The organism is Flagellimonas alvinocaridis (assembly GCF_965248585.1).
Classification (GTDB): domain Bacteria; phylum Bacteroidota; class Bacteroidia; order Flavobacteriales; family Flavobacteriaceae; genus Flagellimonas; species Flagellimonas alvinocaridis.
Genome location: NZ_OZ252111.1, coordinates 1875499 through 1933169, shown reverse-complemented (window position 1 = coordinate 1933169; position 57671 = coordinate 1875499). Strand labels below are relative to the sequence as shown.

Annotated in this window: 52 protein-coding genes (2 of these 52 only partly in view); 16 read left to right on the top strand and 36 right to left on the bottom strand. The window is 41.9% G+C overall.

Translation table 11 applies throughout. The features are described from left to right. On the top strand, positions 1-52 hold the 3' portion of the coding sequence (locus ACP14V_RS08905) for a PLP-dependent cysteine synthase family protein (RefSeq protein WP_136567347.1). 989 nt of this gene lie to the left of the window's left edge; 52 of the gene's 1041 nt are visible here — the last part of the coding sequence; the start codon falls outside the window, past its left edge; it ends in the stop codon at positions 50-52. A gap of 125 nt (positions 53-177) precedes the next feature. Then, the gene (locus ACP14V_RS08900) at positions 178-1437 is read left to right on the top strand and encodes an aminotransferase class I/II-fold pyridoxal phosphate-dependent enzyme (RefSeq protein WP_129654369.1); all 1260 of its coding nucleotides are present in this window, start codon (positions 178-180) and stop codon (positions 1435-1437) included. 3 nt (positions 1438-1440) lie between these two features. Here ACP14V_RS08900 and ACP14V_RS08895 read toward each other — a convergent pair whose 3' ends face one another. Both ACP14V_RS08895 and ACP14V_RS08890 read right to left on the bottom strand, forming a co-directional pair. Beyond that, positions 1441-2211, bottom strand: a complete 771-nt coding sequence (locus tag ACP14V_RS08895) for a hypothetical protein (protein WP_136567348.1) — start codon at positions 2209-2211, stop codon at positions 1441-1443. A 35-nt stretch (positions 2212-2246) separates the two neighbouring features. Beyond that, positions 2247-2465, bottom strand: a complete 219-nt coding sequence (locus tag ACP14V_RS08890) for a helix-turn-helix domain-containing protein (RefSeq protein WP_129654367.1) — start codon at positions 2463-2465, stop codon at positions 2247-2249. Positions 2466-2612: 147 nt separating this feature from the next. Between ACP14V_RS08890 and ACP14V_RS08885 the strand changes: the two genes are divergently transcribed. Continuing rightward, positions 2613-2771, top strand: a complete 159-nt coding sequence (locus ACP14V_RS08885; protein ID WP_165357392.1) for a hypothetical protein — start codon at positions 2613-2615, stop codon at positions 2769-2771. Between the two features lie 92 nt (positions 2772-2863). Here the strand turns inward: ACP14V_RS08885 and ACP14V_RS08880 are convergent, their stop codons facing one another. The 5 genes from ACP14V_RS08880 to ACP14V_RS08860 all read right to left on the bottom strand — a co-directional run bounded on the left by ACP14V_RS08880 (position 2864) and on the right by ACP14V_RS08860 (position 7180). Then, positions 2864-3490: an FMN-dependent NADH-azoreductase gene (locus ACP14V_RS08880; protein ID WP_272610235.1), complete on the bottom strand. Its 627-nt coding sequence runs from the start codon at positions 3488-3490 to the stop codon at positions 2864-2866. A gap of 54 nt (positions 3491-3544) precedes the next feature. Continuing rightward, complete coding sequence (locus ACP14V_RS08875) at positions 3545-4129, bottom strand: Crp/Fnr family transcriptional regulator (RefSeq protein WP_272610234.1); 585 nt, start codon at positions 4127-4129, stop codon at positions 3545-3547. 64 nt (positions 4130-4193) lie between these two features. Then, on the bottom strand, positions 4194-5012 hold the full coding sequence (locus tag ACP14V_RS08870; RefSeq protein WP_272610233.1) for a DUF2490 domain-containing protein: 819 nt from the start codon (positions 5010-5012) through the stop codon (positions 4194-4196). Beyond that, complete coding sequence (locus ACP14V_RS08865; protein ID WP_272610232.1) at positions 5009-6127, bottom strand: GTP cyclohydrolase; 1119 nt, start codon at positions 6125-6127, stop codon at positions 5009-5011. Before ACP14V_RS08865 ends, ACP14V_RS08870 begins: the two co-directional genes overlap by 4 nt. A gap of 66 nt (positions 6128-6193) precedes the next feature. Next, positions 6194-7180, bottom strand: coding sequence for a transporter (locus ACP14V_RS08860; protein WP_272610231.1), 987 nt, complete (start codon positions 7178-7180; stop codon positions 6194-6196). An 84-nt stretch (positions 7181-7264) separates the two neighbouring features. Here ACP14V_RS08860 and ACP14V_RS08855 point away from each other — a divergent pair, with 84 nt between their 5' ends. From ACP14V_RS08855 to ACP14V_RS08840, 4 genes are read left to right on the top strand one after another with little or no spacing between them, the layout of a single operon-like run. Further along, positions 7265-7525, top strand: coding sequence for a DUF4834 family protein (locus ACP14V_RS08855; protein ID WP_136567355.1), 261 nt, complete (start codon positions 7265-7267; stop codon positions 7523-7525). Positions 7526-7549: 24 nt separating this feature from the next. Further along, positions 7550-10129: a YfhO family protein gene (locus ACP14V_RS08850; RefSeq protein ID WP_272610230.1), complete on the top strand. Its 2580-nt coding sequence runs from the start codon at positions 7550-7552 to the stop codon at positions 10127-10129. Further along, positions 10129-11397: a glycosyltransferase gene (locus tag ACP14V_RS08845; protein WP_272610229.1), complete on the top strand. Its 1269-nt coding sequence runs from the start codon at positions 10129-10131 to the stop codon at positions 11395-11397. The genes ACP14V_RS08850 and ACP14V_RS08845 overlap by 1 nt, the downstream gene beginning before the upstream one ends. After that, on the top strand, positions 11397-12857 hold the full coding sequence (locus ACP14V_RS08840; RefSeq protein ID WP_272610228.1) for a lipopolysaccharide biosynthesis protein: 1461 nt from the start codon (positions 11397-11399) through the stop codon (positions 12855-12857). The genes ACP14V_RS08845 and ACP14V_RS08840 overlap by 1 nt, the downstream gene beginning before the upstream one ends. Before the next feature lie 80 nt (positions 12858-12937). Here the strand turns inward: ACP14V_RS08840 and ACP14V_RS08835 are convergent, their stop codons facing one another. From ACP14V_RS08835 to uvrA, 5 genes are all read right to left on the bottom strand, one after another. Further along, positions 12938-14110 (bottom strand): hypothetical protein, encoded by a 1173-nt coding sequence (locus tag ACP14V_RS08835; protein WP_272610227.1) that lies wholly within the window; start codon positions 14108-14110, stop codon positions 12938-12940. Positions 14111-14224: 114 nt separating this feature from the next. Beyond that, complete coding sequence (locus tag ACP14V_RS08830; protein ID WP_272610226.1) at positions 14225-16159, bottom strand: OmpA family protein; 1935 nt, start codon at positions 16157-16159, stop codon at positions 14225-14227. A 13-nt stretch (positions 16160-16172) separates the two neighbouring features. After that, positions 16173-17147, bottom strand: a complete 975-nt coding sequence (locus tag ACP14V_RS08825) for a PorP/SprF family type IX secretion system membrane protein (protein ID WP_272610225.1) — start codon at positions 17145-17147, stop codon at positions 16173-16175. A 20-nt stretch (positions 17148-17167) separates the two neighbouring features. Further along, positions 17168-23476: a DUF7507 domain-containing protein gene (locus ACP14V_RS08820; protein WP_272610224.1), complete on the bottom strand. Its 6309-nt coding sequence runs from the start codon at positions 23474-23476 to the stop codon at positions 17168-17170. Between the two features lie 301 nt (positions 23477-23777). Continuing rightward, a complete protein-coding gene (gene uvrA, locus ACP14V_RS08815; RefSeq protein WP_424987182.1) occupies positions 23778-26555 on the bottom strand; it encodes an excinuclease ABC subunit UvrA in 2778 nt (925 codons plus the stop codon). Between the two features lie 250 nt (positions 26556-26805). Here uvrA and ACP14V_RS08810 point away from each other — a divergent pair, with 250 nt between their 5' ends. Next, the gene (locus tag ACP14V_RS08810) at positions 26806-27387 is read left to right on the top strand and encodes an RNA polymerase sigma factor (RefSeq protein ID WP_136567131.1); all 582 of its coding nucleotides are present in this window, start codon (positions 26806-26808) and stop codon (positions 27385-27387) included. 245 nt (positions 27388-27632) lie between these two features. Here the strand turns inward: ACP14V_RS08810 and ACP14V_RS08805 are convergent, their stop codons facing one another. Continuing rightward, a complete protein-coding gene (locus ACP14V_RS08805) occupies positions 27633-28298 on the bottom strand; it encodes an endonuclease III domain-containing protein (protein ID WP_272610222.1) in 666 nt (221 codons plus the stop codon). 55 nt (positions 28299-28353) lie between these two features. Here ACP14V_RS08805 and bcp point away from each other — a divergent pair, with 55 nt between their 5' ends. After that, positions 28354-28812 (top strand): thioredoxin-dependent thiol peroxidase, encoded by a 459-nt coding sequence (bcp, locus tag ACP14V_RS08800; RefSeq protein ID WP_272610221.1) that lies wholly within the window; start codon positions 28354-28356, stop codon positions 28810-28812. Between the two features lie 284 nt (positions 28813-29096). On the opposite strand, the gene ACP14V_RS08795 is transcribed toward bcp, so the two are convergent. Next, positions 29097-30581 carry a TonB-dependent receptor gene (locus ACP14V_RS08795; RefSeq protein WP_272610220.1) on the bottom strand — a complete coding sequence of 495 codons (1485 nt, stop codon included), beginning with the start codon at positions 30579-30581 and terminating at the stop codon, positions 29097-29099. Between the two features lie 88 nt (positions 30582-30669). Between ACP14V_RS08795 and ACP14V_RS08790 the strand changes: the two genes are divergently transcribed. Beyond that, entirely contained in the window at positions 30670-31434 is a 765-nt protein-coding gene (locus ACP14V_RS08790; protein WP_272610302.1) for an MBL fold metallo-hydrolase, read from the top strand. A 3-nt stretch (positions 31435-31437) separates the two neighbouring features. Continuing rightward, positions 31438-31932, top strand: coding sequence for a hydrolase (locus tag ACP14V_RS08785; protein ID WP_272610219.1), 495 nt, complete (start codon positions 31438-31440; stop codon positions 31930-31932). Here ACP14V_RS08785 and ACP14V_RS08780 read toward each other — a convergent pair. From ACP14V_RS08780 to ACP14V_RS08725, 12 genes are all read right to left on the bottom strand, one after another. After that, positions 31929-32588, bottom strand: a complete 660-nt coding sequence (locus ACP14V_RS08780) for an alpha/beta hydrolase (protein ID WP_272610218.1) — start codon at positions 32586-32588, stop codon at positions 31929-31931. The genes ACP14V_RS08785 and ACP14V_RS08780 overlap by 4 nt on opposite strands. 9 nt (positions 32589-32597) lie before the next feature. Continuing rightward, positions 32598-32921 (bottom strand): hypothetical protein, encoded by a 324-nt coding sequence (locus ACP14V_RS08775; RefSeq protein ID WP_136567137.1) that lies wholly within the window; start codon positions 32919-32921, stop codon positions 32598-32600. Between the two features lie 4 nt (positions 32922-32925). Then, on the bottom strand, positions 32926-34179 hold the full coding sequence (locus ACP14V_RS08770) for a dihydroorotase (RefSeq protein WP_272610217.1): 1254 nt from the start codon (positions 34177-34179) through the stop codon (positions 32926-32928). After that, entirely contained in the window at positions 34176-36098 is a 1923-nt protein-coding gene (locus ACP14V_RS08765; protein ID WP_272610216.1) for a BatA domain-containing protein, read from the bottom strand. The genes ACP14V_RS08770 and ACP14V_RS08765 overlap by 4 nt, the downstream gene beginning before the upstream one ends. A gap of 86 nt (positions 36099-36184) precedes the next feature. Further along, positions 36185-37192 carry a glycosyltransferase family 2 protein gene (locus ACP14V_RS08760; protein ID WP_272610215.1) on the bottom strand — a complete coding sequence of 336 codons (1008 nt, stop codon included), beginning with the start codon at positions 37190-37192 and terminating at the stop codon, positions 36185-36187. 38 nt (positions 37193-37230) lie between these two features. Further along, positions 37231-37683, bottom strand: coding sequence for a hypothetical protein (locus tag ACP14V_RS08755; RefSeq protein WP_272610214.1), 453 nt, complete (start codon positions 37681-37683; stop codon positions 37231-37233). A 129-nt stretch (positions 37684-37812) separates the two neighbouring features. Further along, positions 37813-38586 carry a sterol desaturase family protein gene (locus ACP14V_RS08750; protein WP_272610213.1) on the bottom strand — a complete coding sequence of 258 codons (774 nt, stop codon included), beginning with the start codon at positions 38584-38586 and terminating at the stop codon, positions 37813-37815. A gap of 81 nt (positions 38587-38667) precedes the next feature. Beyond that, positions 38668-40455, bottom strand: coding sequence for a tetratricopeptide repeat protein (locus ACP14V_RS08745; RefSeq protein WP_272610212.1), 1788 nt, complete (start codon positions 40453-40455; stop codon positions 38668-38670). A gap of 124 nt (positions 40456-40579) precedes the next feature. Continuing rightward, positions 40580-41518, bottom strand: a complete 939-nt coding sequence (locus ACP14V_RS08740) for a TolB family protein (RefSeq protein ID WP_272610211.1) — start codon at positions 41516-41518, stop codon at positions 40580-40582. Further along, positions 41508-42203 (bottom strand): SGNH/GDSL hydrolase family protein, encoded by a 696-nt coding sequence (locus tag ACP14V_RS08735; RefSeq protein WP_272610210.1) that lies wholly within the window; start codon positions 42201-42203, stop codon positions 41508-41510. Before ACP14V_RS08735 ends, ACP14V_RS08740 begins: the two co-directional genes overlap by 11 nt. Before the next feature lie 46 nt (positions 42204-42249). After that, positions 42250-42516: a hypothetical protein gene (locus tag ACP14V_RS08730; protein WP_272610209.1), complete on the bottom strand. Its 267-nt coding sequence runs from the start codon at positions 42514-42516 to the stop codon at positions 42250-42252. 109 nt (positions 42517-42625) lie between these two features. Then, positions 42626-44113, bottom strand: coding sequence for a S10 family peptidase (locus tag ACP14V_RS08725; protein WP_272610208.1), 1488 nt, complete (start codon positions 44111-44113; stop codon positions 42626-42628). Positions 44114-44352: 239 nt separating this feature from the next. On the opposite strand from ACP14V_RS08725, the gene ACP14V_RS08720 reads away from it, so the two are divergent. Continuing rightward, on the top strand, positions 44353-45972 hold the full coding sequence (locus ACP14V_RS08720) for a phosphatase (RefSeq protein ID WP_272610207.1): 1620 nt from the start codon (positions 44353-44355) through the stop codon (positions 45970-45972). A gap of 186 nt (positions 45973-46158) precedes the next feature. After that, the gene (locus tag ACP14V_RS08715) at positions 46159-47895 is read left to right on the top strand and encodes a cytochrome-c peroxidase (RefSeq protein WP_272610206.1); all 1737 of its coding nucleotides are present in this window, start codon (positions 46159-46161) and stop codon (positions 47893-47895) included. 15 nt (positions 47896-47910) lie between these two features. Here ACP14V_RS08715 and ACP14V_RS08710 read toward each other — a convergent pair whose 3' ends face one another. Together ACP14V_RS08710 and ACP14V_RS08705 are read right to left on the bottom strand one after the other, a co-directional pair. After that, a complete protein-coding gene (locus ACP14V_RS08710) occupies positions 47911-48675 on the bottom strand; it encodes a TIGR02757 family protein (RefSeq protein WP_272610205.1) in 765 nt (254 codons plus the stop codon). A gap of 3 nt (positions 48676-48678) precedes the next feature. Next, positions 48679-49341 carry an ABC transporter ATP-binding protein gene (locus ACP14V_RS08705; RefSeq protein ID WP_272610204.1) on the bottom strand — a complete coding sequence of 221 codons (663 nt, stop codon included), beginning with the start codon at positions 49339-49341 and terminating at the stop codon, positions 48679-48681. A 151-nt stretch (positions 49342-49492) separates the two neighbouring features. On the opposite strand from ACP14V_RS08705, the gene msrA reads away from it, so the two are divergent. From msrA to ACP14V_RS08690, 3 genes are read left to right on the top strand one after another with little or no spacing between them, the layout of a single operon-like run. Continuing rightward, entirely contained in the window at positions 49493-50053 is a 561-nt protein-coding gene (msrA, locus tag ACP14V_RS08700) for a peptide-methionine (S)-S-oxide reductase MsrA (RefSeq protein WP_272610203.1), read from the top strand. Between the two features lie 4 nt (positions 50054-50057). Next, positions 50058-50657 carry a GTP cyclohydrolase I FolE gene (gene folE, locus ACP14V_RS08695; RefSeq protein ID WP_272610202.1) on the top strand — a complete coding sequence of 200 codons (600 nt, stop codon included), beginning with the start codon at positions 50058-50060 and terminating at the stop codon, positions 50655-50657. Between the two features lie 40 nt (positions 50658-50697). Continuing rightward, the gene (locus tag ACP14V_RS08690; RefSeq protein WP_136567153.1) at positions 50698-50985 is read left to right on the top strand and encodes a hypothetical protein; all 288 of its coding nucleotides are present in this window, start codon (positions 50698-50700) and stop codon (positions 50983-50985) included. Positions 50986-51022: 37 nt separating this feature from the next. On the opposite strand, the gene ACP14V_RS08685 is transcribed toward ACP14V_RS08690, so the two are convergent. The 8 genes from ACP14V_RS08685 to serC form a co-directional block, all read right to left on the bottom strand. Next, the gene (locus ACP14V_RS08685) at positions 51023-53299 is read right to left on the bottom strand and encodes a TonB-dependent receptor (RefSeq protein WP_272610201.1); all 2277 of its coding nucleotides are present in this window, start codon (positions 53297-53299) and stop codon (positions 51023-51025) included. 45 nt (positions 53300-53344) lie between these two features. Then, positions 53345-53686 (bottom strand): hypothetical protein, encoded by a 342-nt coding sequence (locus tag ACP14V_RS08680; RefSeq protein ID WP_272610200.1) that lies wholly within the window; start codon positions 53684-53686, stop codon positions 53345-53347. 54 nt (positions 53687-53740) lie between these two features. Beyond that, on the bottom strand, positions 53741-54256 hold the full coding sequence (locus tag ACP14V_RS08675) for a DUF6787 family protein (RefSeq protein ID WP_272610199.1): 516 nt from the start codon (positions 54254-54256) through the stop codon (positions 53741-53743). A 32-nt stretch (positions 54257-54288) separates the two neighbouring features. Next, a complete protein-coding gene (locus ACP14V_RS08670) occupies positions 54289-54747 on the bottom strand; it encodes a DUF6146 family protein (RefSeq protein WP_272610198.1) in 459 nt (152 codons plus the stop codon). Positions 54748-54816: 69 nt separating this feature from the next. Then, on the bottom strand, positions 54817-55458 hold the full coding sequence (locus ACP14V_RS08665) for a DUF937 domain-containing protein (RefSeq protein WP_272610197.1): 642 nt from the start codon (positions 55456-55458) through the stop codon (positions 54817-54819). A gap of 76 nt (positions 55459-55534) precedes the next feature. Further along, on the bottom strand, positions 55535-56488 hold the full coding sequence (locus ACP14V_RS08660; RefSeq protein WP_272610196.1) for a D-2-hydroxyacid dehydrogenase: 954 nt from the start codon (positions 56486-56488) through the stop codon (positions 55535-55537). Between the two features lie 25 nt (positions 56489-56513). Then, positions 56514-56849 carry a four helix bundle protein gene (locus ACP14V_RS08655; RefSeq protein WP_313791645.1) on the bottom strand — a complete coding sequence of 112 codons (336 nt, stop codon included), beginning with the start codon at positions 56847-56849 and terminating at the stop codon, positions 56514-56516. Between the two features lie 35 nt (positions 56850-56884). Further along, on the bottom strand, positions 56885-57671 hold the 3' portion of the coding sequence (gene serC, locus ACP14V_RS08650; protein ID WP_272610195.1) for a 3-phosphoserine/phosphohydroxythreonine transaminase. The gene runs 278 nt beyond the window's last position; 787 of the gene's 1065 nt are visible here — the last part of the coding sequence; its start codon lies beyond the right edge, outside the window — the gene reads right to left on this strand; it ends in the stop codon at positions 56885-56887.

Sequence of the window (57671 nt, the reverse complement as noted above, 5' to 3'; positions counted from 1 at the left end):
TTTTGATATCCAAAATGCCGAGGTACCAGAAAAAATAGAATACATTAAGTAGTAAGATGTACCGCATAACCTAAATAAAGACGGCAATGATTTCATTGTCGTTTTTTTGTATAAAAATTTCGTTGTGCGTACTTCGTAAAAATCTATACTTTTGCAGTTCAATCAATTTTAAGGTAGATGAAAGATTTATTTGATAGGATCATTGAAAACAAAGGACCTCTAGGGAAATGGGCATCGCAGGCAGAAGGGTATTTTGTATTCCCGAAGCTGGAAGGACCCATCTCAAATCGAATGAAATTCCAAGGAAAGGATGTGATAACGTGGAGTATCAATGACTACTTGGGGCTTGCCAATCTACCAGAGATCAAAAAAGTTGATGGGGACGCCGCCTACGAGCACGGTGCCGCCTATCCCATGGGCGCCCGTATGATGAGTGGCCATACCGATTACCATGAGCAATTGGAAAAGGAGCTTGCCGAATTCGTTCATAAGGAAGCCTCTTATTTGTTGAACTTCGGGTACCAAGGATTTATGTCAGTGATAGACGCCTTGGTGGCCAAAGACGATATTATTGTCTATGATGTGGATTGCCACGCCTGTATTATTGATGGGGTGCGCTTGCACATGGGCAAACGCTTCACATTTAAGCACAACGACCCAGAGAGTTTGGAGAAAAACCTGGAACGTGCCACCAAATTGGCCAACGAGACCGGTGGTGGTATCCTTGTAATTTCCGAAGGGGTGTTTGGAATGCGCGGAGAGCAGGGAATCCTTAAAGAAATTGTGGAGCTGAAGAAAAAATTCCAGTTCCGTTTGTTGGTGGACGATGCCCACGGCTTTGGAACCCTTGGTAAAACCGGGGCCGGAGCAGGAGAGGAGCAAGGTGTACAGGACGAGATCGACGTATACTTGGCCACTTTTGCCAAATCCATGGCAGGTATCGGGGCTTTTGTGGCTGCCGACAAAGAAATCATAGAATACCTTAAATACAACCTAAGATCGCAAATGTTCGCCAAATCGCTGCCCATGGTCTACGTGAAAGGGGCATTGAAGCGATTGGACATGCTTCGTTCCAGACCAGAGCTCAAGGCCAAACTGTGGGAAAATGTAAATGCCCTACAAAACGGACTTCGCGAGCGTGGTTTTGATTTGGGAACCACCAGTAGCTGTGTTACCCCGGTCTATTTGAACGGAAGTATCCCAGAGGCCATGGCCTTGGTAAAGGATTTGCGTGAAAACCACGGTATTTTCTGTTCCATTGTGGTATATCCGGTTATCCCAAAAGGATTGATATTGTTGCGATTGATCCCAACGGCCACCCATACCCTACAGGATATTGCAGAGACCTTGGATGCCTTTTCATCCATTAGGGAACGATTGGAAAACGGTACCTACAAAAGACTTTCTGCTGCCGTAGCGGCTGCGATGGGGGAGTAAGCTTTATTTAATATTAAATAAAGTTTTGAGGGTTTTATTATTGTTTCGGTTTATTCTTTCCGAAAACGTTTCGCCCATCCCGTAAATATCGGCCAAACAGCTATTGATTACTGAATTTCGTTGTAGCAAATGTTGAATTATTCGATTTTGTTCGTCATTGAGTTTGTTCAGTGACATAAGCCCCATTGCTCCAAGAGTTTGCAGTTCGGGGGAAAATGAAATCAAATTCCCATTCAATTTGTGCTTTTTCCTTTGTTTGACCCACCCCATTGATTCTTTGGTTTTTGGAGAGGTGTCTCTTCCGGTATAACCACACCCAAAACCTACTAGGTACTCTTCTATAAGTTGTTCTTGGAAATCAATAACACCTAGCTTTGATTTATAAAATTTATTGTGCCGATGAACATAATCCTCAACAACAATTGGGTCACTTTTAAATTCGCTAATATGGGAATGCCGTTTTTTTACACTATTAAAATAAGATAGCCACCCATGAATGATTGAATCATTTTTGACCAAAATATTTAATCTTAATTCATTTCCACTGACGGGCAACAAAATATATCTATGGTGTTCATATCCGAAATCCAGCTTTCTTTTCAGTAAATCAGTAATGACTAAAGTTTCAAAGGAACCAAACTTTTTACCTCGCAAAGATTTTAATTCTTGTACATAATCAAACGATTGAAGGTGTAGTTTGATTTTTTCAAAATCATCTTGCCCAAACAAATTTTGGAGAATGAATAGGCTTATTAGAAGAATGATTTTGTGCATTAATTCAAATTCAAAACTGTATGCGAACTAAATTTTCAATCATTTTTTAAGGAGAGATCCTTATACATTTCTTTAAACATTTCTCCCGGGTCTACATCCAACGCCAGTGCAATCAGATAAAGTTCCCAAGCCCGAAGTTGGGTAGAAGGGTTAAGGGTCAATTCACTTATTCTTGATTTACTGATGCCAGTTTTTCTGGAGATTTCTGCCTTGCTAGCTGACTTTTTGGATAAAAATAATCCTAATTCTGTCATGATAATTTTTGATTTTCGATACTCTAATTTAACAGAATGATATTCTAGTTTAGAAAATCTGAACTAAAATTTTGATTTATTCCCGAAAGTAATTACCTTGGTTTTGATTTTCGAACTATAATATAGAATTTCTAAACTTTTTTACAAATGAAAAAATACACCAAATCTGACCTTGAGGCCATTATTGGCACCCAACAAGAAAACCTGACCGTGATTCAGGACTTTTTGGGCATTATTAAACACCAGAACGAACTGTTGCACCAAGCCAACCAAAGGTTGCGGGACCAGATTGCAAAGATGGAGTAGGGGGCATTCCAATACGGGAGGTGTTGCTGGAATCCTTCAAAAAAAAAGTGAACCCCATGGTCCACTTTATGCTCAAAATTTTTGAAATGACTTTAGGGAATGGCGTTGATTTGCTCATAGATTCTTTGTTTCGACTTTTCAAAGATTTCCCCTCCAAATTCCTCATTATCCAATGAAATGATGGTGGTATCGGTAACACCCATCATCCCAAAGATAAATTTCAGATACGTGGTCTGAAAGTTCATGTGCCCGTTCTTCTCGTTTTCCCCATATCCGGTATCGCCCCGGGTGGATAGGATGAACAATTTTTTGTTCTCCAATAGTCCCACATAATCCCCATCCGGCTTTCCCGAACGGAATTTCCAAGTCTCGTTGATTCGCATGATCTGGTCTATATACGCCTTGAGACCACTGGGAATGGACCAATTGTACATGGGAGTTCCCAAGACATAAACATCATGTTCTTGAAGTTCCTTGACGAGGATGTTGCTCAAAGCAACCCCAGTTTGGTTCTGTTCCTCCCTGTTTTCAGGCCTTACAAACGCACTGGCAATCCAATTTTCATCAATGGGCGGGATTTCGTCCAGTCCCACTTCCCTGTGGGTAAAGGAATCATCGGGATTCTTTTTTCGCCAATTGTCCAAGAACAGTTGTGTAAGTTGTCTACTCTGCGATCTTTCGTTTCGCACGCTGGCGTTGATGATAAGTACTTTTTTCATTTGCTCTCCATTTTGAAAGCAAAGTTGTGCCAAAAGAAAACCCTAAAAATTGACCTAGTTCAATTTCGGTTTGTTTTTTCGTATTCGGCTTATAAATTCAGGAGTAACCCCTAGATAGGAGGCAATGAGGTATTGGGGCACCCTTTTGGCGAGTTGGGGGTAGTTTTCCAAAAAGTCGGCGTAGCGATGGGCAGCATCATAGGTATTGTTGATGACGATTCTCCGTTGTAAACTGGCCGTGTACCCTTCCAGAATGATACGAAAATACCGTTCCAACCTTGGGATTTCCGCCAACATTTTCTGAAATGCCAAATGTTGGATTTGGAGCAGTTCTGTCCTTTCCAACGCCTGAATGGTGTACATGGAGGGTTCTTGTTTTTGAAAGCTCAGGATATCCGTGGCCCACCAATCATCAATGGCAAAATAGAGAATCTCTTCTGTTCCTTTATCAGGATTGATGTAGAAAGCTTTCAATGAACCGGAAATTACATAATTGTCCGTTTTGCACACTTCTCCATTTTGAAGCAAATAATCTCCCTTCTCCAAAGTCTTGGTGGTCCAAAAAGTATTGAAAAGCCGAATCTCTTCGGGAGAAAGCTTTACATGCTTGGATATGTTTAGTAGCAGGGATTCGTGCATCGGACCAAATGAGAGTTTAAAATTCACCAAAACTTGGCAGAAAAACAATTCTAAGTCCTTCTCATTAATCCGCAGCGGCCTGCTGAAAATTGGAATTGGCCGGAGGCAGTATAAATTCCTCATCTTGCCCATGCGTCTTTTTGGAGAGATGCAGGGTATGGGTGAGGTGCACCCAAAGGGCATTGGTGTAGATATAGTGCCCGGCCGTGGTGGTACTGGCAAACTGGTTGTTCCAGCCAACGGATACGGACATCCATCGGTTAAACTGTACCGTGGGCATCACGATGAACCTGTTTTTGTCGAATACGTTGTGCACAATGTGGTCCCCAGCATTGAACATGACCTCGTCACTGATGTTGATCCTAAACTTGCAATCGGGTCTGGTCTTGGAAAGGGAAAAGAGATCAAACCCGGTCATTAGGGCATAACGGAGGCGGAGGGCAAAGGTATTGTCGGATTGTACTTTCCCTTCCACCACGGGATTGTAGAAACGCTGCTCGAACCGGAACCTATGGTTCAGCCGGAACTTTTCGCCATTCCCACGAACAAAAAGCTCCTCGTAGGGGCGATACTCTACTTGGTATTTGTCACCATCGGTATAGAATTCAACATAGGTGAAGCCTGTACTTAAACGTATTTTATCACTTAGAGCGAAACCCCCGCTCAATCTGCCAAAGAAAATGGAGAACTTCTCAAAACCATCCTTCCAACGTAAACCGGAATTCCCAAATAGCATCCATTTTTCGTTCAGATGGGTGATGTTGTTGTACTGGAACCATTGCTCGCCCCTATGCGTGACCTCTCTTCTCTGCCCAAAAACACTATGACCCAAAAGGGCAAGCAACAATAGGGTTAAAAAAAGGGTCTGGCGAGTTGGGTTCATAAATCTTTTCGATAGGTTCTTCGGCGTTTGTGCACCACGGGATCAAAGTGCTTCCACATTTGTCGTATAGCCACGTTCTCTTCCAATTCTGGGGTTCGAATGCAGTTGACAACGCCCTTTTCACTGAAGGTTTTGTAATACTCGTTAAAAATAATGGCCGTCACTCCCTTGTTCTGATAATCGGGACGGATGCCGATCAGGTAAAAAATAACATCCTTGCTTTTCTTTTTGGCTTTCAACAAGTGATAGATGCCAAAGGGGAACAATTTCCCATTGGCTTTTTGCAACGCTTGGGAAAACGAGGGCATTACTATCGCAAAGGCCACAAGTTCATCATTGGAATCCACCACAAACTTGATATACTCGGGGTTGATAAAGCTGATGTACTTCTTTTTAAAATATTCCTTCTGGATGTCCGTAATCTTCACAAAAGAGGAGAGCTTGGAATAGGTGTCATTGAACAGGTCGAACATTTTATCTACCCAAGGCATAATGTCCGCACTCTTGGTAAAGTTCATTTCCCGGAGTCCATACCGTTTCTTCACCAATAAATTGGCCTTGTGGAACAAAGCAGGGTCCGCTTTGGCCGCCAAAAACTTGTTTTCGAGATATTCCTTTTCCTTGACAAATCCATGTTTTTCGTAATGGGATTGATAGTAGGGGTGGTTATACCATGTGATCATGGTCCCGATATGGTCAAAGCCTTCAATAAGTACGCCTACCTTGTCCAGATTGGAAAAACCCACAGGACCTTCCATATATTCGAGCTGGTTCTTTTTGCCAATTTCGGCCACCTTATCCAGTAAGGCTTTGGATACTTCAAGGTCGTCCACAAAATCGAACCACCCAAAGCGCATTTTTTTGAGCTGCTGTTCGTTCACTTCCAACCAATTGATGATGGCGGCTACCCTGCCCACGATCTTCCCATCCTTGTATGCCAAGAAAAAGGAAGCTTTGGCATTTTTAAAGACCGGATTCTTGGTTTCATCAAAGGATTCCATTTCATCCTTGATGATGGGTGGAACCCAATAGTCGGAGTTTTTATATAGGGAAAAGGGAAACTTTACAAAGTCCTTTAAATCTGCTTTGGATTGAACCTGTTTAACCGTGATCATACATCAACTTTTACAAGTTCAATAATAGGAATATTACCTACAGCATGAAAGCGTTGGGGGAAAAACTTAGAAATCTATATCGTCTTTATTTTTCTTATCCCGCTTTTTTGACTTTTTCTTATTGGAATTCTTTCTGATCTTTCCATTTTGACCACCACTTTGCTCATCAATGGGGATAAGTTTGTCTTTGTGGAAATCCAATCGGTAGGAGAAACCTGCAACGGCAAATATGCGTGATGGGGCACTTTTAAAATTAGATCCCAAATGAAAATCGGCCTGGAAGTTTTCATTGAACAGGTAGGCCAACCCGGTTCGCGCCAAAATATCGGAATAACGGTCGCTGTTTATGCCTTGTCCTTCCAAGAAAACACTCCATTTGGGGTTTCTAAAGGCATGGGTCACGGAAAGGGCATAGCGCCATTCAGGGAAATCGGTGCCGATACGGTCGTATGCTATATTGGAAATCAGCACAAACCTTGGGGATAGTCTACTCTGTGTGGCAATGGCCCCACGGTATGCAACTACGGGGTCACCCACATAAAAGGGATTGTCCCCAACGGTAAATGTAGCCCCGCCATACAGGGAAACGGCAGGAATCAGGTTTTTCCACTGGAATACATTGTTGGCCCGCCAGCTATATAGGTTGGGTTTGTTTTTTTCTGGGTTTTTAAAGGGGTCATAGACCAAATATTTTAGCCCCACACGGTTTCTGGAAAAATCGGTCCGCCTACCATCCGTTCCCAAAGGGGAGGAATAGTCAATATTCTGCGAAATAAAGGAACCTTCGTATACAATCTCCAGTTCCTCAAAAAGCAGTCCGTACCTTAGTGCTAGATCGGTCCCAAAAATATTGGAGTCAAAGTTTTGGTCTGAATCGTTTCGCTGCTCATACAACAGACCCATTTCAACCTGTGCCACATTTTTGCCAACGGCATAGGCGCTAACTGCTCGGCCCGGTCTGTTGGAATTGATGACATCGGTGTATTGCGCGCTTAAAATTAATGGGGCAATAAGGAAAAGAAGTAGTGTTTTTCTAAGGAAGGAAAACTCCATATAACTGATTTTAATACTATTTTATGAAACGTTTGGTCTTATTAAGATACTAACAGTGTAATTTTGATTCAATAGTTTTGTCATATGGTTGTACTAAAAACGATTTTATTCCTCATATTAGTATACTATGCGTTCAAATTGCTCGCAAAATGGTTGGCGCCAAGGTTGTTCAACTATGCAGTAAAGAAGACCCATGAGCGTTTTGGGCAGGAGTTTGGTAGTTACCAACATTATGGAAATGAGCCAAATGATGAGGGTAAGACCACTATTTTCAAGGGAGCTTCCAAAGGTTCCAAACCATCAAAAAAAGTTGGAGAATACATAGATTTTGAAGAAATTGACTAATATTTGTCTTTTCAAAATCTATCCATGAAACTTTCTCCCAAGGCCATTATCGTACATCTTTGTGTTTTTGGCTTCTTTGTACTTACTTCTCTAGTATATTTTTATCCTGTTTTACAGGGCAAGGCCATCTTCCAATCCGATATTGCCCAGTACAAGGGTATGGCCAAGGAGCGTGATGACTACAAAGAACTTACTGGGGAGGAATCTTATTGGACCAATAGTGCCTTTGGAGGCATGCCAACCTATCAATTGGGAGCAAATTACCCAAATGATTATGTGAAGAAATTAGACCGATTGATTCGGTTTTTGCCCAGACCGGCTGATTACCTTTTTCTGTACTTTATTGGGTTTTATATTTTATTATTATGTCTTAAGGTGGATTTTAGGCTGGCGGCCTTGGGTGCGCTGGCATTTGGATTTTCCACTTATCTCATCATCATTCTTGGAGTGGGGCACAATGCCAAGGCCCATGCCTTAGGCTATATTCCCATGGTGTTGGGAGGCATCATATTGGTATTTCGAAAGAAATATCTCTGGGGCTTTATTTTGACAGCATTGGCCATGGCGTTGGAAATCAGCGCCAACCACTACCAGATGACCTATTACTTTATGTTGTTGGTATTGGTATTGGGACTAATCCAGCATATTTATGCCATCAAGGACAAGACACTAAAGCATTTTTTCCTTTCCGTAGGGATTTTGATATTGGCCGTGGGCCTTTCCATAGCAGCCAATGCCACGGGGCTTATGGCCACTAAAGAGTACGCGGATTGGAGTACCCGCGGCAAATCTGAATTGACCGTAAACCCAGATGGAACACCCATGCAGGCTTCCAATGGATTGGACAAGGAATACATTACACAGTACAGCTATGGAATTGCTGAGTCATTGGATTTGTTTGTTCCAAGAATGTTTGGAGGTTCCGGCAATGAAGACCTAGGAACGGATTCCAAGGTGTTTGAATATTTGGTGGGTCAAGGACTGCCACCTTCCAAGGCTTTGGAGCTGTCCAGTGGACTGCCCTTGTATTGGGGTGATCAACCTATAGTGGCAGGACCTGCCTATGTGGGGGCCATTGTAATTTTCCTATTTATTTTAGGGCTTTTTCTCGTAAATGGAAAGAGAAAGTGGTGGCTATTAGCTGGTTCCATTATTGCCCTTGCACTCTCTTGGGGAAAAAATTTCCCTAACTTTTCTAATTATGCAATTATAGGGCATGTGCTTTTTGTGCTCTTTACTATAGTTATCTTTTTCGTTAAAGAAAAGAAATGGAAACCATGGTTGCTTTTTGGTGCAATATTTTTCTTTATCGTGTCTTTAAGCAGATATTTTGGTACGCTAACTGACTTTATGATCGATTACTTCCCTCTATACAACAAATTTAGGGCAGTCTCATCCATTCAGGTGGTACTGGAGCTCTGTTTACCCGTTTTGGGCATACTGGGTTTGTGGGAGCTTTTCAAAAAATCCGAGGACGACAAGGAAAAACTAAAGGCCTTGAAGTTGAGTTTCTTTATCACTTTAGGATTAGGCGTGTTCATTTTTCTTCTAAAAGGATTCTTTGATTTTGAAGGATTGCGTGATGAGATGTACCGCGGATATTTTGGTGATGACGTCATGACCATGATCCAAAGAGATAGGGAAGCAGTGTATACCAGCGACACGATACGGTCTTTAATTTATGTGACCCTTGCCGCTGTGGTACTCTGGCTTTTCATAAAAGAAAAGATAAGCAAGAACATTTTGGTATTCGCTTTGGGTGGATTGATATTGTTTGATTTGGTAGGTGTGGCCCTTCGTTATGTCAATGAGGGTGATTTTGTACGTCAACGTCAGGTGAGTACTCCTTTTCAGGCCAGTCAATTAGATCAAATGATCCAACAGGATGATTCCATCTACCGGGTGTTTGATCCGCAGGAAGGCTTGAATGGTGCCCGAACCTCCTATTTCCACAAGTCCATTGGAGGATATCATGCCGCAAAACCTAGATCTATACAGAATTTATTTGAGTACCATCTGTACCAAAACAATCTACAGGTTTTGAATATGCTCAACGTAAAGTACATCATCCAGCAAGATGAGGATGGGAACAGTTTTCCTGCAGTGAATGATGATGCTAATGGCAATGCTTGGTTTGTTGGGCGACTTATACCCGTTTCATCAGCAAATGAGGAAATAGAAGCGCTTAAGGATTTTGATTCAAAATTGGAAGCGGTGGTCAATACAAGAACTTATCCGCAGTTGACCAAATCCCGATTCGATTTGGATTCCTTGGCTTCCATTAGTTTGGTTGATTATCGCCCCAATTATCTAAAATATCAGACCAGCAATAGCAATGAAGGTTTTGTCGTCTTTTCCGAAATATATTACCCTTCAGGGTGGAATGCTTTTATTGATGGCAAGGCCGAACCCCATTACAAGGTGGATTATACATTGAGAGGGATGAAAGTGCCGGCGGGAACCCACGAAATCGAATTCAAATTTGAACCCAAAGTAGTGGAAACAGGAAGTCAAATTAGCCTAGCCGCTTGTATTTTGCTGGGGCTGATTATCGTTGGTGGCGTTAGCTACACATTTGTGCCCAAGAAAACCAAGGAATCCTAATGCAAAAAGTTTTGCTCATAGCATACTATTGGCCTCCTGCTGGGGGGCCAGGCGTTCAACGATGGCTAAAATTTGTGAAATACCTTCCCGAGTTTGGTATTGAACCCATAATCTATGTTCCTGAAAACCCCAGTTATCCAATTACGGACAAGAAGCTTGTGGATGAAGTCCCTAAGGACATCAAAGTCTTAAAAAAGCCCATTCAGGAGCCTTATGGGTGGGCAGGATTTTTATCCAAAAAAAAGACCAAGACCATCAGTTCCGGAATCATTCAAGAAAAAGACCCAACTTTTTTGGAAAAGCTGCTGTTGTGGGTTCGAGGTAATTTTTTTATTCCGGATGCTCGTAAACTTTGGGTAAAACCATCTATTTCCTATTTGGCAAAAATTATTTCGGATGAAGGTATAAAAACAGTGATTACCACTGGCCCCCCGCATAGTTTACATCTGATAGGGCTGGGATTAAAACAAAAATATGCCATTCAATGGATTGCAGATTTTAGAGATCCATGGACCTCGATTGGTTATCATAAAAAACTTAGGTTATCGCCATCATCCGCAAGAAAGCATAAGGAGTTGGAGAAAAGGGTGCTTAGCGTAGCGGATAAAATCATTGTCACGAGCAACACTACAAAGCAGGAGTTTGAAACTATCACCGATAAACCCATTAAATTGATAACCAATGGTTTTGATGAAACCTTAGAGCCAGCAGCACAGGATTCGAAATTTACAATTTCACATATCGGCTCTTTGCTTACCGGACGCAATCCTGTGGTTTTATGGGAAGTGTTACATGATTTGATCCTCACCAACGAAGCGTTTAATAAAGCTTTAAAAATTCAATTGGCCGGAGTAGTGGGAGAAGAAGTATTAAAATCGATTCATGATTTTGGATTGGATGCACATGTACAACAAATGGGATATATTTCCCATGACAAAGTTTTGGAGGTTCAGCAAAAATCCCAGGTTTTGTTGTTGTTGGAAATTGATTCGGAGGAGACCAAAGGCATCATTCCTGGAAAACTTTTTGAATATTTAAATGCTAAACGCCCTATTTTGGCCATAGGACCGGAAGAATGGGAGGCAGGGCTAATGGTAACCAATACCAGTGCGGGAAAGGTTTTTACCCATTCAGAATCGGTCGACTTAAAAAATGTACTTTTGGATTGGTTTGGCCAATACCAAAAAGGAACATTGCAGTGTAAATCTGACCACGTAGCTCAATTTCACCGAAGGGCCTTGACCGAAGCACTAGCAAAATTCATTTAATGGGAATAGTTTTAAAACAATCCATTCAAAATGTTGTAGTAACCTACTTGGGTTTTCTATTCGGTGCTGTTAATACCTTGTTCCTATATACCAAGATTTTACCTGATGAATACTACGGATTGGTAACCTTTATATTGGCTTCGGGGGCAATATTAATGCCTTTGATGGCTTTTGGGGTCCATAATACCATGGTGAAGTTTTACAGTCATTACAAGGATTCCGAAAAAGATGCCTTTCTGACCTTAATGTTGTTTGTGCCATTGCTGGGTATCGTACCTGTGACCTTGGCAAGCATTTTTTGGCACAAACCTTTGGCCAACCTGGTGTCACAAGTAAACCCAATGGTAGGAAATTATCTTTGGTATGTATTTGTCGTAGGATTGTCCATGGGATACTTCGAAATTTTTTATGCATGGTGTAAGGTGCATTTAAAATCGGTGTTTGGAAATTTTATGAAGGAGGTGTTTGGTCGTATCGGAGCTTCCATTCTCTTAATCCTTTTATATTTTGAGATGATATCGTTGGACCTATTTTTCAATGGTTTGGTGGGAGTTTATGTTTTAAGAACCGTAATCATCAAAATTTATGCTTACAGCCTAAGATTTCCGCGGCTCGATTTTAAGTTTCCGTCAAATACCAAAGAATTACTTTCCTATTCCTTTTTGATTATTTTGGGAGGATCGGCATCATTGATTTTATTGGAAATAGATAAGGTGATGCTAAATCAGTTCATCAGTATAGAGAATGTGGCCTACTATGGGGTTGCGGTTTATATTGCTACAGTAATTATCGTTCCCTCTAGGGCGATGCAGCAAATAACCTATCCGCTGACTGCAGCTTTATTGAACTCCAATGATTCCCCTGGACTTAAAAAGCTCTATCAAAAAACTTCGCTGACACTTTTTATTGCATCTGGAATTTTGTTTGTCCTTATTATCTTAAACCTAAACGACCTTTATTTGTTGCTTCCAGAAACGTATCGCACGGGTTTGACCATTATTTTCTTAATTGGTTTGGCAAAAGTCTTTGATTCGCTTTTGGGGAACAACACTTCTATTCTGTACAATTCAAAGTACTACAGAACGGTTTTGGTATTTGGCGTGTGTTTGGCTGCCTTGACGATACTTTTAAATTATCTGCTCATCCCCAAATGGGGTATGGTAGGAGCTGCAATTGCCAGTTTTGCCTCCATTTTTGTTTTCAATGTGATAAAATTGGTGTTTGTAAAACAAAAATTTGGTTTTTTACCCTTCACAGGGGCTACTTTCAAGGTTTTTGTCACTCTTGTTTTTCTAATGGTGTTGTTCAACATGTTACAGTTTTCGTTTCATCCTATTATCAACATCCTTTTAAAATCTACATTAATTGTTGTTATGTATGTTGGTATCCTATATCGGTTTGATATTTCTGAGGACGTTTCCGGGGTACTTTCCAAATGGTTGAAAAAAAGACAGGAGTAATTTAAATTACTCAAAAGAAAAACCCCGTAGCGGATAAATCCAACTACGGGGTTAACAACTAACCAACCTAAAAACTATCTTTATTGCTTTCTGGAACTTCTGGAAGTCCTTGAAGCGCTACTTTTTCTATAATTTGTGTTGCCCGTACTTTTTCTTACCGTATTGCTTTTGGTACTGCGGGAAACCGTTTTTCTTGATGCACTGCTTCGGCTTACATCAGCTCTATTGGAACTGCTTCGAGCTTGAGGCTTTTTATATGTGCTCGTAGTAGTTCTAGTGACCGTTTTACGATTTGGGGTAGAAGTGACCTGTCGTTGCGTCACGGTTTTCCGGTTAGGAGTCCGAGTCACTTGTTTTTGGGTCACAGTTCTATCACTATTACTTCTAGATACACCACTGGCTTTTCTATAAGTTCCTTGATTCACGGTCCTTTTTGGAGCCACCTGCCTTTTAGCAGTACTTTGGGAGCGTGATGCAGGACTTGTCTTTCTATAATTGTTCTGGGCCACATCGTAATTGCTTCTTCCTGCATAACCGCGTCTAATACTACCATTGTCTCTTGCTATGACTCTTTTATCATTTCTATAAACCCTATCCCTTCTGTGCAAGTCATAGTCCCTATACGATTTTCCAATTTTTGCATAGGACCTTCTGTAATTGTTTCTATAAGGCGCATAGTAAGAATATCTAATGGGGCTGTAGTACCTTCTATATGGTCTGGAATACACGGTGCAGAACCCAATTCCAGGTCTAGCAAAGTATCTATGGAAAGGACGGTATACATAATGTCTGTTGTAAATGTTGATGAAACCAGTATAATGGCTAAATACACCACCATTATAGTAAACATGTAGACCGCCTACACGACGAACCCTACCGTTATTGTACCAAATGTCTACACTACCTATTTGGGAAACCCTGCCATAGTAGTCATAAAAGACAGGAATATTCTCCACCTGGATTACGGCTCCATAATCATCATATTGAACAAAGGGATCATAATTATATCCTGAGTTAAAGGTAATGCCCACATTTCCTATTCGGGCACCAACACCTACATTAACCCTATTGTCCATGTAAAAATCGAACTCTCCATCTGGGTAAACAGAAAAAGTTACCCCATCTTCTACAAAGATGAATGAGTTTCCATATCGATATGTTGTTGTGGCAACAACGTTATCTTCCATTTTGGCGGCTTGGGTACCTAGTGTACCGAAAGCGATGGCTGCTATAAAGAGTACTAACTTTTTCATACTGCACGGTTTTATGTTCTAGATGTACCTATTTACATCCACCTATACAGTATCAAGCAGCGTGCCAAAAAATAATTTTAGACTTAACTATCTGATATTTAAATAGAAAGAAATTTATTCTTGAATAATGAACATAGACCTTCTGTTAAGTTGGTGGTCTTCTTCCGAGCATGTAACGCCGTTGGAGCAATTGTTTAGCAGTTGCGTTTCTCCATATCCTTTTGCCGAAAGTCGTCTGCGATCTATACCCTTTTCCACTAACCATTGTAGTGTTGCTTGGGCACGTCTTTCGGACAACTTAAGATTAAAATTATCGCTTGATCGTGAATCGGTGTGGGACTCAATGTGGATGGATAGTTCTGGATATTGTTTCATTGCCTGGAGAATTTTGGCCAACTCCACTTCTGCATCTGATCTGATAATAGACTTTCCATAATCAAAATAGATGGGTTGTAACGTTAATCTGCATCCTAAATCATCAATTGGGCATTCCGGAGGGGTAAGCTCCAAGTCCATTTGCTCGGTATGCGATCCTCGAGGGGTGACCGTACTTTTCTTTTTGGTTGCATAGTCTTTGTATTCTGCATAGACAGTATATTTTTTGCTACAATCAACTACCCCTTTAAAAACATAGTTGCCACTACTATCTGTAGTCGTTTTGGTTATGGTGTCGTTATTCTTGTTCAAGAGTTTTACTACAGCGCCATTCAAAGGTTTTCCAGTTTTGGCATCTGAAATGGCTCCTTGGATTACAATCAGTCCACAACTTTCCCAAACGCGGTAGATGTCATCTGCGCTACTGCCACCATCACCATCTCTATTTGAAGCTAAATAGCCAATCTTTTTATCTTCCTTGAGAATAAACCCAAAATCATCTTTGTTGGAATTGATGGGTTTTTTCAGGTTGGTCACTTCTTCAAATTCACCTTCGGCATCCAGGGAAACCACAAAAACATCGAGACCACCCAATCCTAAATGACCGTCGCTTGAGAAATAGAGATTGTTATTTTTCCCAATAAAAGGAAAGCATTCCCTAGCTTCCGTATTGATTTCCGGACCCATATTTATTGGGGCACCAAAGGAACCGTCTTCTTTTATTTCCACATACCAAATATCAGATTCACCTTGGGTACCTTCCATATCTGAAGAAAAATAAAGACGCTTTTCGTCAGGGGATAGGGCCGGATGTGCCACGGAATAGGAATCGTTGTTAAAGGGAAGTTCAATAATGTTCTCCCATATACCAGCCTCCGTTTTAGTGGCTTGATAGATTTTAAGACTCACCAATTTTTCCTTGTTCTTTTGCTTTCTGCCATTATGATAATTGTTACGGGTAAAGTAGACCGTTTTTCCATCTTTGGTAAAAGCCGCATTGGACTCATGATATGGGGTATTTATTTTACCTTCAAGCGGTTTGGGATGGGTTAGTCTCCAATCCTCATCAATTTCCGCTTCAAAAAGATCTAGGTAGGGTAGCCCGGTCCATTTGTGTATGTCATCTCCTTCTGTTCTTCCTGAAGAGGAGGAAAATACAATCTTGTCGCCATAAAATGATGGTGAAAAATCCGAACTGGTCAACAGTCCGGTAATATTGTCCACTTCAAAATTACTGGATTTAAAACCAACAAGACTATCCAAAGCAGGGTAGTCCTTCATAAAGTTTTTTGCGATTTCTGTATTGGCAGATAGACTGGCAAATTTCCCCATCATCTTTTTTGAGGATTGGTATTCTCCAGTACTTTTTAAACTCTGTGCCGTACGATAATAGTAAATGGGATCAATGTCGTTGGGATATTTTTCCATCAACTTTTGATACCATTTTACTGCATCCTCGTATTCTCCATTGAAATAGTAGGTATCTCCCAGTTTTTTTAGCACCTGTGGAGATTCATACCCGTCGTCCACAATATTCAGATATATTTCCCGTGCATCGATAAAATAGTAAGAATCAAAGTCCTCATTGGCTTTTTTTATGATACTGTTTTGGGCTTTGGTGATTGAAGTAAAAAAAATGAAAATTAGAGCTATAATAATGGTTCTGTGGTGCATATAAGCTTAATGTTTAAAAAAATCTGGGTGTTAGTACCTTGTCTGTTTTATGGAAAATGTCAAAACGGACCATAGCCTCGTAAGATCCACTGGTGTAATCTTTGACTTGGGTCGAATCATAGTCATAGGCCAAGCCAATAAATACTGATTGTGATATTTGGAACCCCGCCAACGCACTTATGGATGCATTCCATCGGTAAGAACCTCCGAGGATAAACTTTTCGTTGATCATAAAATTGGCTGACATATCCCATTGTAAAGGGGAACCACTTACAAATTTGACCATGGTTGCTGGTTTAAATTTTAGGTTAGGGGAGAGGTCAAATACATACCCTGTGATAAAAAAATAATGTAATCGCTCAATGGCTATATTTTCTAAATCTTGATTTTCCAAAGAGCCCTCATCAAAGTGCTTTGAATTCAAAAAATTGGGAACCGAGAACCCTGCATAAAATTTTTGGGTATGGTAATAAATACCGGCACCAATTTGTGGTTGGATTTTATTGTCCACTGTGTTTTGAAACAAGGGGTCATTGGGGTTTTCAAGATTTAATTTTTCATAGTCCACATCCAAAAGATCTATTCCTGCCTTTAACCCAAAGGACAGTTTGCTTATATCATGCTTGTCCAATTGAAGAGAGTAGGAATAATCCACATTTATGTTGGATTCCGTTGCAGGACCAATTTGATCGTAAACAATGGAAAGACCTAGACCCATACTCTGAAGCGCTCCTATGGGTGTATTCAGTGTAAAAGTCCCTGTCCGTGGGGCTCCTTCCAAATTTACCCATTGCATTCTGCCAAGCATTCCCATGCTAAGGACTTCCCTTGAACCTGCATATGCTGGGTTCACAATTTGGGTGTTGTACATATATTGGGTGTATTGGGGGTCTTGTTGCCCTTGGGCTTTATACATGCCCAAGGTCAGTATAAATATCAGCTTTATTAAATACCCTCTCACAAATAGTGTTCTGAATATTGACTTCATTGAATAATAGGTTGCTTGCATTAATCTCGATTGATGTAGAGATATCCTGAATAACTGGCCTCACCTGGGTTTTCGTTTTCAAATTCCAGAATGTAGAAATAGGTTCCGCTTGGGAGGCTCCTTTCTTTCATGATGGTGGCTTGACCTTCTGATACTCCAATGAAAATCTGATTACCGATACCGTATCCTTCAGCCTCATACACCAAGGCACCCCATCTATTAAAAATTCTAAGGGAATTATTGGGATAGGCTTCAATACCATCAATTCTAAAGAAATCGTTGATACCATCCCCATTGGGGGTAATTCCAGTATAAATCTCGAAGTCAGGGTCAGTTCCCTCGCTGGGACAAGCATCACTGGGGACTGTGGTGACGGTCTGCTGGTCTTCATCAAAGCTATCATCGTCGGATTGATCAATGATCTGTACTTCAAACCCTACGGGTTGGGCTGAAACCATAGCTTGGTTGATCACCGAGCCATTGTCGATATCTTGTTGGGTAAGCGAGTAAGTAACCCTGAACGTCCAGCTTTCCCCAATGGACAATATGCCATCGTTTCCATTGTCCGTTCCGGGTACTGGGCCAACAATGTAACCCCCTAGTTTTTCATCTTCCAAGAAGAGTTCCTCTAAGTCAACCTCGCCGGTATTGGATACCGTGAACGTATAGATAATGGAATCAGTACATCCGCCCCCTTTTGCATCAGCCAGTTCACTTTCCTTGATCAGTCCTATTCCCGCCGAACCGTTGGTACAGGCATCGTTGGGCACCACAGTATTTGCGGAAGCATTCTGCGAAACGTTCGCTTGCAATCCCACTGGGTTGGCCGAAACGGAAGCTGTATTGTTCACAAAACCATTGGAAACATCAGCTGGTTGTATGGTATACAGGGCTTGGTAGGTCCAGCTTTCCCCAACGGAAAGTATACCGTCTTCCCCTAGATCGCTTCCCTCGGTGGGACCGTTTACCGTACCATTAAACTTGTCATCTTCCACGATTACATTTTCCAGATCGAGTTCTCCCGTATTGGTCACAGTAAAGGTGTAGAGGATACTTTCATTACATCCGTCCGAGTTGATGTCTGCCAACTGTCCAGATTTGTCCAATCCTATGCTGGGAGCCCCATCGGTACAGGCATTATTGGGCACGGTGGTATTGGTTATATCATTCTCCAACAAGCTATTGTCATCGGAATCATCCTGTATTGTAATGTCCAACCCAAGCGGTTCCGCAGAGACAGTAGCCTGATTTTCCTTAAACCCAGCATCAATGTCTTCTTGAACCAACTCATACAGGTATTCAAAGGTCCAGGATTCGTCGGGGGAAAGTACCCCATCTTCATTTTCATCGGTTCCTGGGATTGGACCGGGGATATTTCCACCCAAGGCATCATCCATAAGCTCCACGGTATCCAGATCAATGTCCCCATTATTGGTCACAGTAAAGGTATAGAGGATGCTTTCAGGGCAGTTGTCTTGGTTGGCATCCTGAACTGCTCCTGTTTTGATGAGGCCAATGCTCGCATTACCATCGGTACAGGCATCGTTGGGTATGGTAATGTTGGTGGAATCGTTCTCCGTATTCGAATTATCATCAGAGGTGTCGACTACCTGTGCAGTATTACAAAGATTGAACATAGTCACGGTAGCGGTGTTCTCCACAAAGCCATTATCTATATCCGTTTGGACAATATTGTAAATGGCTTGGTAGGTCCAGCTTTCCCCTACGGAAAGGATACCGTCCCCTCCGTCATCACTTTCTGGGGTGGGACCGGGGACCTCACCGTTCAACATATCATCATTTAAAATGGCTTGGTGCAGGGCCACATCTCCCATATTGGTCACGGTAAAGGTATAGCTCACACTCTCGGGGCAGTTATCGTTGTTGATGTCCAACAGTTCTGCTTCTTTGATCAAGCCAACAGCCGGGTTTTGGCATGTGCTCAGGTCCACTTCGGTGACATCGTCCTCGTCGGGGCTATCATCGTCCGAAAGGTCCTGTACCATATAATCCGGGTAGGCCAATACATTGGCGATGACTTGTGCCTGGTTGTGGAAGCAACCAAAATTAATATCGTCAGGACTTATGGGCTGGGTGGCGGTGTAGGTCCATGTTTCACCAGGTTCAAAGATACCCATAAAGTTACCATCGCCTTGGGGGCCTTGGATCACCAAGGGCAGGTCCAAATCAGTGACCACCACATTTTCAAAACTTTCATTTGTAGTGCTTTCAATGGTTAATGTAAAGGTATAATCGATGGCTGAACAGTCTGCATTGACCACTCCTTCTTTAATAAGGGCAATGCGGGGTTCGCAATCCCCAAGCAAGGTAACGGTAGGCCTGTCTTCCAAAGTGTTTTCAAAATCCGAGGTATCCTCCACGGTAATTTCCGCGAAGCCTTCCATGGTGGCCGTGACTATGGCCGTGTTTTCCACTTGCCCGGCAAGACGGTCTGCCGTGTTGAGTTGGTATTCTATGTTTTCATACACCCAGATTTCATCCGGACCCAAAAGACCGTCATTGCCCACATCACCAGAGGTGGGCGGAAAATTAATGTCGATAAAGATCGGTAGGTCTTGGTCAGCAATGGTAATATTTTCCAAGACTTGGCCTTTGGTGCTCTCGTTGGAGACTGTAAAGGTATAGTCAATGAATGCGCAACCTCCTTCTTCTCCCTGGCCGCCATAGGCCACCCCGGTTTTGATCAAGGCTATTTTTGGGGCACATTCGGAAATATCGGTGACCGTGGAGCGGTCTTCGTCCACATTTTCAAAGTCAGAATCGTCTTCAACCACAATACCAAGATTAGGTTCAGAGGCAGTTACATGTGCCGTGTTTTCCACTTCACCAAGGGTTATGTCTTCTGCGGTCAACACATAGTTTGCCGTATAGACCCAAGTTTCACCCAGCTCTAAGAGATTGTCTTGATTTCCACCATCTTTACTAAAAAGAGTAATGTCACCAGCATTTAATTTGGAATCAGTGATACTAATATTTTCTAAGGGAGCACCACTTTCACTTTCATTGGTTACTAAAAAAGTGTAGGCAATACTGGTACAACCTCCATCATTACCCAAAGGACCTTTGGAAATACCTTGTTTAATCAACGCAATTCTTGGCACACAGCCAGAGAGGTCGGTAGTGGTGTCCCCATCAAGGGTGGTGTCGGAGGGATGGGACTCATCGGTGACGGTGACGACGGGCAGCCCCAGCACGTTGGCATCGACGGTTGCGCGGTTGTCCACCTGTCCGTTGGTCAGGTCCAATGCGGTTATGGCGTAGGATGCTGTAAAGACCCATGTCTCGCCGATGTCCAGGACGTTGTCGTTGTCAAGGTCCCCGGAATCCGGCAGTGCGGGCACGGCCATCAGGGGATCGGAGACCACGACGTTCTCCAGGTCCTGGTTGCCGTTGTTGTTGACGGTCAGGGTATAGTCGATGTTGGCACAGTTGGCGTCCACGGTACCGGTCTTGATGATGTTGATGTTGGGCACGCAGCCGGAAAGGTCGGTTGTGGTGTCCCCGTCGAGGGTGGTGTCGGTAGGGTGGGACTCATCGGTGACGGTTATCGCTGGCAGCCCCAGTACGTTGGCATCCACCGTTGCACGGTTGTCCACCTGTCCATTGGTCAGGTCCAGTGCGGTTATGGCGTAGGAAGCGGTGAAGACCCATGTCTCGCCGATCTCCATGATCCCTGCCACGCCGTTGTCCCCGGAATCGGGCAGTGCGGGCACGGGCATCAGAGGGTCGTTGACCACCACGTTCTCCAAATCCTGGTTGCCGTTGTTGTTCACGGTCAGGACATAGTCGATGTTGGCACAGTTGGCGTCCACGGTACCGGTCTTCAATATGTTGATGTTGGGCACACAGCCGGAGAGGTCGGTGGTGGTGTCCCCGTCGAGCGTGGTGTCGGTGGGGTGTGACTCATCGGTGAGGGTGACGGCGGGCAGCCCCAGTACGTTGGCATCCACCGTTGCGCGGTTGTCCACCTGTCCATTGGTCAGGTCCAGTGCGGTTATGGCGTAGGATGCGGTAAAGACCCATGTCTCGCCGATCTCCATGACCCCGGCCACGCCGTTGTCCCCGGAATCCGGCAGTGCGGGCACGGGCATCAGGGGGTCGCTGACCACCACGTTCTCCAAATCCTGGCTGCCGTTGTTGTTCACGGTCAGGACATAGTCGATGTTGGCACAGTTGGCGTCCACGGTACCGGTCTTCAATATGTTGATGTTGGGCACACAGCCGGAGAGGTCGGTGGTGGTGTCCCCGTCGAGCGTGGTGTCGGAGGGATGGGACTCATCGGTGAGGGTGACGGCGGGGAGCCCCAGTACGTTGGCATCCACCGTTGCGCGGTTGTCCACCTGTCCATCGGTCAAGTTCTGGGCTGTTATGGCGTAGGAAGCGGTAAAGATCCATGTCTCGCCGATCTCCATGACCCCGGCCACGCCGTTGTCCCCGGAATCCGGCAGTGCGGGCACTGGCATCAGGGGGTCGCTGACCACCACGTTCTCCAGGTCCTGGCTGCCTTTGTTGTTCACGGTCAGGGTATAGTCGATGTTGGCACAGTTGGCGTCCACGGTACCGGTCTTCAATATGGTGATGCCCGGTTGGCAGCTAGACAGGTCGGTGACCGTGGGGCGGTCTTCATCCACATTTTCAAAATCGGACCAATCTTCCACGGTGATACCCAGAATAGGGTCTTCAGCAAAAACATGTCCCGTATTCTCCACTTCGCCATCCTCAAGATTTTGTGCGGTGATAACGTGAACTCCTGTATATTCCCATGCTTCATCGATTTGGAGAATATTGTCCCCATCATCGCCAGAAACATAGGTGACGGTTGGGACCAAGTCGTCTGTAACTATGACATTGTGCAAGGGGTGCCCATTTCCACTTTCATTGGTTACATAAAAGGTGTATTCTATGTTGTTACAGCTATTTTCGATGCCTTTTTTAACAATGGCTATACGGGGAGCGCAGGCAGTAAGGTCTGTAACGGTTTCACGGTCTAGATCTAAGTCTGTGGGGTCAGAGGCATCTACGGAATACCGGAATGGTAATATATCCTTTATTTCTGCCACCGCATACGCCTGAGTGGTGACCTGCCCTGCAATGATATCATCTTGTGTTAGGAATACCGAACCACTCATGGTCCAAGTTTCCCCTGGTTCTAAAATAGCATCAACAGTAATGCTTTCCACAACATCGGCCGCAAAAAAATCACCCAGTTGAGGGTCTTGGATTACAATATTTTGATAGGAATGGGGAACATTGTTTAAATGGGTGAGGACCAGTGTGTATTCAATTTCATCACAATCTCCAATGATTTGTGCTTCTTTTGTAAGTGCAATAGTGCCTTTTTCACATTCAATATAGATGTCAGTAGGTGCATCATCCAATAGATTATCACGATGAGATAAATCGATTTCCAGAGCTAAGGGATTCCCTTCAACAGCTGTAGTAACCTTGACTTGTTCTAAAATAAGAAAAGCATCATAGTCAGTCTGATTTAGGGGTCTTGAGGCGGTAAACTTCCAGTTTTCATCTAAGTCTAGCAGACCATTGTTATTGGTATCCCCTGCATTTGGGTTTTCTAGAGCAAAGTTTAAGACTGGACCGAAACTGTTGCTTACATCGGTTATGGTGAGAGATTCTTTGGCCACTCCCATATGTCGAACAGAAAGTCTATATTCTATGGTTTCACAACCTGGTTGGTTGCCCCACCAATCTTTGGTTTCAACAAAAAGTAATGTGCCGATTCGGCGACAGTTGGAAATATCGGTAACCGTTGGGGCATCTTCATTAAATTGGTCTGGATGGGAAAGATCATTTACCGTATTTCCGGGCTGGCCAAACACCTCGGCCGTTACTGTTGCTTGATTTTGAAAGGTATCCGCATTTAGATCCGTGGCTGACAATAACCGTGTTGCATCCAGGGCCCAGGATTCCCCTGCATCCAAAAGCCCATTGCCGTTGAGATCTCCTTGGGCTACTGTGGCAACCAAGCTGGGTACGATAAACAGAGGGTCATTAACGTCAATGATACTCGTAATAATCAAGGATTCGTTATTGGTACTTGTATTTCTAATGGCAACCGTGTAATCAATCACAGCACAATCGGAACTGAGGTTGGCGTCAAGACCTACACCAATGCTAGGAACATATAACGCTTCTGCCGATGCTGTTTCGGTAGGAGCAATCAGGCTTATTTTCTCCTTGGAATCCACAGCACCTCTGCCCAAATGGAAAAAGGTGAGGCAGAAAAGGGCAAGCATTAGTGCAAGTAAAGTTTTTCTATACGGTGTTGGATTTTGTTTGAGGGAGTACATAGTTTTTGGGTTTGTAGGTTTTGGGGTTGAGAAGCCTCCATCTGTAGGGAAGTACCCCAGATGTTTTCGTTTTCAATAGGTGTAACACAAGGTTGTTGATCATGGATAGACCATTTTGTTCTCTTTTAACCTACTATATTAAGGTGTGGTCCTTTTATTTGAGGGGGTAAATTGATGGATTAGTCAATCCAATTGACGAAATGGGGTTTTGGGTTGATAAAAAAATCAACCTAAAGAAATATGGTAATCATCTTACCACTAGCTAAGGGCCAAAATTATGTAGTAGAAATACGTATTTAGGTCAAAGTTTTTCGGCCAAATATCTAGCAGTGTGCGACGCATTGTTTTGGACCACTTCTTCTGGCGTGCCCTCGGCTACCAAATATCCACCATTTTCCCCGCCTTCGGGGCCAAGGTCTATAAGGTAGTCCGCACATTTGATGAGCTCAATATTGTGTTCGATCACAATTACGGAATGTCCCTTGGAAATGAGTTCGTCAAAGGACTTCAACAGCTTTTTGATGTCATGGAAATGCAATCCCGTGGTGGGTTCATCAAAGATGAACAAGGCTTTTTCCTTGGTGTTCCCCTTGACCAAAAAGGAGGCGAGCTTTATCCGCTGTGCCTCACCACCGGATAGGGTGGAGGAGGACTGCCCCAAGGTCACATAGCCCAATCCCACATCTTGCAGAGGTTGCAACTTGGTCACAATTTTGTCCTGCTGGTGGGCCTTGAAGTGTGCCACGGCATCATCAATGGTGAGATTAAGGATGTCGTCAATGTTCTTGCCTTCAAACTGTACTTCCAGAATCTCCTTTTTAAAGCGTTTGCCGTCGCAGGCATCACATTCCAGATGGACATCGGCCATAAACTGCATTTCCACCGTGATTTCACCTTCGCCCTTGCACTTTTCACAGCGACCCCCATCTACATTAAACGAGAAATGCTTGGCCTGGTAGCCCCGTAACTTGCTTAGTTTTTGTGATGCGAAGAGGTTTCGGATATCGTCGTACGCCTTGATATAGGTAACCGGATTGGAGCGGGACGAACGCCCAATGGGGTTCTGGTCCACAAACTCCACATGTTTGATGTGGGCATATTTGCCTTCCATGGCGGTGAACTGGCCCGCTTTTTCGCCATAACCACCCACTTCTTTTAATATGGAGGGATATAGAATCTTCTTGACCAAGGTACTTTTACCACTTCCTGAAACACCCGTGACCACCGTCAACATATTTAAAGGAAAGGTGACGTCTATATTTTTAAGGTTGTTCTCCCGGGCGCCCTTGATTTGGATATAGCTTTTGGAATTGCGCCGGTCCTTAGGTACTTCAATGGCCTTGGTGCCATTAAGGTAGTCCGCTGTTAGTGAATGGGCCTTCAGAATGGCCTCCAAACTTCCGGTGGCCACTACCTCGCCGCCCAAAGTGCCTGCTTCGGGACCTATATCGATGACCTCATCGGCGGCTTTCATAATGTCCTCATCGTGTTCCACCACAATAACGGTATTTCCCAAATCCCGAAGGGAAATAAGAACTTCGATTAGATTTTCGGTATCCTTGGGGTGCAGACCGATGCTGGGCTCGTCCAAAATATACATGGAACCCACTAAGCTACTGCCCAAGGAAGTGGCCAAATTGATGCGCTGACTTTCCCCGCCAGAGAGGGTGTTCGATTTTCGGTTGAGGGTGAGGTAGCTCAATCCCACTTTGTCCAAAAAGTCCAAACGGGTGGTGATTTCCTTGAGCAAACGATTGGCAATGGTCCTGTCGTGCTCCGAAAGTTGGAGTTCCTCAAAGAAAGGAATCAACCGTTTAATAGGCAACTCAATGATATCTGAAATAGATTTCCCGGCAATCTGCACATAATTGGCTTCGGCCCTGAGTCGCTTTCCTTTACAGACAGAACATTTTGTCTTACCCCGATAGCGGGAAAGCATGACTCTGTTCTGGATTTTATAACTTTTCTCCTCGAGCTGTTCAAAGAATTGGTTTAGACCCGTGAAGTGCTTGTTGCCATCCCACACCAGTTGTTTTTGGGCATCGGACAGTTCAAACCAGGGTTTATGGATAGGAAAGTCGAAGGTATAGGCAGAGTTGACCAATTGGTCACGGTACCAGCCCATGCTTTCTCCCCGCCATGTAAAAATGGCATTTTCATAAACCGAAAGTGCGGTGTTGGGAATGACCAAGTCCTCATCAATACCGATAACGTCCCCATAGCCTTCACATTTGGGGCAGGCCCCGTAGGGATTATTGAAACTGAAGAGGTGTACATTGGGTTCCAAAAACTTTAGGCCGTCCAGTTCAAACTGGTTACTGAATGTTTTGGTCTCACCGTTTTCCAAATTTTCAATGGCGCATTGTCCCTTTCCCTCAAAGAAGGCATTGTCCACCGCATTGGCCAAGCGGTTGTAAAAATCCTCGTCCTCCTTTATAATGATACGATCCACGACCAAATCAAAGCTTCGACCGATATCTTCAGGCACTTGGTCTATTCGGATGACCTTGCCGTTGTGTTTTATCCTTGCATAACCTTGCTTTGAAAAAAGTTCCAAGGATTTTATGGGATCGCGGTCTTCCTTAATGGTCACTGGGGCCAATAACAACAGTTTGGCGCCCTCTTGCAATGACTTTATATAATTAATGACATCGGTTACCGTATGTTTTTTTACCTCTTTTCCAGAAATGGGGGATATGGTCTTCCCGATACGGGCATATAATAATTTCAGATAGTCATAAATTTCGGTAGTGGTGCCCACCGTAGATCTTGGATTGGTGGAGTTCACCTTTTGTTCTATGGCAATGGCTGGGGCTATACCTTTAATATAGTCTACTTTTGGTTTGTCCAATTTCCCCAAAAACTGTCGGGCATACGACGAGAGGCTTTCCACATAGCGACGTTGTCCCTCTGCATATAGGGTATCAAAGGCCAAGCTGGACTTTCCTGAACCGGACAATCCCGTGATTACCACAAGCTTATTTCTTGGGATGACCACATCGATATTCTTGAGATTGTGCAGTTTGGCACCTTTAATGATAATATTATGCTTGGGATTTACGTTTATAGGGGTTGCCATCTGTTAAAATTAGATCCCCAAAGATACGATACACCTCACTTAATACGTATATTGCATCAGTTAACATATAAAAAAGGGCAAATCACAACATAGTTTTTTAGGTCACCTACCTAATTTTCTATATTTGGGATGTAATTAAAAATCTGATAGGCCTATACAGCGATAATTACTTTTTTACAAATAGACTAAATACCTAAAGGCTTTCCTTGAAAAAGGGAGACCCTAGATTTTAACCAAAAAAGTAATTTGTATGGAACTACAGATTAATGACTCGATATTAGTTAAGAATTACATTGCCGGAGATGAAAAGGCCCTTGAGACCTTAATTAACAGGCACAATCAACGAATTTCCAGCTTTATTTACTCCAAGGTTTTGGATCGGGATGTTGCTGAGGACATCTTCCAAGATACTTTCATAAAGGTGATCAAAACCTTGAAAAGGGGTACCTATAGCGAAGAAGGTAAGTTTTTGCCCTGGGTAATGCGGATAGCCCACAACCTTATCATTGACCATTTTCGCAAGAACAAAAGAATGCCCAAGTTCGAGGGAAGTGATGATTTCAACATCTTTTCTGTGATTAAGGATGATAAACTCAATGTAGAGAAGCAACTTATCAAAGATCAAATAGACAATGATCTTACCTTATTGATCGAGGAATTGCCCGAAGATCAGAAAGAGGTGTTGATCATGCGAATCTACAAGGATATGAGCTTTAAGGAAATATCCGAAAACACTGGGGTTAGCATCAATACAGCTTTGGGAAGAATGCGATATGCGCTGATCAACCTTCGAAAAATAGTAGATCGCAAGAATATCGTTTTAACGAATTAATAGGGCATTATATCGAACCCTGCAATATTTCCAATCTAGCGGCGTTATCTATTTGAAACATTAATGCTAGAATATGGAAAACATTTACTCTGAAGAACAAAAAGCCGTTAGATCGGTAAAAGCTAGCAAGAAGACCATTGATTTTTTGTTAAGCTATTCTAAATCGATTCATGTAGTTGACTACAGAAAGCATCAATTTGAAGTAACTTTAAACTGATAGCTTCAAAAAACAGTAAAAAGAGCCGCTAATTGCGGCTCTTTTTTGTTTTATAATAGTCATCCAATACCGTTTTTCTACCAATGGTCTTGGTGATTATGTCTTTTTCCAAATCCCAGCCCCTTGCAGGAGAATATTCCCTTCCGTACCAAATAATCTGTAGGTGCAAACGGTTCCAAATTTCTTTGGGAAACAAGCGTTTTGCATCTTTCTCGGTCTGCACCACATTCTTTCCATTGCTGAAACCCCATCGGAACATGAGTCTGTGGATATGGGTATCAACAGGAAAAGCCGGAATTCCAAAAGCTTGGGAGACCACAACACTGGCCGTTTTATGTCCCACACTGGGTAATTCTTCCAGAAGTTCGATATTTCGTGGAACCTCACCATTGTATTTTTCAATGAGAATCTGTGAGAGACCATGGATTCCCTTCGATTTCATGGGCGAAAGCCCCACGGGCTTGATGATTTCCCGTATTTCATCCACAGAAAGTTTTACCATATCAAAAGGATTGTCGGCCTTTTCAAAAAGCAAAGGGGTAATCTGGTTGACCCGAACATCTGTACTTTGGGCAGACATCAGGACCGCAATCAATAGGGTATAGGGGTCTTTGTGGTCGAGCGGAATGGGAATGGTGGGGTAGAGTTCATCCAAGGTTTTGATGGTAAAATCAACTTTTTCTTGTTTAGTCATTTTTGTTTAATTTTGAATTATAAATATTAAACAATAAAATAAAGACCATTCGCATATGAACATGTTAAAAGTAGGGGATAAAGTACCTGAATTTTCTTCAAAAGACCAAGATGGAAACACAATTAATCTAAGCGATTACAAAGGCAAAAAACTGGTAGTTTTCTTTTATCCAAAGGCCAACACCCCAGGCTGCACCTTGGAAGCCTGTAATTTAAGGGACAACTACAAGGACTTGACCGATGAGGGTTATGAACTTTTGGGGGTAAGTGCCGATACCGAACGCAAACAAGCTAATTTCAAGAAAAAGTTCAAATTTCCCTTTCCTTTATTGGCGGATGTAGACCATACCGTGATCAACACTTTTGGGGTATGGGGACCCAAAAAATTCATGGGACGTACTTTTGATGGTATCCATAGAACCACTTTTGTCATTGATGAAGAAGGCGCGGTGGAAAAGGTTATTGAAAAAGTAAAGACCAAGGATCATGCAGCGCAGTTGTTAGGTCAGGGATAACTTTGATGGATTCAGATATCGGATGTCAGACTTCTGATAAAAGACAAAAGATGCTAGACAAGTGGCTAAGATAAAATCCAAATTCTACTTTCTACTTACCTTTTAGAAGTAAGACTTCAACTTTAGGATATAGGATTTCAGATGTCTGATACCAGATTTCAGATAAAGGATAAAAGATGCAAGAACCAAGAAGAAGTCCAAAAATCTAAAATACGAGCAGTCTAAATTCTACCTTACAACTTTTGAATATTCTGGTAGGAGCGAATCGGCATTTTCTATAAAAATTATGCCTTTTCCTTTTCTTTCTTCTTTTCGGGAGTTTCCCCTTCAGGAAGTTCTTTTTGGGAGAATAGATGTTTTTCCTTGATGATTTCCGCAATACCTTCCGGAAGCTCATCTTCCCAACCTTTTTCTCCGCTCATGAGTTTTTTCAAGACATCCCGGGAGAAAATGTGCATGATGTCAGGGTCATAATCAATAATGTCCATCACCTTGCCATTGTACTTGAAGAACTTGTAAAGTTCCTTCATTCGTGGGTGTACCTTGACATTGTTGCTGGTCATGATCTGTCCAGTTTCTGGATCTTTCATAGGGTAGAGGTACACTTTCAAATCCTTGAAGAACAGTTTTCCAAAGGCCTCCAAGATGCCGCCACTTAAGTGGCGATAGTATTTTTCATCGAAGACATCCACCAGATTGTTCACACCCATAGTAAGCCCAATGCGGGCCTTGGTGTAGTTGTTGAAATATTCCACCAACTTATAATACTCTTGGAATTTGGAGATGAGAACCGTATGTCCCAATGAGCATAACAATTCCGCACGGTCCATGAAATCTTGTTCATCAATTTCCCCTGACGCTTTCAAATTGGACAAGGTGATTTCAAAAACCACAATGGTATTTTCAAGTTCAACCGTCTGTTCCCGGATAAAGATGTCGTATGACTTTTGGAACATGTCCATATTTACCTTGGTCACGGGCCTAAAACTTCCCCGTAAGGCCAAAATGTTCTTTTTATAGAGCGCTGCTGCTGGCAAAAGATTGTTACCATCTGGCCCGAACATCACGGCATCCGTCATATCATTTTTGATCAGCTGCAAGCTCATCAATCGATTATCTACCTCTTTGAAATTAGGACCTGTAAAATTGACCATGTCAATCTCAACGGTATCCTTGTCGATATGGTCGTATAGATATTTTAAAAGTTTTTTGGGCTTGTTGAACTTGAAATAGGCGCCATAAATAAGATTCACACCCAAAATCCCCAGGGTTTCCTGCTGTAAACGGGCTTCATTTTGTTTAAATCGAATGTGCAGGACAATCTCATCGTATTCCTTTTGATCGGGGTCCAATTGAAATCGGATACCTACCCAACCATGACCTTTGTAACGTTTGGAAAAATCGATGGTTGCCACAGTATTGGCATAGGTAAAGAACAGATAGTTGGGATTGTTTTCCCTGCTGATTCGTTCCTCCACCAATTGCATTTCATGGTTCAGCATCTTTTTTAAACGGGACTGGGTCACATACCGCCCGTCTTCTTCAATCCCATAAATGGCATCACTGAAGGACTTATCATAAGCGCTCATGGCTTTTGCAATAGTCCCCGAAGCACCACCGGCCCTAAAAAAATGTCGAGCTGTTTCTTGTCCGGCACCTATCTCTGCAAAGGTCCCGTAAATATTTGGGTTAAGATTTATTCGAAGCGTCTTTGCCTTGATCGAAGGGATGTTTTCAAACGCATCTTCTTTGCTGAGTACAGTAGGCATATCCGGTATTTTATTGTCAACAAAGTTACACTCTTCATTTAATCTATTAAATAAATAAGTTATAATTTTGATTTTAATGGATGACGTGATGACCATTACCTTTTTGGGCACCGGAACCTCGCAGGGGATACCTGTCATTGGTAGTAAGCATCCAGTGTGCCTAAGCAAAAATCCCAAGGACAAGAGGTTAAGGGTATCTGTACTGGTTTCTTGGGAGAATTTCAATTATGTAATTGATTGTGGTCCTGATTTTAGACAACAGATGCTTACCAATCCCATTGACCATTTGGATGGTATTTTTTTTACCCATGAACATGCTGATCATACGGCCGGCATTGATGATATTCGACCTTTTTTCTTCCGGCAAGGTGATATTCCCATTTATGCACACAAACGGGTCGTTGCTTCATTAAAACGGAGGTTCGACTATATTTTTGCTGATGAAGACCGATATCCAGGTGCCCCTGCGGTACAGGTCAGCGAGGTACGGAAAGACGTCCCCATTGTATTGAAAGATTTGGAAGTTATTCCCATTGAGGCATACCATAATCGACTTCAGGTTTTCGGATATCGGTTCAAGGATTTTGTATACCTGACTGATGTAAAACGGTTGGACGAGCAAGAAATATCCAAGATAAGGGGCGCAAAAATATTGGTGGTCAATGCACTTCGGGAAGAACCCCATCACTCCCATTTTAATTTGGAAGAAGCTCTTGCCTTTGCCAAAGAGGTTGGAGCCGAAAAAACCTATTTTACGCACATTAGCCATATGTTGGGATTTCATGAAGAAGTAGAGAAAAAACTTCCTAAGAACGTACATTTGGCCTATGACAATTTGAAATTGAAGATTTAAACCATGAAGAACAAGATTTTTCTATACCTATTTGTATTTGCCGCCTTGTTGGCATTGTATCAATTTATAAGTGCCAGCAATCTACAGAAGGCCATGACTGCTGATGTGGACCAGTTGCAGACCAAGGTGGAACAGCTTGAAGATTCCATTCAAAAGACCCAGTTGCGATTGTTGGACATGCAGTATTTTTCCTTGGAAAACAATGATGATGCCTTGGCCTATTACGACCATCTTAAGTTGGAAAACCCTGCCCGATATATTGAAGACAAATTGCTGGAGACCAATGAAAAATCCGGAGACAACCCGTTAATTCCCTATGAAGGGATGGAAAGTGATTTTAAAATCAACAAGATAAAGGTGTTGAACCACAAATGGATCTTGGCAGATTTTTCGGATGGAAAATTTTGGGGTGATTTGATCATTAAATACGAGCTTAAGGATAATCTAGGAGTGGATTTCACCCTGGTAGATCATTTACTTTACACCCGAAGCAATTAAAGGCGCTCCACCAACCACTTATGGAAGGAGTAAAAATTTTGCTGGGAAACCCCGTGTCCAATCGGAAATTCCTTATAAATATGGTCAACGCCAAGATTTTTTAAGAAATCCGGGGTTCTTTGTGCCCATTCCAAAGGAATCACTTGGTCTACCTGACCATGGGACGCATAAATGTGTAGGCCGCTAAAATCATTGTTCATATAGCCCTCCTTCAAAATATTTTCATCGATATAACCGCTAAGAGCAATTACATTTTTCACTTTTTCAGGATAGGAAAGTGCCACGGCATAACTGAGGATGCTTCCTTGGCTAAATCCTAAAAGGGTAATGTTTTCTGGATCTAAATCATAGGCATTGATAGCTTCATCAATAAAACCTACGATTTTTTCACGGGATTCAGATGCTTGTTCCACATCATTCCATTTACCGTGTGTCGCATCAAAATTGATGGCATACCATGCATGCCCGAAAGGGTCTAGATTATAGGGTGCCCTTGCCGAAATCACCAAAAGTTCCTCTGGCAGTTCGGAAGCAAATGAAAAGAGGTCTTCTTCATTGCTGCCATACCCATGAAACATGAAAATAACTGGTTTTTTACCGGATTCAATAGTTGATGGGCGAACAAGGTATTCCAAAGATAGTGGGATGGGGGACATGGGATGTTTTTAGGAAATAAAGGTAAACCATTTTTGAAAATGCTCCCCAATAATGGGCAGGGGACTCTTCTTTCCTGATGAAGCTTGGGCGAGCCCATATACCAATAGCACTAAATACAATCCGTAGAGAGGTAGGGTAAGGGATACGATTTGGCTAAAAGATAACACAATGGCCATGGCATGGAACAATAAATGTATGCCAAAGGCCTGCCTAATATGAAACCTGGCATATGCATTTCGAGGCTCCATATTCATACTCATGGCAATCAAACAGCCTACTAAGGTGATATAAGCTACTATTGCAGTGGTTTTACCTGATTTGGCTTCGTTCAAAATTTTAGATTAAAATGTGATCATTATTGATTACCCCATAAACCTTACCTTTCATGGGTGCTCCCAAAAACATACTATTTTTGGAGGTGGATAAGATATTGTCCACACCGAAACTGTATTCCACTTCTGGGTCGAACAAGGTAATACAAGCCTTTTCTCCTTCCTTAATAACCGAATTCTGTAAACCAAAACGGCTATGACCCTTGGTTAATATGGATATGGTTTCTTCCAATCCAAATATGTGATTTAGGGCCCCAAATGCAGATTCCAGACCAAGGCTACCATCGGCAGCATTGTCAAACTCCACCCTTTTTTCCTCAACATCTATGGGAATATGGTCAGAAGTAACATAATCTATAGTTCCATCTTTTATCCCTTTAATGAGGGCCTTGACATCTTGCTTGGTTCGAAGGGGTGGTGATACTTTAAAATTAGTATCAAAATCGCTGAGCATTTCATCTGTATGTACCAAATTGTGAATGGCGACACTGCAGGTCACATCCAATCCTTTTTTCTTTGCATTGGCAATCAGCTTAACAGATTCTGATGTGGAAATGGTGGGAATGTGCAATTTTCCTCCTGTATATTCCAGAATAAATAGGTCTCGGGCTATTTGAAGTTCTTCCGCCAATGATGGAATTCCCTTTAGACCCAAAGTGGTGGATATTATTCCTTCATGGGCCACTCCCACACCTTTAATATTCCCATCTTGGGGAAAAGAAAACACTAAACCATCAAAATTCTGGGCATATTGCAAGGCAATTTTTAAAAGATTGGGATTGGCAACCTGTTTTTTAAAGTCATAAAAGGCCACTGCACCGGCATTCTTCATATCAAAAAGTTCTGCCAAATCCTTGCCTTCTCCTTTTTTGGTCAACGTACCCATAGGGTAAAGTCTTGTCGGCTTGCCGTGCCCACGCTCCTTTAAAAAGACCACATCAGAACTGGTATCGGGAACTGGCTCTGTACTGGAATAAAGGATAATGTCTGTAAAACCACTTTTTGCAGCTACATAAAGTCCATGTGCAATGGTTTCACGTTCCTCATGTCCGGGTTCGCCAAAACTTACGCCAGTATCCAGCCAACCTAGAGAGATATGGAGGTTTTTTAAATCGACCAATTTAGTGTTCGATGGCGCATCTATGGTGGCGGCAATTTTCTCAATAGTTCCTTTTTTTATAAGGATATCCCTTTTTTTCAAGTGTAGTTCCTTGTTGTCTGGGCACACTATTCTTGCAGCCTTGAGCAGAATGTTCATGGAATGAATTTTTGGATGATTACCTCTATCAGCGCAAAAAGCAACGCTAAAATAACAAACCATTTCCAATAAGCGGCAATATTACTTTCAGCGTCCAAATAGTTAAAAAGAGCTGCTATGGAGTCCTGGGTATTGGTATTGGGCAGATTCTCAGTATCTAAATAGACCAATCGGCTTTCCGTTCTGGGATAATTAAAACTTATATTTCTTAGTTCCTCTTCTTTTTGTTTTATGGTATAGATGCCATCTTCAGTAGGATTTTCATCGAAAGTGAGTCTGACCTTATTGGGGAGATTCTGTTGTAGCGGAATGAATTCTTGATTGCCCTTTGAAATCCTTAAAATGTCGTCATGACCCATTTGTGTGGGAATATCCACCAATTCCTCCTGTCCCAATGTGTGCTGTATACGGGATTGCTGTAAACTTCGCATGGCCATATTATAAAATGTGGGAACGATTAATGGAGAACTGGTAAAATTGGAGTTTTCGGTTTCCAATGAGGACGTAAAACAATAAAAACCATTGATTCCCACTAAGAAAGGCTCGTTATTGCCAAAGGAAAGTATCTGCGGTAGATTGGACTGCAACCTATAGTATTTTTCAACTTTTGGATATTGAAAATTGGTTACTCTTCTTTCAAAAACATTTTTATATAACGGATGGTCAAATGAAATGGAGGTTATATCTGCTCTATTTGGCACACCTGCAATTAACCTTGCATTGGAAAACCCTGAAAGAAAGTCATTGTAAGATGCCAATTCACTTTCTTCAGAGGGTATTACCACTATGGTCCCACCGCTATTTTTAAAAGAAAGAAGAATTTGTTGAAGGCTGTTGGGGACAGACCTCAAATTATCCAAAATCACCGTGTTTTGTTCATCAATGCTACTATAGTCCAATTGGTCCAAAGGAACTTTTCTGAAATCAAAATCATCTTCAGTGTATAAGCGTTTCAAATAATCACTTTTTGAGCTGCTTATGGCCAAAACCTTTACTTTTTCCTTGCGGTCGATATTAAAATAAAACTGATTGTCATATCCCAAACCATTATCAGCAATTACCAGCCTTCCATTGATTTCATCAGTGTTGGGAATGGAAAAAATCACTTCGGATACGCCCGTGGCAGAAAACTTGGCGGCCGATTTTGCAATAAGCGAAGAACCATTATAAAGGGAAATGGGCAGTGCATCATCCTGTACGCCTCCGGATAAAAGCACAGTTAGACTGGATTGTTCTGAAAAATCATCATCCAAATAAATGGAATCTATGGAAACATTCGACAGGTTGGGTGAGCGAACAGGGACATAATAGGAATTTATGGTTGAATCCGATGTGGCTCCGTTAGATGCCATGCGCTGCTGAAAATCCGAAATAATCAGAAGATTTTTTACAGTACCCCTGGACTTTGAAAACAAAGTATTGGCCTTTAGCAGAATGTCATCCAGATTCAACTGTTTATGGGAATACGAGAGAGACAGTAATTGGTTTTGCACGTCTTTCAGGTCTACATCCCTAAAAGAATGTTCATTGGTAAAGAGGCTAAAAACCGCCTCTCTATCAATATTTCGGATCAAGTCTTGAACAGATTTCTCCAAAAGGGATACCCCATTGTTCTTGGTCTGCATGCTGAAGGAATTATCCAAATAGATTACCATTTCCTTTTCTTGCAAAGCCGTTGCAGCGGAAGAAAAAGGCTGGGCAAAGGCAATGATGAGTGAAGCGAGCAACAGCAATCGAGTAGCCAGTAAAAGCCACTTTTTAAGTGTATTGCTTTTTCTGGACTCCGCCACCACTTTCTGAAGCATGGCCACATTGGTGAAAGGTGTTTTCTTGAACCGCCTTAATTGAAATAAATGGATTAAAACGGGAATGATGAGAAGAAATAGGGCCCAAAGGATTTCTGGATGTTTAAACTGCATTCCCAATGTTGATTGAACAAATATAGGGATTAAAATAGTGAAGCTTCTTAAATTTTTCTGTTAAGGGAATGGTAAGACAGCATCTATCAGCAAAAGAAGAAATAATCCTTCATGGGTAAATGTCCAAACTTGGAAAAGTAACCCTTAATTTCCTTTTGGGCCGTCTCATTGGCTACAGTAACTATGCTTTGAGGAGTGTTCAAACGTTCTAAAAATTTAAAATGAACCAATTCCTTGCCGTAGATTTTTTTTCCAATTTTCTTTGGATTGTCACACAGCCAGATAAAGTCAATTTTTTGCTTTAAAAGAGTTTTGGCAATGGACTTTCCTTTAAACCCAGCACCCCATACAACCAAAGGGCGTTCTGCATTGTGGTCCAACTTTAAGAAGTAGTGTAGTTTAATATCCAAAAAATAGTTTTGTGCATAATGCTCATGGTTTCGGGAAGTTCTGGTATCGTAATCGCGCCATAAGTGGAGTATCTCCTTAGATGGAATAATCTTTAGGTCATTTTCATAAAACCGAAAAGTAAGATCATAATCTTCTGGATATCGGTCCGGTCTAAAAGCATCGCATTTTTCAAAGTCATCTTTGTAGACCATCCAACAGGGTGAAGGGATAACACATTCTTTGTAAATCTCACTGTAATTGGAACCCGTGGCCGTCAATTGGTTGAGCCAGGTTTCATACCGTTCGTAGCCATTGCTGATACCCCGATCTGAAAAATACTTCACTTGCCCAACAGCAGCATGCCCTTTCCCCGATTTTAAAAGTGATTGCACCATGACCTCCAAACGATGGGGTTTCATGATATCATCCGAATCCATTCGGGTAACCAATTCTCCTGAACTTTCTGCATATGCAGTGCGCAAAGCGGGAATAATGCCATTTCCTGAATTGTTGAACACCTTTATTCTGGAGTCTTTTTGTGCATAGGAATTTAATAATTCCAAACTCGTATCCGTTGAATGGTCATTTACAGCAAGAACTTCCCAATTGGGATATGTCTGTGCTAGGATTGAATCCAGACATTCGGGAAGAAAATGTGCGGTATCCTTGAAGGGTATTAGAATGCTTACCTTGGGATTTTGCATATTGCAAAGAAACTAAATCCAAAAGCAAATGCATTATATCAATCAAAAGGTAGCACATCTGGAGCAATATAATCCACTTTTGCTTTTTTACTAATAAAGACTTCTGGGGAATAATGTTGACCAAGAATTTCTTTGAAAGCCACTTTCAGTTGTGGAAATTCCTCTATAAAATCGAAATAACTTGCTGACTTGGATTTTTTAATAAAATGGTGCACCATTTTTACGGAGGCTACAGTTATTGTTGTGTGAAATTTATCTCCATTGCCACACACTATGTCAAAATGTTTAATACCCGAACAGGTCTTTTCAATTGCCTTCTGTTCTCCAAAGCTTTGCAGGTATATCCATGCCAATCTAAGATGCGCTTCATGGTTGAAGAGTTTTGGGTTTAATACTGCTTTTTCAAACGCTTCAATGAATTCTATATCACTAAATTGGGAATGATGGGTATGCTTTTTAGCATACCATGGATTTGGATTTGTACAGGACATGGTATTTAATTTATGATACAACTTTGGGCAGCAAGACTCAGTGGTATACTATTTCCGATTGGGGAATGAAAAAAATGCCACAGGAAATCTGCGTCAAATGAAATTACCTGTGGCAATATGATCAGAAGATTACGCTTTCTCTGAAACGTCTTTAAAGGTCAGCATTTCCCAAACCCTTTTAGAAGCTCCATTGTAGAAACCAGTCTCATTTGTATAGCCTTTTGGATTGTTGAAGGTTCCAAAAATGATATCGAAAAGAGATATGTCCGAATAATTATACGCATGGATCCCTTTGGCATGGTGAATGGTATGGGCCTCTGGCCTTTGCACTATGTATCCTATCCATCTAGGTGTCTTGATATTGGCATGTTGAAAAATGGCCAAAAAAGTAGTAATCAAAATAAAGAGTGTTGCAGCTTCTGGGGTAAATCCGGCAACGACCACCAAACAAAGACTTCCCAATAGTGAAAAACCAATCATGTCCATTGGGCTAAAATAAAAAGCCCCGTAGCTGTCCATACGTTCAGCACTGTGATGCATCTGATGGAAAATTTTCCATAAGGTGTCGTTCTTATGCATGGCATAGTGCCAAACGTACAGTCCAAATTCGTAAATTATGACCGCAACAAAAGCACCCCAACCAGCACCTAGGGCTGTTAGATCAAATATTTGGTAATCCACCAAGTAGGTGTCCCAAATCAAGGGAAAATACGTAGATAGATAAAAAAACACCCCGAAGGACGCTAATCCTCGCAGTTTCCAATTCTTGATTTTTGGTAACTCCCGTGCTGGAAACAGGGCTTCCCAAAGCATCAATACTCCGTACATGCCCAATACAATCAAGGAGATAGGGTCTATGAGCACCTCCCACGGATTGGGCAAACTTTTAATAATTTCAAACATCTTGTCTAGTTTTAATGTGTTGTTCACCCCTATAGGCAAAAGTTTTCACCTTACATTGTAAGGAAGTTGCTGTAAGGACCATTAGGTGGTCCACTCATGTTGCGTTTCTGGTTCGTAACTGCAACAAGTTCCCGTCTTTATGGAGTTGGTCAGATGCTTGGCCAATTGTGGATGTACTTTTTCAATTTTCTTGATAGAACTTCTAACCCGCCATGTAACGGCAGCCCTAGCTTTTTCAATGGAAGAACCCGTTTTTCGTATTTTGTTGTCCAGACCGGTGACTTGGGAAAGGTGCTCCATCAAAGCATCATATTCTTCTTTTAATTCATCGGCCTTTTGGGTAAATCCCATTTCTTCGGCGTCGCAAATGTTTATTTTTAAGGACCTGATTTTATCTTTATATGCTTTCATGGCCCGATCATCAATCATTGAAGTGCCACTAGTTTCAAGGACTATACCCATGAGTTCGGCACAGTGTACTTGCTCTTCTGGTTTTTCCAGTAGCTTGACAATATCATGCAATCCTTTGGAATCTTTTAGGGTTACGGATTGGTTTAAATAACTGAGCTCCCATACTTCGCCATTGTCCAAGAAACTTCCTTTTATAGTAGAGTTTGATTGACGCGCAGGGGCAGGGGACACATCTTTTCTTGAATACGCTCTTAATTTATAATCCCAGAAAGGTTCCATATTGTTCTTGACCTTATAGGGATTGACCACTTTCTGCCATTCCACGGCTTCTTGGTCGGTTGGCTCATTTCCTTTGTTGATGTTCTTTCTGAACAATTCCAAATATTTTTCCCAATAGATATTCATTTTATCATATTTGGAAAGGTGGTAGTAGGCAGCGGACATATATGCGGGAAAATCTGTCCAGATGGAAACAATGGTAACTTTCTCTCCCAATTCTATGGCTTTCTCAAAATCTCCTTTTTCAAAATATACCAACATACCAATGGGTAGATAAGCTTCGGGCTGCAATGGATTTAGATTACGGGCTTTTAGGTATAAATCTTCCGCTTCCTGTAAATAACCCAACCATATGAAACAATTGGAAATGAGGATAAGGTTGTCAGCATCATTGGGATTCATCCGCAATGACTTTCGCAAAAGGTGTTCAGATTTGTCGTAATCTCCCAAGTAGAGGAAGGTCCTTCCCAAAACCGCCAATGACACATAATCGGTTTCATCCAAATCAATGGCCTTCAAGGCATAATCATGAGCCCCCTTTTGGCTTACCTCCCAACGATCCCATAATTGGCAACTCCATTCATTAAAATAAGAAAGCGATATTCCAGTGTAGGCCCTTGCAAACAAAGGATCTATTTTTAAAGCAGCTTTAAAATATTCCCGAGCGGCAAGATCACTTTCAACAGTACCTTTTTTTAATTCCCTGATGCCTAAAAGCCAATTTTCGTAGGCAGCAAGTTCAAAAGATTCTTTTTTGTAGGAGTAAGAGAGTAAATCATGTGCTATTTGCTGTTGCAATACACTTACCATCTGTTGGGTAATGGTATCCTCTGCATTTAAAATGGTCTCGAGGTTTTCATTATGATTTCCGGCAAAAACCACTTTTCTGTCCCTTGTCCGTACAAGTTGCACACCAATTCTGTATCCATCGCCTGATGGCCTAAAGCTGCCCGTAATAATATAATCAGCACCTAATTTGGTAATGGATTCCGTATCGGAAATGTCTGAAATACCCATAGTGGAGTATTGGGAAATGACGGATAAACCAACAAACTTTGAAAAATTGATGATAAGATCTTCCGTGAACCCATTTATAACAGGGCTCATGTCTTTTTTTACCCCAATAATCTGAAAGGGCAATACTGCAATTGTAGTTTCCTTGTTTCCAACCAGTTCCACCAGAAAATAATTGTAATGGTCAAAGATACAAAAGATCACCCATGATGGGCAGGGGAGTGGCCACACATACGGGTTATTGTGTGTGTTGCCGGTACTGTTTCATCAATGGAACAAAATCATGTAGTTATGGTCGAAGTTCTGTGATATCCATTTTAACCTTGTACAACCTGCTATTCCCATTTTCGTATGAATCCAAAAATTGCTTGAAATGGTCCATGTTTTCAATAGTCCCTGTGGGATTTTGAACACGCCTACTCGTAAAGTAAAGAAGACCGTTGGTTTCATCCATAAAAGGACAATAATCCATATATCTTGAATTTATGGGTACGGGCAATGGTTTGGCTTTTGACCACTCATCGTTATCACCCTTGAAACTTATGTAAAGATCGCCACTACCTTGACCATCTTCACGGGCATATCCGCCAAAAATTAAATAGGATTCGTCTTTGGCGATATAGGCATTGTATTCGTAGCCTTTGGAGTTGACGTTTTCACTTAAGGAAATGGGCTCGCTGTACTTTCCATTTTCAAAATTGCTGAAAAAAATATCATCTTCGCCTTTGGAATCTGGTCGGTCACCCGTATAATAAAGGTTTCCATTGGCCGATACAACTGGATAAAACTCGTTATGCTCCGTGTTTATTGGTGTACCTATATTAATGGGACTTGACCACTTCTGGGAGGGAGAATCTCGCTCTACATACCAAATATCAAAATCCTTGGTATCTGTGGTGGATTTATTTAATGGTCTATTGGATACAAAATACAGTCGAAGTCCGTCTGGAGACAAAAAAGGTTCCATATCCTTGTATTCACCTGAAAACGAAGCAATCTTAGGAGTTTCCCATTCATTACCATTCTTTGAAGACATGGAAATGACAGAAACATCTTCGGTTTGGGATTGAATGGTGAAATAGGCCTCGTTCCCATTCTGATCCATGGTAAAATCCCTGACCTTATCAAAATCTTTGAGGATAACCAATGCAGGTATAACCGTGTTTTTTTCTTGGGCTTGACATGCAATTCCCCAAAAGAAAACCGCTATGAACAGATTACTTTTCAAGATTTAAGGTTTTGCTGATGGCTTCACTGACCAATTTTTCCATCACGGCATATCCTTCCTTGGTTACATGGACTTCATCAGTGGTATAGGCTTCGGGCAATCCATTTCGATCATCAGCCATTGCCGAAAAATAGTCAAGGTACATCACCCCTTGTTTATCTGTCATTTCCTTCAGTAGTTGGTTTAACTTTGGAATTTTCACATTAGGCTCAAGACCAGGTCGCCATGGATAATCGTACGCCGGCAAAACGGAACTTACGATAGGGTGTATACCATTAGCCTTGGCCAATTGCACCATGGACAGGATATTGTCCCGAATCTGTTCCAAGGTCATGGGACCCGTATTCCCGGCGATGTCGTTGGTACCCGCTAAGATGACCACTGCTTTTGGATTTAAATCGATAACATCTTGTTGAAACCGGAGCAACATCTGGGGCGTGGTCTGCCCACTGATACCACGATTGATATATGGGTTTTGCCCAAAGAATTTTGGATTGGCATCTTCCCAGCCTTCGGTTATGGAATTGCCCATAAAGACGATGCGGCCATCTGTGTTTTTATTTTTGAGCACTTCGGCATTGGCTTCCTGAAACTTTTGGAGGTTGGGCCAATCTTGCGCTTCTAGAGCTTCGGAAAATGATATGAACGAAAGCAAAACAAGTAGTTGGATTTTTATTCTTTGCATCTATGTTTGGTTTTGCTAAAAATAAGCAAATAATCAGATTCTAAGATCAAGAGAATAGATAATAGAGTAATAGTCCGGACAAGATCATGGTAAGAATTGTGTAGAAGGTTGCTTTCCTATCTTTTCGCTTGCGCTGCGCAATTTTTTTCCGAATACGCAACATATCCAGTGGAGTGGATTTTTTTAAATTCAGTTGGGTAGCAACTTCACGTCCATATACATCGCCCTTGTTTTTTAGCTTTCGCTTTTTTACCAATTCACGATTAGCCTTGAACGACTTTACTGCATCCAACATGAAACCACCACCGCCCATAGTTTTGTAGTTTACTTATTTGTAGTAAGTTACCAAATTTTGTTACAAAAAAAAACGGTAAAATCAGCCTGAGCCAACTTTACCGTTTTGAATGTTTTTAAGAGGATTCTTAATATTTGGCACTCTTTCCGTTGGCCTGTGTCCTTATAATGAACGCCCTAATATCATCATTGGCCTTTTGCAGATCTTCCCGTCTTAGGTACATCATATGCCCGGAACGGTATCCTTTAAATTCAAACCGGTCTTTCATACGACCACTGGGATCTATTTGAGACATGGTATACTTTGCGGCAAAATAAGTACAGGCCCCATCGTAATAGCCAGATTGTACCAACACATTCAAATATGGATTTTGGGCCATGGCCTGACGAAGATTTTCTCTAACATTATCATCATCATTGTTCCATGGGTGTACCGGCCCAAACATGTTGTACTTAATATCGGTCTTAAAGTTGAGCTCTTCCTGCAAATAGTAGTTTATGGCGGGTGTGAAGCTGTGCAGCCAAGACGTCAGTTCAGGGGAATAATCCGGACTGTCACCAAAAACCTGCCTATCTATCCCGAGGTATCTGCTATCCAATCGGCCAACCGTGTAGGCTCCTCTGTCTTTCATCAGGGCTTTCCAGAAAAACTGGGTAGGAACGTCCAGGTTATGATCTAGGATATCTTGTTCCTTTAGACCAGTATAATACGCCATTTTCTGGGCAACGGCCTTCTTTTCCGCATCAGGAATAAAACCACCTTTTGCAATGGCTGGAAGCAAGGTGTTTAAGGTATAATCTTCCACTTCGGGCAGGACCTCCAATAGGTCTTTGCTCTGTAACGCTGAAGGAAGTGCTTTATGATGCCATGCGGTGGCGGCAAAATAGGGGAGGTTTAGCGCACTGGAAACCGGGTCGTTGTCACGGAAAACTTTATAATCGGCAGGAGAAACCATGATAACTCCGTTCAAATACATCCATTGTTGGTTCTGAAGTGCCAAGGATAGCCCCATGACCCGGGTACCACCGTAACTTTCTCCTACAATATATTTTGGGGAACTCCATCGGTTGTTTCGAGTCACAAATGTGTTCAACCATTCGGCCAAATAGGCCGTATCTGCATTAATGCCAAAAAATCTTTCACGATCCACTTTCTCACCCGTTTCAGGAATGGTCCTGGAATACCCGGTGTTGGCAGGGTTTACATAAACAATATCGGTAACATCCAATACGGAAAAAGGATTTTCCTTTACGCCATAGGGTTGAACGGGATATCCCTCATCATCGATCTTAAGGATTCGCGGTCCTGTGTAGGCCAAATGCATCCAAACTGAACCGGAACCAGGCCCTCCGTTGAAAGAAATCAACAAAGGACGACTTGCGCGATCTTTCACATTGTTCCGTGTATAGTAAGTGTAATGAAGCGCCGCAACAGGCTCCCCCATTTCGTCCCATACAGGCTGGGTGCCCGTAGTGGCCGTATAGTTGATGTTGATACCGTTTATGGTAACGGCATGTTGGGTTGTAATGGTTGTATCTACGGGTATTTTTCGGTTTTGGGCAATCACAAGGGAGGTACAGAGGGCTATGCCCAGGAAGAGATAGATTTTTTTCATTTTTAAGGTTAATTAGTCTAGCACTAAAAATAGGTATTTTAGGTAAAAGAACCCTTACCATCCCAAAAAATAAGGTCTTAACATTAAATTCAAGAATGCGAAACACAAAACCTGCCTAAACTTTACATTTTAACATTGATTTAAAACAAGCATAAACCAATCAACATGTAGGGCTAACTCAATCCTAAAGGTCCATCTCTAGTTTTGATAAAACACAAATAACCTTAAAACTAGACTTTATGAATTTGAAAAAATTATTCTTTGGATTAATGCTTTCTTCCGTGGTTGCATTCGGACTTACCAGTTGTGATGGGGAAGATGGAAAGAATGGCATCGATGGAACAGATGGTGTTGATGGTGTGGACGGAACCAATGGTCAGGATGGTGAAGATGGGGAGGACGGAGATGACCTAACCGTAGCGGAACTTGTTCCACTTACCAGTTCTGTAACCCCCAATACTGTATTTGAACTCAAGGGGGAATTCAGTACCTCTGCCCAATTGGAAATGATCATGTCCTCGGCAGATATCCTTGAATCCGATTCCACTTTTGTATATGGGGCCTACATGGATGGAGCGGCATTGTATCCTTATGAAGATGGTACATATGCCTTCATCAACAACTTGGAAGCCGATTATTCCGTTGCCCGAATTCGTATGAACTCCGATTTGCAACCCTTGGAAGGCGATTACATTGTAAACTCTGCGGCTACCGCTTTCACAGCAATGTGTTCCGGTTCTTCCATTACTATTGAAGAGCATGGATTTGGTCCACTTTACCTTTCTGGAGGTGAATGGGGCGGAAATGCAAAAGGCGTATACAAAATCAATCCATTCCGCTCACCAGATGATAGGGTAGAGGCTGAAAGATTGCACGCACTTGGTGAATGGGCTACAGAAAATGCCGTTGCCATTGGAAAAGATGCCTATCCTACACAAACAGTTGTTTTTATGGGAGACGATGATAGCAACAACACATATCCCCAAGCACACTTTGGTATGTATGTGGGCAACAGGGGTGATCTTTACAGTGGGAAACTCTATGTGTTGAGAGGCAAGGATACCACAGAAACTGCCATTGGTGGTGGAGGTCTTAAGTTTGAAATGGGGATGGCTGAAGACGTTGAATACGATGTGGAATGGGTCGAGATGACTGAGCGCACCCTAGCCGAATTGAATCAAGAAGCCATTGACTCCGTTGCCATTGGATTCCAGAGAATTGAAGATATTGATTGGAGAAGAGGTTCCACCGAAAATAACAGAACGGTTTTCTTCAACGCTACAGGTAGAATACGTTCCGATAACCCCGATTTGGCCAATAGAGGCACTTCCTTTGGAAGAGTATACAAACTGGAACTTGACCCCAACAACCCCATTGGTGATGCAAAATTGACCGTTGTTGTTGATGGTGATTTGGAGGGTGGCAAAGGAGATGGTATGCACTCTCCCGATAATATTGTTGTTACAGAGAACTATGTATATGTTCAAGAAGATCCCAATGGATATGCTAATGAGAATGCAGACATTCAAGGTTATGCCAAATTGTGGCAATATGATATCGCCACAGGCACTTTTAAGGAAGTAATGGAGTGTAACCAAGTTGCTGCAGCTGGACTCGGTATTGGTAATACGGATTCTTATTGGGAAATTACCGGTATGATAGATGTAACCGACATCATCGGAGCTTCTGAGCCTACTTTTATCGGAGGGGCCCAAGTACACGGTTGGTCTTTTGACAGTAATAACCCTATGACATACAGGGCAGATGGAAAGAAGTTTGTGGATCCTACTGCCATTGATGAGGCTGCGGCCACTTTGGAAGGATCGTTCCTTTTCAAATTAACGGGTCTTCCCAGATAATCTATTGATTTCGCATCATAACAGTTTTAAAATAAAGAGGTTCCCTGTTTCGGGGAACCTTTTTGTTTCCACTTTTAAATTCATCCACCTATGAGATTACCAATATACACCATCCTCTTTTCATTCTTTTTTATGACGTTGGGATCATGCAAAAAGCAAGAAGGGAATACAAATCGTTCTACGTCAATGGATAAGGAATCCCTTTATAATGAAGATATAAGGGTACATTATTTCCAAACCTTGGACAGTGCTACACACTATATTCAAAAAATGGACACTATAAAAAGTTTGGAAGAGAACAAGAGAAATTTTCTTAAAAGTAGGGAATGGTACAAGCGGGCCGAACCTATGATAATTGCCTATGATTATGAAAATTACCTATCTATGAATGCCCCCAATCTTCTCAAGGTGGAAATTGATGACTACACAGACATTAAAAGACTTAAACCCAAGAGTTATCAGGTTTTGGAGGAGCTTTTATATGGAGAAGAACCCATATCAAATCAGGAATTGGACATGGTATTAAGCTATTTACAGGCCCGTATTCCGTATATGAGAAGAAACCATATCCTATATACCCAAAGAGACCGGCATCATCTTAAGATGATTAGGGATGCCATTGTCAATATTGCCACAAAAGGCATTACCGGTTTTGATTCGCCCATGCTGGCCAATTCATTGAATGAGGCCATTTATAATTATGAAACCATTGCCCAGATCTTGGATATTTATAAGGAGGCATTTACGGATAAAGCGTTGTTGGATCTTTGGTCCGCAGAAATTCAGAAGACCATTGAAACTTTAAAATCAGGGGATTTTGACAATTTTGACCGCTACACCTTCATTAAAAACCGTACCAACAGGCAATTGGAGTTGGTCAACTCAACTGCAAGAGATTGGAACATTGTCTTAAATACCTCCCGACCCTTGAATCCAACTGCTACTAATCTTTTCGATAGGGATTTTTTCAATATCAAACAGTTTTCTATACCAGGCTCTCCGGCCATCACCCCAGAACGCATTGCTCTTGGAAAGCAATTGTTTAATGATGGAACGCTTTCCAGTACAGACAATATAAGTTGTGCCACATGCCATATCAAAGAAAAAGCATTTACCGATGGACATCCAAAAGCCTTGGGCATCAATGGAATTGAGTTGCAACGTAATACGCCTACTTTGTCATATGCAGTATATCAGACAACAATGTTTTATGATGGTAGAGCCGATGGTCTTGAAGACCAAATTGTAAATGTGGTCAACGATGAAAATGAATTTCATATTGATTTGAACACTATTGAAAAAAAGGTAAGGGAGAACAATCTGTACAAAGTGGCATTCGACAGTTTGTACGGATGCGAAATCACTAATTTGAATGTACGTCATGCCATTGCCACTTATATTCGGAGTCTTGCCCCCTTCAATTCCAAGTTTGATCGAAATATGCAGGGAACAGAAAATTCACTGACCCATGAAGAAAGGCTAGGTTTCAACCTTTTTATGGGAAAAGCAGCCTGTGCCACTTGTCATTTCCCCCCAGCCTTTAACGGAATAGTACCTCCCAAGTATGCAGAAACGGAGTTTGAAAACTTGGGAGTACCTAAAAATCCAAGCTTTGAACATCCTGTTTTGGATGATGACCCCGGAATGTACTATCCCTATGAGGTAGAAGAAAAACGAAATTTCTTTAAAACGGCAACGGTTCGCAATGTAGAATTGACCGGGCCCTACATGCACAATGGGGTATATAAAACCTTGGAAGAAGTAATCACGTTCTATAATGTTGGAGGAGGGCAGGGAATGGGACTAGATGTGCCCTACCAGACTTTACCTCCGGATTCGCTGAACCTGAGTGATCGTGAACAAAAAGCATTGGTAGCCTTTATGAAAACACTAACGGACAAAGAGTTTATGGATGGAAAATAAAGAGGGGCGTATGGTCTAAAACTTTTCGAAAACCCCCAAACCAAAAAGGGCAAAATCATACTTTACTGGGTCCAATGCGTCCAGTTTTCTTAAGTTTTTGTCCAGTTCGGCCAATGCTTTGGGATCGTTTTGCTTGCGTTTGAGCAGTTTCAGCTTTCGGGCCACATTGCCCGAATGCACGTCAAGCGGGCAGGAAAGTTGGCTTGGCCGTAATTGCTTCCAAAGGCCAAAGTCGACCCCAGTGTTGTTGTCGCGGACCATCCAACGTAAAAACATATTGATACGTTTGGCTGCAGAACCTTTCATAGGGTCTGAAATGTGCTTTGTGGTCCTTCGAGGATGGGGTAATTCAAAAAAAACCTTTTTAAAATCTGAAATAGCCAATTGTAGCGAATCCTGTCCTTGGCCCATAGCAAAAACCGATTCCAATCCATTGTGCGTTTCATAGATGTTTTTCAGGCTGGTTACAAAGTAGCCCAAGTCCTCCCCGTTAAATGTACGGTGCACAAAATGGGAAAGCATAGCCAAATCACCAGCTGAATGGTTCATTACAAAATCGTGGGGTGTATTGCCCAACAGCTCCATCAATTTAGATGCATTGTTGATAATGCTCTTTCGGTTGCCCCAGGCAATGGTGGCCGTTAAAAATGCACTGATTTCGATATCTTCCTTTTTTTGGAAACGATGGGGAATCTGCAGGGGGTCACTCTCCAAAAATTTTGGGTGGTTGTATTCCACCACTTTTTCGTCCAAAAAATCCTTTAGCTCAGATTTGGTCATGCTTTAAGAAACAATCAAACCGTCCACCATCGTTAATTTCCTGTCTGCCATGTTGGCCAATTCAAGGTTGTGGGTCACCAATACAAAGGTTTGTCCAAATTCGTCCCGAAGCTTAAAAAATAGTTTATGCAAATTGTCCGCACTTTCCGAATCGAGGTTGCCACTGGGCTCATCGGCCAGGACCACGGATGGATTGTTCATAAGGGAGCGTGCCACGGCCACACGTTGCTGTTCCCCTCCTGAAAGCTCGTTGGGTTTATGGTGATATCGGTCCTTCAGACCCAAAAAGTCTAAGAGTTCCATGGCCCTTTTTTCAGCTTCCTCCTTGGGTGTTTTTTTGATAAAAGCTGGGATACAAACATTTTCCAAAGCCGTAAACTCTGGCAACAGTTGGTGAAACTGAAAAATGAAGCCAATATGCTCATTGCGGAAGCGGGCCAGTTTTTTGTCGTTCAGTTGGGTTACTTCTGTGTCGTTGATCAGTAGCTTACTTTCTTGTGTATTGGATGGAGAGTCCAAAGTGCCCAAAATTTGCAACAAGGTTGTTTTTCCGGCACCCGAAGCACCAACAATGGATACCACTTCCCCTTTTTTGATTTCTAGGTCAACTCCTTTGAGAACCTTCAGGTCCCCATACTTCTTCTGAATATTTGTAGCCTTGATCATGAACTGCTTCTTTAGGAAAATGCATTACCTTCCTTAAAAAGCAAAGATTGGAATTTTTGCTAAGTTATTGGGCATCTTTCCGACTGATAGGGGAAAATAAGTTTTTTATCAAGATTGCGAGATACTAAACTTTACCTAATTTTGAAACTTCATGGATAAGCAAATCAATATAAATTTTGAAGAGGCCATATTTGCTGGCGGCTGTTTTTGGTGTACGGAAGCTGTTTTTCAACGGTTAAATGGGGTCGAACAAGTAGTTCCTGGCTATACGGGAGGCTCAATTAAGAACCCAGCCTATCGGGAAATCTGTACAGGACGTACTGGGCATGCCGAGGCTATCAAAATTAGTTTTGACCCTTCTAAAGTCTCTTATTCTGAGTTGTTGGAGGTTTTCTTTGCCACTCATGACCCAACTACCTTGAACAGACAAGGGAATGATGTGGGCACTCAATATCGCAGTGAAATCTTTTACACGTCCCAAGAACAAAAACAAAAAGCAGAAGAGTTTATTGCTTTGTTGGAAAAAGAACAGATTTTTGCTTCCCCCATTGTAACTGTAATTTCAGAAGAAAAACCTTTTTACAATGCTGAAGTAGAACATCAAAATTACTATAACGATCATAGGGAACAACCGTATTGCCAGGTTATCATAGATCCCAAGATCAAAAAATTGAATGCTTATTATTCAAATAAGTTAAATACCGCCAATTAAATTTATGTCACCATACAGAAACCTAGAAGAGTACAACATAGAAATCACCAACGAAGTAAAGGATCACTTTGCTAAAATCGTGGAAGACATCGGTGAAGATGCAGAACGCGATGGTCTTATAAAGACACCGGAACGTGCAGCAAAAGCTATGCTTTTCCTTACCCAGGGATACAAACAAGATGCCACGGAAATTCTTAAAAGTGCCATGTTCGCGGAGAGTTATGACGATATGGTGATCATTAAGGATATTGAGGTGTATTCCCTTTGTGAGCACCATATGCTCCCTTTCTTTGGGAAGGCACATATAGCGTATATTCCCAATGGACATATTGTTGGACTGAGCAAGATACCCCGTGTAGTGGATGTTTTTGCCCGCCGATTGCAGGTACAGGAACGTTTGACCCATGATATTTTGGAATGCATCAACAACACACTAAAGCCCAAAGGTGTGGCCGTGGTCATTGAAGCCGCCCATATGTGTATGATGATGCGAGGAGTACAAAAACAAAATTCGGTCACTACAACATCTGGTTTCAGGGGACAGTTTGAAAAAATTGAGACGCGAAATGAGTTTCTTAAACTAATCAGTTCAGATTTATCGTAAGGCATTTTCCCATTTCATTTGGATTTTCTATTTTACCACGATGACAGAAGAGAAAGACCCCAAGTACCGTAACCTGCTTTTAGGGATTTTGTTCGATGGTATAGGAATGCTTTCGTTCGCAATCCCAGGAATTGGTGAATTTTCAGATGTAATATGGGCTCCCATAGCAGGTTGGCTTATGACCAGGCTTTACAAGGGTAGAGTAGGGCAAGCGGCCGGTCTCATTACCTTTGCTGAAGAGCTGATTCCCGGGATGGATGTGGTGCCTACCTTCACGTTGACTTGGATTTACACTTATCTTCTGAGTAAAAAAAAGAGCAACAAGTAAATTACCTGTTGCCCCTTCAAAAATAGAATTCTTCTTTTTAAAGCCCGATACTCAAGTTAAAGGCAATATTCCTCCCCATATTGGCAATGCCATCGGTTTTTAATCGGGATAGGTGAGAGATATAATTCTTATCAAAAAGATTGTTACCACTAATTTTGTACCCTACAAGTTGATTGAATATTTTTAATTCCCCACCAATTCCCATATTGAATAGGCTGTAACCCGGCGTACTAGTTTCAAAAGTGGCCACTTTATTCTGGTCAAATACGGATTGAAGCGTAGCAAAAGCATAGCTTTTGGATTTTGTTCCCTTAATCGTGTTCCATTCTACCCGTAGGGTATTGTTCCACCGGTTTGCCGGAATCAAAGGAAGGTCTGTCTTATCCTCCAGTTCTCCGAATACCATATCAAAACTGCTTTCAAAATGAAGCCAATCCAAAGGATGCGGGTGCAAGTGAAAACCAAACTCACCTCCATACAATTTTGCATCTTGTTGCTGGAAAACATAGATAGGATTGTCGTCCCTAAACTCACCGGTAGGTTGTAAATAGATATAATCGCTCACCGTGTTATAAAAAGCGTTGGCATACACTTCAATATGCTGGTTCCCATATTCAAGGGCCAAATCTACCTGCACATTTTGCTCACTATCCAAGTCGGGGTTTCCAATTTCCACGCGATTGGCACCACTATGTAAGCCGTTCGAGGTTAATTCGGATAAATTTGGAGCCCTAAATCCAGTGGCCAAGTTCAAACGGAACAAAATATTATCCGTTAAATCGGCTCTATACCCTACCGCAGCATTGAAACTGTTGAAGTTTTTGTCCAAACTTGGAATGTATTCTTCATCCCCAACAATACCACTTTCTTCCCCGTTTATCGACCTCAAATCATACCGGAGCCCTAATTGTAGGTCACTTTTGTTAAAGTGAATATGTGATGTGGCCAGTACCCCAAAATCATTGGTGATAGCATTGGGAATCAGCACTTCTTCCCCAAAATTTTCATTTTTTTGGTGCATACCCTGTACACCAAAAATTGTGGTCATACTACCCCATTGAGGGTTAAACTGGATATTATAGTTGAATGTGCTCAAGTCCATATCCAAAGAGGGACCTTCCTCACCCTCTTCATGTTCTTCTTCGTGCCCTTCCTCTTCATGTTCTTCACCTTCTTCATGCTCATGGTGTTCCTCAAATTCCTTTCTATCGTTAAAAATATACCCGAATGTAGCCTCAAGGCTGGATTTTCTAAAGAAAAAATTAGTTTTTGAACTCAAAATATGGGTAGCAATCTCTTGATTGGGCAATAAAGGATCCCGTTCATTGTCCTGTACGCCAATTTCCTCCGGAATGCCCAGATTGGATTCATTATAGTTATATCGTAGCTCTGTTTTGAACTTGGTTGCTTGATAGGCGACCCCAGTTTTTATGTCTGCTTCATTAAATCTGGAATTGGTAACCCCAGTACCATCACCCGTTTCATAATCTGCATTGGAGGCATAGGCGCCCCTGACCAAAAACTTAAACTTGTTACCAGAGGTCTTAAATCCAGCATTGGCCCCATAACCTAGTGTATTGGTAAAATAGTTTAGGTTGATGTCGCCCGAAGTCTGATTTGGTAGTTCAAAGCTTTCAGGATTTAAGTAGAGAACTCCTCCAAGAGCGTCGGAACCATAGAGCAGGGAGGCAGGACCTTTGATAACCTCTACACTTGAAATACCGGCATCGTTGATGCCGAGGCCATGTTCGCCTCCAAATTGCTGATTTTCCAGACGAACCCCTTGGGTATATACCAAAACCCGATTGAAGCTAAGTCCGCGAATGACCGGTTTCCCTATTCCCACCCCTGTGGAAACGGAGGTTACCCCGGGAATGGTTGCAATTCCTTCGGCTAGGGTAATTGCGCCTTCACTTTTTATTTCAGCAATTGATTTTTGCTCCACCTTCATTACGTTTTCACGTTGAAGTTTATGAAAAGGAGTAGATAGGACAACTTCATCAATCTCAATGGCCGATGCTACCATTGCATAATTAAAAGTATTGGTGCCTGAGTGAATCTGCAAGGTTGTGGAGTGGGTTTCATAACCCAAGTAGGCAACCACAAGTTTGTAAGAACCTTCCGGAAGACCTGCTATTGTGTAGGAACCATTGGTATCAGTAACCGCACCTTTTTCCAATTGGGGTATGTATACGGACACCTGTTCCAAAGTCTGTCCATTTTCCGAATCTGTTATGCTACCTGTAACTGTGCTCTGTGCTACTATATAAAATGGTGTCAATGCCAAAAGCATTGACGTGAATAATTGTTTCATTATAAAAATTACTACGTTATTGAATATGTTAATTCGAAACGAAAACTATAATGAAACTATAGGGGGGGCTCGTAGGGCAAGAAATTCCTTTTGGTAAGGTTTAAAGAAAGAGGTATAAAAACTGTTTTGATGACCAATAATTGGCATTTCCACAGCAACGTATTCATAAGACGAACCAAAAAATACTTTGGATACCAAGGTGAAATCGTGGAATTCACAATGGAAATCCGCCTCATGAATGTGCTTTGTACCTTCAGCAATACAACGTTTTTCCTTGGAATGCTCAAAAAGAAGGTGTGTAAGCTTTAATGCAGACGGGGTGAGTATCCCCAAGGCCAGCACAAAGGAAACAACAGCAATACTACGTTTAGAAAGCAATGAGGTCATCTTGGACAAAGTAACTTATCCAAAAACATTTTTTATGTTAACAAAACCATAAAACTAAGGAAAGAGAAAGCCTAATCCCATACGCTTCAACATTTTCTTTTCAAATTCCCAAAAGAATCTGAACTGCCCAAACAACCATCCAATTATGATAAGTATAAATTGATAAACAGGGAATATCAAAAGAATACGTGCGGTCCAATAGATAGCACCATGGGTGTTATTTTCTCCAAGCCCCATCCATTCGACCAATGGCCCGGCGAGTTTCCCCGAAAGGCTTCCTGTAATGGCAAAGACAATAAAAATGGCAATCATTTCCCATTTATGGGAAACCTTCCATTTATGTTCCAATTTTTTAAAGCACCAAAGGAAGAAACGTATCATCAGAAAATACAATCCTATTGTGGAGGCTATCGTAAAAACCCATTCCATGGGACTATTATTAAAATCGAAGGTGTGCAACAGACGTCTAGATATCCAGTAGGCGGTAAGTAAAACCAGGGCGAAGCCCAAAAAAGGGAAAAGAAGTTGCCAGTTGCTATGAATTTCCCAGCGGTTCTTTATTTTTTTCATCGGCAAGAATGTTCCGATGCAAAAATACGGTTTTAAATCCTTGGAAGAAAGGGACCAAGACGTTGTTTATACTTCCGTTGGAAATAAACGAAGTAATTATAAAGTTTGTAGTTTACCTCATATCCATAGTCAATATTCGGGTCATAATTGATTTGGAGCATGTAAAGGTTAGGATTGAAATTCATGGGTTGCATTACACGCCTGTTCCATTCCATGACAAGAATATTGTTTCTGTTTTCCAAGAAAGGTTGGGAATAATACCCTTCTGGTCTGGCTATGCTCATGAGCCATGTATAGAAACCTGGTTCAATAATGATGATTTCATATTCAGTTTCCTCATCCTTGATTTCTACTTCTTTTTCTTCCTGCGAATTGAAAACAGCTTGCTCTTCGGCAGTAATATCCAAGGCTTCTTTTTGTGCAGAGCAGGACACCAAAAAGCCAAAAGTGGCAACAAAGGCCACAACTAGGGATAAAATTCTCTTTTTCATACGTTTAAGGTACAAAAAAAGCCATTTGAAAATTCAAATAGCTTTGTTAAATATCGTTAAGGAAAGGTACTATTTACCAAAAAGACCACCCAATATTCCGCCTAGACCACCTTTCTTCTGTCCGCCACTGTTCAACACCATTCCAGCCAAGTCATCAATGACACTTCCATCACCATCGGAGTCCAAAAAGGTTTCAATAAGGGATTGTTGCTTGGTAGCGCTTCTACCACCACCCATAAGTCCACCCAAGAGACCGTTTAGCCCATCAGGGCTGCTTACATTCTGCTGACGAGTCTGTTTTCCCAGATACCCCAATAATATAGGGGCCGCAATTTTAAGGATTTGTGAAATGGTCCCAGCATCCAGACCAGATTTGCTGCTCAGGGCGTTTTCCACTTGGGGTTGTTTTGCTCCAAAAACATGCCCCAAGATTCCGGCACCATCATCCATTACATTCTGGTCCACTCCACCACCAAAAAGACCACCCAAATCATCCAAAATACTCCCATCGTGTTTGGAAGAGAGCGCATTCATCAAGCCCTGGGCACCACCGGGGGTAGAGGTGTTTTTTTTCATGGCTCCCATCAACAAAGGCATGGCCATGCTTAAAACATCGGCGGTTTTATTCTCGGATTGTCCAGTTTGTCCGGCCACCCCACTAATCAATTGCTTGCCCATGGGGCTATTCAGTAAATCCAATAATCCTGACATTGTATTTGTGTTAAGGTTAGAGAGACAATGTACTAAAAAAGTAGGTTTTGAACCTTCATTCAGGCGAAAAAACCTATCATTTTAGCAATTTGATAACCTGTTGTGCCAATTCCAAACCAATACGCTGTTGCGCTTCTTGGGTTGATGCCCCGATATGTGGGGATAACGATATCTTGGGATTCATTAAAATTTTTATTTCAGGTTGGGGTTCCGATTCATACACATCCAGTCCGGCAAAGGCCAATTTGTCATTATCCAAGGCTTCCACCAGGGCCACTTCATCCAAAATACCGCCACGAGACGCATTGATGATACCTGCGGTAGGCTTCATTTGCGCCAATTCCTTTTTTCCGATGACATATCCATTTTGGGAAGGAACATGGATGCTTACGAAATCAGCATTTTTTAAAACGGTCTCAAGCGAACTGTTCTGCAGTTTGAACTGTACCTCTTGACCATCATAAAATGAAAGGGTTACAGTAACTTTTTCTGTATGGTGGTCATGGAACAGGACTTTCATCCCCAAGGACAAAGCCATTTTTGCGGTAGCTTCCCCTATTCGGCCGAAACCGATGATTCCAAGAGTTTTTCCACGTAATTCTGTCCCCGAAGCATAGCTTTTCTTGAGTTGCTTGAATTGGCTATCGCCATCCAAGGGCATGTTCCGATTGGAATCGTGCAAAAATCGAGCTCCGTTGAACATATGGGCAAAGACCAATTCTGCCACGGAGGCCGATGATGCTTCCGGAGTGTTGATTACATGAACTCCTTTTGACTTTGCATAATCCACATCAATATTGTCCATGCCCACACCACCTCTGCCAATGAGCTGTAGTCCAGGACAGGCATCTATCAAATCTTTTCGCACTTCGGTGGCACTTCGTACCAAAAGAACAGAGATTGAATTGGTGTTGATAAAATTTACCAATTGTTCTTGGGCCACTCGGGTAGTAATTACCTCAAAACCTTCCTTTTGAAGTAACTCAATTCCCGATTGGGCTAAGCCATCATTGGCCAGTACAATATTCATAGGCTTAAATTATAAGTCTTAAGTTTTAAATAGTTTCTTGGCTGGTTTTGACAATTTTGGTCAAAATTTTGATGATTTGCTCTATTTCTTCCAAGTACTCTTTCAAATCAAGGTCAGATAAATTGGTTTTATGAATCAATCGTAACCAATATCTAGATTCACGTGCTTCTTTTGAAGCTATGGCCATTTTAGAAATGAAATCCTTTTTGGATTGACCTGCACCTGCTTCGGCTACATTTGCTCCAATGCTGGTGGATGAACGCAATAATTGATCGGCGAAGACATACTCGTTGTTTTCCTTCAAATTTTTAACCAACTTGATGATGCGCAACGAAAATTCAAAACTTCTTTCTTCGATCAATATTTAGGATTTAGAACTAAAAACTTAACACTAATCTATCCTTTTTTCTCCAGTTCGCTCATGATGTCTACCAGAACACCTACACTTTCCAAGGGCAGTGCATTGTACATGGAAGCTCTATATCCTCCTACGGAACGATGTCCATTAATTCCACTGATACCCGCTTCCTTGCACATACCATCAAAAACTTCTTTCAATCCGTCGTCGGTGATATTGAAGGTGGCATTCATAATGGAACGATCTTCCTTTGCTGCAAAACCTGAGAATACAGGGTTCAATTCTATTTCAGAATAGATAAGATTGGCTTTTCGTTCATTTATTTCCTCAATAGCTGCGATACCGCCTAAATCTTTTAACCATTGCATGGTGAGCATAGATACATATACTGCAAATACAGGAGGTGTGTTGAACATACTCTCTTTACTCGCATGTACCGAATAATCCAACATAGATGGGATTTTTCGGGAAACCTTGCCCAAAGCATCTTCTTTTACCACAACAAGAGTGGTCCCGGCTGGTCCCATGTTCTTTTGGGCACCTGCATAGATTAAGTCAAACTGGGAAAAATCGAGTTGACGGGAAAAAATATCCGAACTCATGTCGCAAACCAATGGAACATTTGTTTTAGGAAATTCCTTGATCTGGGTTCCAAAAATGGTATTGTTGGAGGTAAGGTGCAAATAATCCAAGTCGGAAGGAATACTATATCCCTTTGGGATATGGTTAAAATTTTCCGCTTGTGAGGAAGCCACTTCCACAATTTCACCAAAAAGCTTAGCTTCTTTAATGGCTTTTTGACTCCAAGTTCCAGTATTTACATAT

Coding starts and splice junctions, on each gene's coding strand:
- ACP14V_RS08900 (WP_129654369.1), top strand. CDS start 178: ATGAAAGATTTATTTGATAGGATCATTGAAAACAAAGGACCTCTAGGG.
- ACP14V_RS08895 (WP_136567348.1), bottom strand. CDS start 2,211: ATGCACAAAATCATTCTTCTAATAAGCCTATTCATTCTCCAAAATTTG.
- ACP14V_RS08890 (WP_129654367.1), bottom strand. CDS start 2,465: ATGACAGAATTAGGATTATTTTTATCCAAAAAGTCAGCTAGCAAGGCA.
- ACP14V_RS08885 (WP_165357392.1), top strand. CDS start 2,613: ATGAAAAAATACACCAAATCTGACCTTGAGGCCATTATTGGCACCCAA.
- ACP14V_RS08880 (WP_272610235.1), bottom strand. CDS start 3,490: ATGAAAAAAGTACTTATCATCAACGCCAGCGTGCGAAACGAAAGATCG.
- ACP14V_RS08875 (WP_272610234.1), bottom strand. CDS start 4,129: ATGCACGAATCCCTGCTACTAAACATATCCAAGCATGTAAAGCTTTCT.
- ACP14V_RS08870 (WP_272610233.1), bottom strand. CDS start 5,012: ATGAACCCAACTCGCCAGACCCTTTTTTTAACCCTATTGTTGCTTGCC.
- ACP14V_RS08865 (WP_272610232.1), bottom strand. CDS start 6,127: ATGATCACGGTTAAACAGGTTCAATCCAAAGCAGATTTAAAGGACTTT.
- ACP14V_RS08860 (WP_272610231.1), bottom strand. CDS start 7,180: ATGGAGTTTTCCTTCCTTAGAAAAACACTACTTCTTTTCCTTATTGCC.
- ACP14V_RS08855 (WP_136567355.1), top strand. CDS start 7,265: ATGGTTGTACTAAAAACGATTTTATTCCTCATATTAGTATACTATGCG.
- ACP14V_RS08850 (WP_272610230.1), top strand. CDS start 7,550: ATGAAACTTTCTCCCAAGGCCATTATCGTACATCTTTGTGTTTTTGGC.
- ACP14V_RS08845 (WP_272610229.1), top strand. CDS start 10,129: ATGCAAAAAGTTTTGCTCATAGCATACTATTGGCCTCCTGCTGGGGGG.
- ACP14V_RS08840 (WP_272610228.1), top strand. CDS start 11,397: ATGGGAATAGTTTTAAAACAATCCATTCAAAATGTTGTAGTAACCTAC.
- ACP14V_RS08835 (WP_272610227.1), bottom strand. CDS start 14,110: ATGAAAAAGTTAGTACTCTTTATAGCAGCCATCGCTTTCGGTACACTA.
- ACP14V_RS08830 (WP_272610226.1), bottom strand. CDS start 16,159: ATGCACCACAGAACCATTATTATAGCTCTAATTTTCATTTTTTTTACT.
- ACP14V_RS08825 (WP_272610225.1), bottom strand. CDS start 17,147: ATGAAGTCAATATTCAGAACACTATTTGTGAGAGGGTATTTAATAAAG.
- ACP14V_RS08820 (WP_272610224.1), bottom strand. CDS start 23,476: ATGTACTCCCTCAAACAAAATCCAACACCGTATAGAAAAACTTTACTT.
- uvrA (WP_424987182.1), bottom strand. CDS start 26,555: ATGGCAACCCCTATAAACGTAAATCCCAAGCATAATATTATCATTAAA.
- ACP14V_RS08810 (WP_136567131.1), top strand. CDS start 26,806: ATGGAACTACAGATTAATGACTCGATATTAGTTAAGAATTACATTGCC.
- ACP14V_RS08805 (WP_272610222.1), bottom strand. CDS start 28,298: ATGACTAAACAAGAAAAAGTTGATTTTACCATCAAAACCTTGGATGAA.
- bcp (WP_272610221.1), top strand. CDS start 28,354: ATGAACATGTTAAAAGTAGGGGATAAAGTACCTGAATTTTCTTCAAAA.
- ACP14V_RS08795 (WP_272610220.1), bottom strand. CDS start 30,581: ATGCCTACTGTACTCAGCAAAGAAGATGCGTTTGAAAACATCCCTTCG.
- ACP14V_RS08790 (WP_272610302.1), top strand. CDS start 30,670: ATGACCATTACCTTTTTGGGCACCGGAACCTCGCAGGGGATACCTGTC.
- ACP14V_RS08785 (WP_272610219.1), top strand. CDS start 31,438: ATGAAGAACAAGATTTTTCTATACCTATTTGTATTTGCCGCCTTGTTG.
- ACP14V_RS08780 (WP_272610218.1), bottom strand. CDS start 32,588: ATGTCCCCCATCCCACTATCTTTGGAATACCTTGTTCGCCCATCAACT.
- ACP14V_RS08770 (WP_272610217.1), bottom strand. CDS start 34,179: ATGAACATTCTGCTCAAGGCTGCAAGAATAGTGTGCCCAGACAACAAG.
- ACP14V_RS08765 (WP_272610216.1), bottom strand. CDS start 36,098: ATGCAGTTTAAACATCCAGAAATCCTTTGGGCCCTATTTCTTCTCATC.
- ACP14V_RS08760 (WP_272610215.1), bottom strand. CDS start 37,192: ATGCAAAATCCCAAGGTAAGCATTCTAATACCCTTCAAGGATACCGCA.
- ACP14V_RS08755 (WP_272610214.1), bottom strand. CDS start 37,683: ATGTCCTGTACAAATCCAAATCCATGGTATGCTAAAAAGCATACCCAT.
- ACP14V_RS08750 (WP_272610213.1), bottom strand. CDS start 38,586: ATGTTTGAAATTATTAAAAGTTTGCCCAATCCGTGGGAGGTGCTCATA.
- ACP14V_RS08735 (WP_272610210.1), bottom strand. CDS start 42,203: ATGCAAAGAATAAAAATCCAACTACTTGTTTTGCTTTCGTTCATATCA.
- ACP14V_RS08730 (WP_272610209.1), bottom strand. CDS start 42,516: ATGGGCGGTGGTGGTTTCATGTTGGATGCAGTAAAGTCGTTCAAGGCT.
- ACP14V_RS08725 (WP_272610208.1), bottom strand. CDS start 44,113: ATGAAAAAAATCTATCTCTTCCTGGGCATAGCCCTCTGTACCTCCCTT.
- ACP14V_RS08720 (WP_272610207.1), top strand. CDS start 44,353: ATGAATTTGAAAAAATTATTCTTTGGATTAATGCTTTCTTCCGTGGTT.
- ACP14V_RS08715 (WP_272610206.1), top strand. CDS start 46,159: ATGGATAAGGAATCCCTTTATAATGAAGATATAAGGGTACATTATTTC.
- ACP14V_RS08710 (WP_272610205.1), bottom strand. CDS start 48,675: ATGACCAAATCTGAGCTAAAGGATTTTTTGGACGAAAAAGTGGTGGAA.
- ACP14V_RS08705 (WP_272610204.1), bottom strand. CDS start 49,341: ATGATCAAGGCTACAAATATTCAGAAGAAGTATGGGGACCTGAAGGTT.
- msrA (WP_272610203.1), top strand. CDS start 49,493: ATGGATAAGCAAATCAATATAAATTTTGAAGAGGCCATATTTGCTGGC.
- folE (WP_272610202.1), top strand. CDS start 50,058: ATGTCACCATACAGAAACCTAGAAGAGTACAACATAGAAATCACCAAC.
- ACP14V_RS08690 (WP_136567153.1), top strand. CDS start 50,698: ATGACAGAAGAGAAAGACCCCAAGTACCGTAACCTGCTTTTAGGGATT.
- ACP14V_RS08685 (WP_272610201.1), bottom strand. CDS start 53,299: ATGAAACAATTATTCACGTCAATGCTTTTGGCATTGACACCATTTTAT.
- ACP14V_RS08680 (WP_272610200.1), bottom strand. CDS start 53,686: ATGACCTCATTGCTTTCTAAACGTAGTATTGCTGTTGTTTCCTTTGTG.
- ACP14V_RS08675 (WP_272610199.1), bottom strand. CDS start 54,256: ATGAAAAAAATAAAGAACCGCTGGGAAATTCATAGCAACTGGCAACTT.
- ACP14V_RS08670 (WP_272610198.1), bottom strand. CDS start 54,747: ATGAAAAAGAGAATTTTATCCCTAGTTGTGGCCTTTGTTGCCACTTTT.
- ACP14V_RS08665 (WP_272610197.1), bottom strand. CDS start 55,458: ATGTCAGGATTATTGGATTTACTGAATAGCCCCATGGGCAAGCAATTG.
- ACP14V_RS08660 (WP_272610196.1), bottom strand. CDS start 56,488: ATGAATATTGTACTGGCCAATGATGGCTTAGCCCAATCGGGAATTGAG.